This window comes from Streptomyces sp. NPDC090025 (assembly GCF_044748125.1).
GTDB lineage: Bacteria > Actinomycetota > Actinomycetes > Streptomycetales > Streptomycetaceae > Streptomyces.
In genome coordinates this window covers 1-55,780 of sequence record NZ_JBIVFL010000014.1, presented here as the reverse complement: position 1 = coordinate 55,780, position 55,780 = coordinate 1, and the positions used below count along the sequence as shown (strand labels likewise).

Sequence of the window (55,780 nt, the reverse complement as noted above, 5' to 3'; positions counted from 1 at the left end):
GACCATGGCTGGGCCATCGCCCACCACCAGGTCTCCCACCTGGCGTGACCACGCCCGCGGCGGCGCCGCGGGGCCCCCGGAGGAGCTCCGCGCCGCCGCCGGTCAGCGGGTCGACCGCGCGGTCCGGTCGCGCGGTCAGTTCGCCGCGTACGCCTGGACCGGGTAGTGGTCGCTCAGGTTGGTGTACGTGTACTGCTTGCCCCAGCTGGACACCGTCCACGGCGCCGTCTGCTCGCGCACCACGTTGTTCGTCCAGCCCGCCGGACGCGCGTGACCCTTGCGGAACAGCACGTAGTCGAGGTCCTCGCGCGGGTCCGTCGGGTAGCGGTCCAGCGCGATCGAGTTCAGCGCGGTGTCGAACGAGTACGGGTGACCGGTGCGGGCGTCCGCGCCGACCAGGTCCGCGTCGGCCAGCATCGTGCCGTACTCCGGCGTCCGCGAGTCCACGTTCATGTCACCGGTGACGATGACCTGCTCGTTCGCCGGGATGTTCTTCGCGTCCAGGAACGCGTCGATGTTCTTGAACTGGCGGCTGCGCATCTGCGCCGCCTCGCCCGTGCCGCAGCCCGAGTCGGTGGACTGCGCGTGGGTGCCGACGACGTGCACCTTGGTGCCGTTGACGTTCAGCACCGCGTAGACGAAGCCCTTGTTCGAGTACCAGTCCGAGCCGCACGCGTCCTTGTAGACGTACTGCTCCTTGCGCACGATCGGCCACTTGCTGAGCAGCGTCACCCCGCCGTCCTCCGGCGTGGTGCTGGAGTAGGCGCCGCCGGTGGCGTCCCAGCCCGACTTCGAGCGGCCGACGACCGGCGTCTGGTACGGGTACTCCGGCGCCGCCTTCGCCTTCAGCGCGTCCGAGGCGCCGTTGTCGAACGCCTCCTGGAGCACGACGACGTCGTTGCCCCGGAAGAAGGACGTGGTCGGGATGGTCGCGGCCCGGTGGTCCTGGCCCCAGTTCGGGTACAGGGTCTTCGAAAAAATGAAGGTGTTGTACGTGAGCACCTTGAGGCTCGGGGTGGCCGCGGTGACGCCGGAGGCGGCCGGGGCGGTCGGAGCGGTGGTGTCGGCGGATGCGGTGGGGGCGATCACGGCCAGGGCGGCGACGGCGGCCGTGGCGGAGAGGGCGACGCCGGGGGTCCGGCGGAGCGCTGCGAACGACACTGGAAACTCCCAAGAAAAGGTGGGGGGTTGGGGTCGGCGCGGCACATCAAATCAGCCGTAGTTACCATTGGGTAGCCGTTGGATGCCGCGAATCTTGTATCGGTCCGACAAAAGCGCCAACTCTGCGACAGGTGCCCGATTTGCGATTTTCGCGACCAGGTAAGATGCGCGCATGACCCTCGCGCAGAACTCGCTCATCTTCCCCACCGACCTGGGCCCGCTGAACCCGGTCTGGGCCGAGCTCATCCTCGGTGCTGTCCTTTTCGGCCTGACCTTCCTGATCATGGCGAAGGGGATCCTGCCGAAGATCAAGCGCACGCTCGACGAGCGTGACGACGCCATCGCCGGTGGCACCGAGCGCGCCGACGACCTGCGCGCCGAGGCCACCACCATCCGTGAGCAGTACGAGGCCGAGCTCGCCGAGGCCCGCCACGACGCCGCCCGGATCCGCTCCCAGGCCACCGAGGAGGGCTCGCAGGCCATCGCCGCGGCCCGCGCCGAGGGCATCCGCGAGCGCGAGGCCATCCTCGCCGCCGGTCACGAGAAGATCGCCGCCGAGCGCACCGCCGCCGAGCGCGAGCTCGCCGGTGACGTCGACGCCTGGGCGCACTCGCTCGCCGGCCGCATCGTCGGCGAGCCCGTCGGCGCCGACCGCGCCTGACGCAGCACGATCATCCGTTCGGGGCCGCGCCCCGGGACCCGCACCGGGCCCGGGGCGCGGCCCCGCGTCGTACCGGCGGCGCCGGCGCCACCAGCGGCATCGCACCACCGCACCACCGCACCACCCAGGGAGTCACCGTGCAGGACCAGCCCGATCAGCCCGGTCGGACCGATCCCTCCGACCAGTCCGACCGGACCGGCCCGCGGTCCCGCAACGAACCCGTCCCACCGCCGGTCGGCGGGGTGCTGTGGAGCGTCGCCGGTGACATCCGCGCGCTGCTGATGCTGCCCGCCGCGCTCACCCTCCAGGTCGCCCACCCCGCCATCGGCGCGGGCGTCGACGACCACTCGGTGTTCCGCACCGACCCCTGGGGCCGCGGCGAGCGCTCACTGCGCTCGCTCCAGACCTGGGTGTACGGCGGCGAGCGGGCCGCCGAGGAGGGGCGGCGGCTGCGCGCGCTGCACAAGGAGATCCAGGGCACCGACACCCGGGGCCGCCGCTACCACGCCCTCACCCCCGCGAACTACGGGTGGGTGCACGCCACCGGCTACCCGATCTACCGGTACGGCCTCGGCTACTTCGCCCGCCCCCTCAACGAGGCCCAGGAGCGGCAGCTGTACGCGGAATGGCTCCAGGTCGGCCGGGTGCTCGGGATCCATGACCGGGACATGCCCGCGACCATCGAGGAGTTCTGGCCGTACTGGCACCGGGTCCTCGACGAGGAGCTGGAGGCCACCGTCGTCGTCCGCGAACTGCTCGACACCGACCTGCCGGTCCCGGCCCCCGACCGCGGCCCGCTGCCGGTCAGGCTCGCCCTGCGCGCCCTGTGGCCGCTGCTGCGCCGGCCCTTCCTGCGGGCCCGCGCCTTCCTCACCGTCGGTCTGATGCCTCCCGAGGCCCGCGCCGCGATCGGTCTGGAGTGGAACGCCGCGCAGGAGCGAAAGCTGCGCCGGTTCGCCCGGCTGGTACGGGCCGTGGTGCCGGTCCTGCCGGAGCGGCTGCGCTACCTCCCGCTGGCCCGCGAAGCCCGCGCCCGGGCCCGCGCCCACGCGCGCGACCTCGCCCGCACCCGTACGGCAGGGGCCTAGCCGGTCTCGCGGTCAGGCGGTCTCACGCCGTCGTCGCCGGGGCCGCGAACGGCGGGCGCTCGCGGTACTCGTCGGCGAACGCGATGCTCGGCGTGATCCGGCGCAGCGTCGCCCGCACCCGGGTCAGCGGGTGGTCGGGGAAGCGCGCGTCCCAGCGCTCGTCGTCGGCCGCGTGGTGCGGCAGGCCGCCGGTCACCTCGGGGGCGTACGGGTGCGGCGTGAAGAAGTGCATCGGGCCGACCTCGTCGACGATCAGGGCCTCCCGGAGCCCGGTCCGCCGCCCCTCCGCGGCCTGCACCTTCACCACGGCGCTCGACCGGTCGCGCGGCACGGTCCAACTGCCGACGAACGCCTGGCCGTGACCCCGTTCGAGCGGCACCTTGATCAGCTGGCGCAGCCCCGGCATCCCGCCGACCTCGGCCACCTCCGCCTCGATCAGACCGCCGCCCGCGTGCGCCGCCGAGTGCGCGAGACCCTCGCGCAGCCGTTCCGGCTCGTCCAGGGCGGCGGGCAGATCGGGAACCAGGTCGAAGTAGTGGATCGACAGCAGCAGACCCTGCCCGTCGGTCCACGTCCCCGCCTCCTGGGGGGTGAGTCCGGTGCGGTCGAGCTGGGTGAACGGAGTCCATGTCATGGCGTCATCATCCCCCGGCGGCAGGGGTGTTGGATGCCGGAACGGACCGCACGACCAGTCCCTTTCCAGCCGCTTCCGGGCCCGTGCCAGGGGTCGGGCTCAGTCGCCCGGCGGCGCCGCCACGAGCGCGGCCAGATAGTCGTCGACCAGGCCGGTCTGCCGCCCCGGCGGGAACTCCGCCGGGCTGAGCAGCGCCTGCACCACCAGGCCGAGCACGAACGACTGGGCGCCCGCCGCGAGCCGGTCCGGATCCCCCGGCGGCAGCTCGCCGCGCTCCTGCGCGGTCGTGATCAGCGCGGCGATCCGGGTCCTGCCGCGCGCGTACCGGGCGGCGTGGTCCGCGCTCAGGACCGGGTCGGCGAGCGCGGTGTCCCAGGACGAGACCCAGACCCGGTTGCCCGCCGTCGCCTCCGCCGTCAGCGGCAGGATGTCCAGCAGCGCCGCCCGCACCGCGGCGATGCCCTGCCCGGCGGACCGGCGCGGCCGGGCCTGGGTGCGCTCGTCGAGCAGGTCGAGGGCGTGCCGGACCAGGTCGCGCTTGGCCGGAAAGTAGTGGGTGAGCAGCCCGGTGGTGGCGCCCAGTTCGGCCGCGACGGCGCGCAGCGTCAGACCGCCGAAGCCCTGGGCGGCGAGCACCCGCCAGACCGCCTCGGAGACCTCCCGGCGCCGGGCCTCGTGATCGCCCTTGGTACGTGGCATGCTGCTACCGTAATAGTCATAACGCTTGTTGTGTGAATGGGGTCCACATGTTCGCCCTCCCGCTCCGGGACAACGCCGAGCTCCGCCCGCTGGAGATCTGGCACGCCGAGGAGTTCGCCGCCCACATGGACCGGGCGCGCGACACCATCCGGCCGTGGGTCGGCCAGTCCTTCGTGGCCGAGGGCGTCGAGGGCGCGCGCGGCACCCTCGGCCGGTACGCCGACCGCCGGGCGAAGGACGCCGGCGGCCTGTGGGGCATCTGGCTGGACGGCACCCTCGTCGGCGGCGTCCTGTTCGCCGCCTTCGACGCCGCCGCGGGCTCCTGCGAGGTCGGCTGCTGGCTGGAGCCGGACGCCCGGGGCCGCGGTCTCATCACCGACGCCTGCACGGTGCTCGTCGACTGGGCCCTGATCGAGCGCGGCCTGCACCGCGCCGAGTGGCAGTGCCGCGCCGACAACGAGAACAGCGTCGCCGTCGCCCGGCGGCTCGGCATGACACTCGAGGGCGAGCTGCGCGAGACCTGGCCGTACGAGGGCGTCCGCCACAACCAGCAGATCTGGGCGGTCCTCGCCGACGAGTGGCGGGCCCGCCGCCGGACCGCCTGAGCTGAGGCGCGGGATCCAAGATGTTGGATCCAACATCCAACCTCCCGGATCCAACCTCCCGGATCCAACCTCCCGGATCCAACCTCCCGGATCCAACCTCCCGGATCCCGGATCTCGGATCGAACATCCGAGATCTCGGGTCTCGGGTCTTGGATCCAATATTCAGGGTCTCGGATCCAAGATCCAAGATCCAAGACCCTGAATCCAAGACCCTGGATCCGAAACCCGCCCCTCACCCACCCCCCCCCCGCCGAAGGCGCCGCCCCACGCCGAAGGCGCCGCCCCACCCCCCGACCGGGGTGGGACGGCGCCTTCGCGTCGACGCCGACCGAGGCCGGCGCCGGGCCCGTGCTCGGTGCCGGCCCTCGATCAGTGACGGTCGTGGTCGTGCACCGAGTTCGTCGCCGCGATCTTCTGCCAGGACTTCGGCGGTACGGGCTTCGCCGTCGCCCCCGCCTTCACCCCCGCACCCGCACCCGCACCGGTACGGGCGCCCGCACGCGCGGCGGGCGAAGCGGCCTTCGCCGACGCCGCCTTCGACGCCGCCGGGTCCGGCAGGGCCGCAGGCTTCACCGGCTGGTACAGCCAGGTGTCGAAGAGCTCCGCGAGCGGCTTCCCGGTCACCTTCTCCGCGTACTTCACGAAGTCGCCGACCTTGGCGTTGCCGTACGCGTACCGCTTCGGCCAACCCTTCAGGACGGCGAAGAACTTCTCGTCGCCGACCTCGTCGCGCAGCGCCTGGAGCGCGAGCGCGCCCCGGTCGTACACGGCGATGTCGAACTGGTTGTCCGCGCCCGGGTCGCCCGGCTTCACCGTCCAGAACGGGTCGTCGGCCGCCCGCGTCTGGAAGACGTAGTCGGCGAGTTCACGCGCGGTGCCCTCGCCCTCCTTCTCCGACCACAGCCACTGGCTGTACCGGGCGAAGCCCTCGTTGATCCAGATGTCCTTCCAGTCGGCGACCGAGACGCTGTCCCCGTACCACTGGTGCGCCAGCTCGTGCACCACGACGGACACGTTCGCGCCGTTCGCGAACTGCCGCGGGCTGTAGAACGGCCGGGTCTGCGTCTCCAGGGCGAACCCACTGGTCACATTGGGCACATAGCCGCCGAGCGCGCTGAACGGGTACGGCCCGTAGACCGACTCCAGCCACTCCGCGACCTCGGTGGTCCGCTCGATCGAGGCGCGCGCCGCGCCCGCGTTGGCGCCCAGGTCCTTGCTGTAGGCGTTCAGGACCGGCAGCCCGTTCGCCGTCGTGTCCGTGGTGATGTCGAACTTGCCGACCGCCAACGTGGCCAGATAGGTCGCCTGCGGCTTGTCCGAACGCCAGTTGAAGCGGGTCCAGCCCAGCTTCGACGACTGCGACTGCAGGGTGCCGTTGCTGATCGCCTGGGTGCCGTCCGGGACCAGCACCGACACGTCGAAGGTGGCCTTGTCCAGCGGGTGGTCGTTGGACGGGAACCACCAGACGGCCGAATCCGGCTCCTGCGCGGCGACCGCGCCGTCCGGTGTGCGGGCCCAGGCGGTCCAGCCGCCGATCTTCACCTCGGACGGCTTGCCCGCGTAGCGGACCACCACCGTCACGGCGGTGCCCTTCGGCAGCGGCGCCGCCGGGGTGACCTCCAGTTCGTGGTCGCCCGAGGCGGTGAACTTCGCGACCCGGCCGTTGACCCGCACCTCGCTGACCTTCAGGCCGAGGTCCAGGTTGAAGCGGGACAGGTTCTGCTTCGTGGTGGCGAGCAGCGTCGCCGTGCCCTCCAACAGGTCGGTCGAGGGCTGGTACTTCAGCCGGAGGTCGTAGTGCGACACGTCGTAGCCGCCGTTGCCGCTGGCCGGGTAGTAGGAGTCGCCGATGCCCGGGGCGCCCGCCGTGAAGTCGGCGGCGGATGCCGGGATCGCCAGCAGCAGCGCGGCCGCGAGGGCGCTCGGAACGATGATTCTGCGGTGCACAGGTGCTCCCCGAGTGGTGAGAAACGTAAGACGCACAGGTGGTCGTCGGTCCTTAGCGACACTATTGAGACCCCCGACGCCCCGTCACGTCCAGAGCACCTGCTGTCACATGATCGCCATTCGGCCGACATGAACCACTCGAGAACCACCGAAGGCATTCCGGCCGCACCCGGACCACGTGTCCGTGACGGCACCCTTTTGCGGGCCCGCGCGCCGGGGTACGTTCCGCCCCATGCCGATGAGGACCCGTACCTTCCGCACCCCCCGGCGCGCGCTCATGGTCACGGCGGGCGCCGCCGCCCTCGGCCTGCCGCTGCTCGCCGCACCCACCGAGGCGGTCGGCAGCGCGCTCCCGCCGCCCGCGCCCCGTACCGGCTTCGAGACGACCGACGGCGCCCGGTGGACCGGCGAGGCCGAGGAGACCGCCTTCCTCGCCGCCGTCGACCGGGCCAGCACCCGGCTCTCCATGCGCACCATCGGGACCACCGCCGAGGGCCGCCCGCTGCGGCTCGCCACCCTCGGCACCGGGCCCGTCACCGTACTGCTGATCTGCTCCCAGCACGGCGACGAGCCCTCGGGCCGCGAAGCCTGCCTCAGCACCCTGCGCGACCTGGCCTACGACCGGTCCCCGGCGGCCCGGCGGCTGCTCGCCCGCACCACCCTGCTCGTGGTCCCCACCGCCAACCCGGACGGCCGGGCCGCCGACACCCGCGGCAACAGCGACGGCATCGACATCAACCGCGACCACCTCGCGCTGCGCACCGCCGAGGCCCGCGCGCTCGCCGCCGTGATCCGCGACCGAAGGCCGGAACTCGTCTACGACCTCCACGAGTACGGAGCCACCCCGCCGTACTACGACAAGGACCTGCTCGCCCTCTGGCCGCGCAACCTCAACACCGACCGGGCCGTCCACGCCGAGTCGCACACCCTCTCCGAGTCCTATGTACGGGCCGACGCCGGACGCGCCGGGTACAGCAGCGGCATCTACGGCATCTGGACCGACCCGCTCACCGGCGAGCCGATCAAGCAGGTCGCGGGCGACGGCCAGGAACGCATCCTGCGCAACACCGCCGGGATCAAGCACTCCGCCGGACTGCTCGTCGAGACCCGCGAGGACGCCCTCGACCCGGCCGAGCAGAACGACCCGGCCCGCAACCACCGGCGCCGGGTCGCCACCCAGCACGCGGCGCTGAGCGGCGCGTTCCGGTACGTCGACGAGCGCGCCGGACAGCTCGCTGCGGCCACCGCCACCGCACGGCACACCGGGTTCGCCGACCGCGGCCCGGTCCTCCTCGGCGGCGCCGACAACGAACCGGCCGAACCCGCCGAGATCCTCCAGAACCCGCCCTGCGGTTACCGTCTGACGAAGGCTCAGACCGCCGAGGTAGGCGACGAGCTCGCCCTGCACGGCGTCCGGACCGTCCCCGGCCCCGGCGGCGGGGTGCTCGTGCCGCTGCGCCAGTCGCTGCGCGCCCTGGTGCCGCTGCTGCTCGACCCCGCCGCGCCGTACGGGCTCACCCGAGGAGAACCCGTGGAGAAGTGCTGAGGATCCGGGGCGAGTCGGGTGAGCGGCGCGCGTGGCGACCCGGTGCCGCCACGCGACCGGCCTAGGCTGGACGACCGGTCCCCGCCGCACCCGTGCCGGGACCGACCGATCCCGAACGGGCAGCTGAAGCCCGGGAGTTGGAGCACCACGTGAACACCGTGCCGTCGCCGCGCCGCGCCCTCGCGGCGCTCGCCGCCGCCACCCTGCTCGGCACCGGCCTGCTGCTCGGCCAGACGGCGGCCGCGCCGCGCGCCGATGCCGCCGTCCGGACGCCGATCACCTGCGACGTGCCGAGGATGCGGCACGACGCCGCCGCGCTGCGCGCCAAGGCCGACAAGCTCCAGCACCTCGGCGCCACCACCGAGGCCCGCGAGGCCCGTGCCCAGGCCGCCGCCCTCGACCGCCGCATCCAGGCGTGCGTCGACGCCGACGACCACGCGGGCAAGCCCTTCCCGGGCTGAACCCACCGACCGCGCGGGCGGGCGTCACCGCAGACCGGCGCCGCCGTCCCGGCCCCGGCGCACCGCCGACCCCGCCCGCGCACCCGCCCGAGGGCCCCCTCAGCCCCCCGCCCCGCCCGACCTCGCCCGCGCCCCGGCACCGTCAGCTCCGCACCCCCGTCACCAGCTCCGCCACCCGGTCCGCGCACCCCCACGCCACCGTGACGCCCGCACCGCCGTGCCCGTAGTTGTGGACCAGCATCCCGCCGCCCGACAGCGGCGCCGGGTCCCGCTCGTTGCGGACGCCGCCCGCCCGGGCCGGGCGCAGGCCCACCCGGTGGCCGAGCACCCGGGCCCCGGCGATCTCCGGGCGCACCTCGGAACAGCGCGCCACGATCCGCGCCGCCGTCGCCGGATCCGGGACCAGGTCCTCGACGCCCTCCTCGGCCGTGCCGCCCAGGATCAGCCGCCCCGGCTGCGGGAAGAAGTAGGTCGTCTCGCTGGACTCCTTGTCGGCGGCCGTGAACCAGCTGTCCACGCCCGGGTTCTCCACCAGCACCAACTGCCCGCGCACCGCCCGCAGCGCCCCGTCGCCCGCCAGCTCACGGGCGCCGAGCCCCGCGCAGTCCACCACCGTCCGGGCGTGCGCCGCCGCCTCGGCGAAGCCGCCGACCGCGCGCCGCTCCACCCGCACCCCGAGCTCCGCCGCCCGCGCCCGCAGCCACTCCAGGTGCACCGGCATGTCGACGAGCGGCAGCCGGGCGGCGAGCCCCGCCTCGTACGGCCCCGGCACCTCGTCCGGCGGCAGCTGCCGCAGCCCGGGGACCCGCCGCGCCCAGTCGCCGAGCCCCGCGAGCACGGTGTCCGCGTGCACGCCCGGCACCAGCCGCACCCCGGTCGCCGTGGGATCGGCCGCCAGCTCCTCGTACACCCGCAGGCTCGCGAGCGACCAGTCGCCGACCTCCGCCTCCGGCTCGATCCGGTACGGCCACCACAGCGCCCCCGCCACCGCCGAGGTCGTCCCCGCCGCCGGGTCGCGCGACCAGACCAGGACCCGCAGGCCGCGCTCCGCGAGCCGGATCGCGCTGGTCAGCCCGACCACCCCCGCGCCCACCACGATCACATCGCTTGTTCCGTCGCCGATCCCGTCGCCGATCCCGTCGCCGTCCATGCCACCCCTTCCGCCGCCCCGGGGGCCTCAGCCGCCCCGGATGCCGGGACCGTACCCAACGGCCGCGCCGCCTGCCCGTAGGATTCAGGCCTGATGACTGCCACTCTCGTCGCCAAGAACCTCGCCGCCGGCCACGGCGACCGCTCCCTGTTCGCCGGGCTCGACCTCGTCGTCGCGCCCGGGGACGTCATCGGCCTCGTCGGCGTCAACGGCGCCGGGAAGTCGACCCTGCTGCGGCTGCTCGCCGGTCTCGACACCCCGGAGGAGGGCGAGCTGCGGCTCTCCCCGCCGACCGCCACCGTCGGACACCTCCCGCAGGAACCGGACCGGCGGGAAGGGGAGACCGTACGGGAGTTCCTCGCCCGCCGCACCGGCGTCGCCGCCGCCCAGATCGCGATGGACGAGGCCACCCAGGGCCTGGTCGACGGCACCCCCGGCGCCGACGACGCGTACGCCGTCAGCCTGGAGCGCTGGCTCGACCTCGGCGGCGCCGACCTCGACGAACGCGCCGAGGAGACCGCCGCGGCCCTCGGCCTCACCGTCGGCCTCGACCAGCCGATGACCGGCCTCTCCGGCGGCCAGGCAGCCCGCGCCGGGCTCGCCTCGCTGCTGCTCTCCCGCTACGACGTCTTCCTCCTCGACGAGCCCACCAACGACCTGGACCTCGACGGCCTGGAGCGCCTGGAGTCCTTCGTGCAGGGGCTGCGCGCCGGGACCGTGGTCATCAGCCACGACCGCGAGTTCCTCACCCGCACCGTCACCAAGGTCCTCGAACTCGACCTTGCCCAGCAGCAGATCACCCTGTACGGCGGCGGCTACGCGGCCTATCTGGAGGAGCGGGACACCGCCCGGCGGCACGCGCGCGAGGAGTACGAGGAGTACGCCGACAAGAAGTCGGCCCTGGAGTCCCGCGCGCTGATGCAGCGCAACTGGATGGACAAGGGCGTCCGCAACGCCCGCCGCAAGTCGAGCGACAACGACAAGATCGCCCGCAAGCTGCGCGCCGACGCCAGTGAGAAGCAGGCCGCCAAGGCCCGCCAGACGCAGCGGATGATCGAGCGCCTCGACGTCGTCGACGAGCCCCGCAAGGAGTGGGAGCTGCGCATGGAGATCGCCGCAGCGCCGCGCTCCGGCGCCGTGGTGGCCACCCTGCGCGAGGCCGAGGTGCGCCGCGGTGACTTCGCCTTCGGTCCGGCCAGCCTCCAGATCGACTGGGCCGACCGGGTCGCCATTACCGGCGCCAACGGCTCGGGCAAGTCCACCCTGCTCGCGGCGCTGCTCGGGCGGCTCCCGCTGGACTCGGGCGACGCCTCGCTCGGCCCCGGCGTCGTCGTCGGCGAGGTCGACCAGGCCCGCAAGCTGTTCCACGGCACCGAGAGCCTGCTCGACGCCTTCTGCGCGGCCGTGCCCGACACCGAACCGGCCGAGGTCCGCACCCTGCTCGCCAAGTTCGGCCTCAAGGCCGACCATGTGCTGCGGCCCGCGACCACCCTGTCGCCCGGCGAGCGCACCCGCGCCGCGCTCGCCCTGCTCCAGGGCCGCGGGGTGAACCTGCTCGTCCTCGACGAGCCCACCAACCACCTCGACCTGCCCGCCATCGAACAGCTGGAGTCCGCCCTCGCCGGCTACGAGGGCACCCTGCTGCTCGTCACCCACGACCGGCGGATGCTCGACGCGGTCCAGGTCACCCGGCGGCTCGAGGTCGCCGACGGCAAGGTGACCGAGCTGTGAGCCCGGCCGCCGCCGCCTTGCGCGGCGGGGGCACGGGCCGTGAACTGTACGCGTACGGCTGTCCGCGGGACGGGGAGGTGGCCGTCGTGACCGACGCGTCCGCCGCGGTACCCGCCCCGGCGGGCGGCGCATTCCAGGAGGCACCATGACCGACGACCGCGTGACCCGGCTGGTCGAGATGCTCGACGATCTCGACGCCGACCTCGACGAGACGATCGCCCTCGCCGACGCCATCGCGGCGGACGGCGACCAGGCGCTGCTGCCGCGTCTCGAATCCGAGCTCGACCGGGCGGTCGCCGACCACAACTCGTACGCCCGTGAACTCCTCGGCGGCCTGATCGCCGCGCTCGGCGGCCCGGCGCAGCTCCCGCTGCTCGTCCGCGCCTCCGCGGTCGACCTCGGCGACGACGAGGACGGTCTGGCCGGCGAGATCGTCGCCCTGGTCCAGGCCGACCCGCAGACCGCCCAGCGGCTGCTCCAGCCGCTCACCGCGGCCGACGACCTGACCCTCGCCAACCGGGCCGACTGGGCGCTGCGCTTCGTGCCGTAGGCGGCGGCGCGGGAGCGGATGGACACATTTGAGTGGGGCCCGGCCGACCGGCCGGGCCCCACTCATGTCCACCGGTCCGCTCAGCGGCCGCGGCGCCTGCCGCCGCCACCGCCCTCGTTCAGCAGACCCGCCTTGCGCAGGGCGTCGGCCATCGCGCTGTTCGCGGGCGCCGGGGCACCGGCCTGCCGGTCGCGGTCCCGGCTCCGGTCGCCGCCGTTGCCACCCTTCCCGGCGCCGTTCCCGCCACCGGCACCGCCACCGCCGCCGTTCCCGCCGTTGCCACGGCGCTGCTGCGGCGGACGGCCGCCCCGGTCACCCCGGTCACCGCGCTCGCCCCGGTCACCGCGCTCGCGGCGCGGCGCGGTCTCGTCCGTCCCGGCCGCCGCCTCGTCGTCAAGACGCAGCGTGAGCGAGATCCGCTTGCGCGGGATGTCGACGTCCAGGACCTTCACCTTGACCACGTCACCCGGCTTCACCACGTCCCGCGGGTCCTTGACGAAGGTCTTCGACATCGCCGAGACGTGCACCAGGCCGTCCTGGTGGACGCCGACGTCGACGAACGCGCCGAACGCGGCCACATTGGTGACGACACCCTCCAGGACCATCCCCGCGAGCAGGTCGCCGATCTTCTCCACGCCGTCCTTGAAGGTGGCGGTCCGGAAGGCGGGACGCGGGTCGCGGCCCGGCTTCTCCAGTTCCTTCAGGATGTCGGTGACGGTCGGCAGACCGAAAGTCTCGTCCACGAAGTCGTCCGCGCGCAGCGAGCGCAGCGTGCCGGTGTCGCCGATCAGCGCACCGACCTCGCCGCCCGTGGTCTTCACCATCCGGCGCACCACCGGATACGCCTCCGGGTGCACCGCGGACGCGTCGAGCGGGTCCTCGCCGCCCCGGATCCGCAGGAAGCCCGCGCACTGCTCGTACGCCTTCGGGCCGAGCCGCGCCACGTCCTTCAGGGCCCGGCGGGAGCGGAACGGGCCGTTGTTGTCGCGGTGCGCCACGATGTTCTCGGCGAGGCCCGAGCTGATCCCGGACACCCGCGAAAGCAGTGGCGCGGACGCGGTGTTGACGTCGACGCCGACACCGTTCACACAGTCCTCGACCACCGCGTCGAGCGACCGGGACAGCTTCACCTCGGACAGGTCGTGCTGGTACTGGCCGACGCCGATCGACTTGGGGTCGATCTTCACCAGCTCGGCCAGCGGGTCCTGCAGCCGCCGCGCGATCGACACCGCGCCGCGCAACGACACGTCGAGCTCCGGGAGTTCCTGCGAGGCGAACGCGGACGCGGAGTACACGGACGCGCCCGCCTCCGACACCATCACCTTCGTCAGCTTCAACTCGGGGTGCTTGGCGATGAGTTCAGCGGCCAGCTTGTCGGTCTCGCGGGACGCGGTGCCGTTGCCGATGGCGACCAGCTCGACCGCGTGCTCCTTCGCGAGCCGGGCCAGCCGGGCGATCGACTCGTCCCACCGGTTGGCCGGGACGTGCGGGTGGACGGTGTCGGTGGCGACCACCTTGCCGGTCGCGTCGACCACGGCCACCTTCACCCCGGTACGGAAACCGGGGTCGAGTCCGAGCGTCGCCCGGGTCCCGGCCGGTGCGGCGAGCAGCAGGTCGCGCAGGTTCGCCGCGAACACCCGGACCGCCTCGTCCTCGGCCGCCGTGCGCAGCCGCAGCCGCAGATCGATGCCCAGGTGCACCAGGATCCGGGTGCGCCAGGCCCAGCGGACCGTGTCCTGGAGCCACTTGTCGCCGGGGCGCCCCCGGTCGGCCACGCCGAAGCGGTGCGCCACGATCGGCTCGTACGAGCTCGGCCCCTCGACCGGCTCCTCCGGCTCGAGCTCCAGGGCGAGCGCGTCCTCCTTCTCGCCGCGCAGCATGGCGAGGATCCGGTGCGAGGGCAGTGCCGTGAACGGCTCGGCGAAGTCGAAGTAGTCGGCGAACTTCGCGCCCGCCTCCTCCTTGCCGTCCTTCACCTTGGCCACCAGCCGGCCGCGCCCCCACATCCGCTCGCGCAGCTCGCCGATCAGATCGGCGTCCTCCGAGAACCGCTCGGTGAGGATGGCCCGGGCGCCCTCCAGGGCCGCCGCCGGGTCCGCCACCCCCTTGTCGGCGTCGACGAACGCCGCCGCGGCGGCCACCGGGTCCACCGACGGATCGCCGAGCAGCCCCTCCGCCAGCGGTTCGAGACCGGCCTCGCGGGCGATCTGCGCCTTGGTGCGCCGCTTCGGCTTGAACGGCAGATAGATGTCCTCAAGCCGTGCCTTGGTGTCGGCGCCGAGGATCCGCGCCTCCAGCTCGGGCGTCAGCTTGCCCTGCTCCCGTACCGAGTCGAGGACGGACGCGCGCCGGTCCTCCAGCTCGCGCAGATAGCGCAGCCGCTCCTCCAGGGTGCGCAGCTGCGCGTCGTCGAGCGTCTCGGTGACTTCCTTGCGGTAGCGCGCGATGAACGGCACGGTCGAGCCGCCGTCGAGCAGCTCGACGGCCGCCCTCACCTGTCGCTCGCGTACGCCGAGTTCCTCGGCGATCCTTGCTTCGATGGACGTCGTCACGATGTCCGACCCGCCTTCTCGTGCCTCAAGCTTGCGGATGCATTCTGCCGGGTCGCTCACCCGGACGCGGCAACCGACCCGCCCCAGGCCGGTCCGGGGCGGGTGCGGACCGGGCCGGGGCGGACGTACGGGGTGGGTCAGCCGCGGCCGCTGAGGCCGTCGGGGAACGCGCCCGCGCCCACCGCCCGGACCGTCAGGTCCTTGGCGAGCTCGGTCAGCCGCGCCACCCCGGCGGCGCCCAGGTGCTCGTACGGGGCGGCGTCCAGCCGGTCCGTCTCGGTCTCCAGGGACTCGCGCAGCTCCTCGCCCGCCGCCGTCAGCGCGCCGTCCGCGTCGACGATCCCGCGCTCGCGCAGCCGCTCGGTGCCCGCGTCCCAGTCGTCACGGCGCCAGCCGCGGATGCCGAGCACCCAGCGCGGGGCCATCCCCTTGCCGGACGCGGTGTGGCTGACCAGGGCCTCCAGCGGGTCGAGGCCCGCGCTCATCAGGGCCACCAGATGGCCGTCGCCGCGGTGCTCGCGCAGCAGCGTGGTGGCGTGGAACAGCCGCAGGTGCGGCGCGTCCGGCACCGGCAGGTCGGCGTTGGCCGCGTACAGCGGGCGGGCGGGCCTGGTGCACGCCTCGGTGGCCCGCAGCGCGAGCTCGGCGGCCTCGGCCAGCTCGGCGGAGTCCACCACGTCGTCGCCGAGCAGCCGCCGGTAGGTGGCGTCGGCGGCGCGCAGCCGGGCGTCGAGCACGGTGGCGGGGGTGACGGCGTCCCAGACGGCCGGGAGGTGCCGGGCCAGGAAGTCGTGGTTGTAGTTGTAGAAGGTGGCGGAGACGGTCCCGGCGCCGACGGCGCCCATCGGGGCGCTGCGCGCGGCGAGCCGTCGGGCGCTCGGGTCGTCGACGCCCAGGCCGTCGAAGGCGGTGTCGAGGTCCGGCGAGAACAGCACGGCGGCGTGCAGCAGATTGACGGGGTGGGCGCAGCGGCGGGCCGCGCGCGGAGGCAGGTTCGTCATGTCCGGCACCTTACCTACCGGTTGGTATGGCAGGAATCCCCGGGCCGCCCGCCGGGAGAGAGGGGCTCGGCGTCCATGGCAGAAAAGGTGGGCTGCCCGTCATTGCGGCCATCGCGGCACCAGCCAAGGATGGAGCCATGCAGGGACAAGCAAGCACCGGGCCCGCCCCGCGCCCGCTCCTCATGGTGCTCTTCGACGACGTCCAGAGCCTGGACGTCACCGGGCCCATGGAGGTCTTCGCGGGCGCCGCGCGGGCCGTCGGGGCGCCCGGCGCCTATCCGGTGCGCACCGCCTCGCTCGACGGCCGCCCGGTCCGCAGCCACGGCGGGCTGAAGCTGCTGCCCGACACCACGCTCGACGCCGCCGTCGCCGACGGCCCGCCGCACACCCTGCTCGTCCCCGGCGGTGAAGGCACCAGGACCCCCGACCCGGCCCTCGTCGACTGGCTGCGGACCCACGCGCCCGCCGCCGAACGCCTGGTCTCCGTCTGCACCGGCGCCCTGCTGCTCGCCGAGGCCGGACTCCTCGACGGCCACAGGGTGACCACCCACTGGCTCGCCTGCGACACCCTGGCCCGCCGCCACCCCGAGGTCACCGTCGACCCGGAGCCGATCTTCGTACGGGACGGCCGGGTCGCCACCTCCGCCGGGGTCACCGCCGGCATCGACCTCGCGCTCGCCCTCGTCGAGGACGATCTGGGCCGGGACGCCGCCCTCACCGTCGCCCGGCACCTGGTCGTCTTCCTGCGCCGCCCCGGCAACCAGGCCCAGTTCAGCGCCCAGCTCGCCGCCCAGACCGCCCGCCGTGAACCGCTCAGGGACCTCCAGGCGTGGATCGCCGAGCACCCCGACGGCGATCTGTCCGTCGAGGCGCTGGCCGCCCGCGCCCGGCTCTCGCCCCGGCACTTCGCCCGCGCCTTCCGGGCCGAGACCGGAGTCACCCCCGGCCGGTACGTCGACCGCATCCGCCTCGAACACGCCAGACGCCTCCTGGAGGAGACCTCGCACGGCGTCGAGGAGGTCGCCCGGGCCGCCGGGTACGGCACCTCCGAGGCCATGCGCCGGGCCTTCGGCAAGGCCCTCGGCACCCCACCCGCCGACTACCGGCGCCGTTTCCACGCACCCGTCAGCTGAAAGGGACCCTTCCCATGCAGATCGCCCTGCTGCTCTACCCGGGCTTCACCTCGCTCGACGCCGTCGGGCCGTACGAACTCCTCGGACGGCTGCCCGGCGCCGAGACCGTCCTGGTCGCCAAGGAGCCGGGACCGGTCCGCAACGACCAGGGCAGCCTCGCCCTGGTCGCCGACCGGAGCCTCGCCGAGGTGCCGCGCCCCGACATCGTGCTGGTCCCCGGCGGCCCGGGCGCCCGCGAGACCAAGGACGACCCGGCCCTCCAGGCGTGGCTGCGCGCCGCCGACGCCACCAGCACCTGGACCACCTCCGTCTGCACCGGCTCGCTGCTGCTCGGCGCCGCCGGACTGCTCACCGGCCGCCGTGCCACCACCCACTGGCTCGCCTACGAGGAACTGCGCGCCCTTGGCGCCGAACCCACCGGTGAGCGCGTGGTGTTCGACGGCAAGTACGTGACGGCCGCCGGGGTCTCCTCCGGCATCGACATGGCGCTCCACCTGCTCGGCCGGATCGCCGGCGACGCCACCGCGCAGACCATCCAGCTGCTCACCGAGTACGACCCGCAGCCGCCGTACGACGCGGGCTCGCCGGACAAGGCGCCGGCCGAGATCGTCGCCCACTGGCGCGGCCGCGACCTGGTCGCCGAGAGCTGAACCCCGTACCGGGGCGGGGGAGTTGTCCGACGGTTCAGCGGCCGTAGCCGAACCGCGGCGCCCGGCGCTCCAGGAAGGCGGCGACCCCCTCCGCGGTGTCGCCGCTGCCACGCGCCTGCTCCGCCCAGTGCCCCTCCCGGCCGGTCACGCCGTCCGTGAACTCCTTCGCGGCGCACTGGGTGAGCAGCGAGCGGCCGACCAGCGTACGGGTGAACTCGGCGACCCGCTTGTCGAGTTGGCCCTCCGGGTGCACCTCGTCCACCAGGCCGGTGCGCAGCGCCCGCTCGCTGTCGATCAACTCGGCGGAGAACAGCAGGTACTTGGCGGCCGAGGGGCCCACGAGCGCGGCGAGCCGCCGGGTGGAGGAGGCCGGGTAGACGATGCCGAGCTTCGCGGGGGTGACGCCGAACCGGGCGCCCTGTTCCGCGAACCGCAGGTCGCAGGCGGCGGCCAGCTGGCTGCCGCCGCCGACGCAGTAGCCGCGCACCGCGGCCAGGGTCGGCTTGGGGAAGGCGGCCAGCGCCTCCTCGGCCCGTACCGCGAGGGTCTGCTGCTCGTCGCCCGGCTCGCGCAGCGTCGAGATGTCGGCCCCGGCGCAGAAGGTGTCGCCCGCTCCGGTCACCACGAGCGCGCGCACCGCCGGGTCGGCGGCGAGCGGGGCGAGCAGCCCGGGCAGCGACCGCCACATGGCGGCGGTCATCGCGTTGCGCTTGGCGGGGTTGGCGATGACGAGGGTGGCGACCTCGTCGGCGACGCTCACGGTCAGCTGCGGCTCCATGCGCCGGATGCTATCCGGGGGCCCCGTACGTACGATCAAGAAGGGGGTGCGAGGAGGAGACGCCCATGGCCGCCAAGGACATGCCGGAGGAGCCCCAGGACCGGGCCGCACCGCCGCGGGACCCGGCCCCCGATGAGGTGCGGGCGGAGGTGCGGGCCGATCTGGCCCGCGAGGGCAGGCGGCTGAGCCGCAGCTTCGGCTGGCTCGCCGCGCTCGGCATCCTCCTGGTGCTCGGCGGCATCGTCGGTCTGATCTACACCGGGGTCGCCACCCTCACCTCGATGCTGCTGTTCGGCTGGCTGCTGCTCATCGGCGGTGTCGTCGGCCTGCTGCACGCCGTCCAGTCGCGCGGGACCAGCTACTTCTGGCTGGCCGCGGTGGTCGCGGCGCTGAACATCGCGGCCGGGGTGGTGGTCATCCGGCACCCGGAGGGCTCGGCGGAGGCGCTGACCATGTTCGCGGCCCTGCTGTTCCTGACCGGCGGGCTGTTCCGGCTGGTGGGCAGTGTGGTGGTGCGCGGCCCGCAGTTCGGCTGGACGCTGCTCCAGGGCGCGTTCGGCCTGCTGCTCGGCGTCTTGGTCCTGTTCGACTGGCCGGACAGCAGCCGTTATGTCCTCGGGGTGTTCTTCTCGCTCGCGCTGCTCTTCGACGGGCTCGGCCTGGTGGCGATGGGCATCGGGGGACGCCATATCGTCAGTATGGTCACACCAACGGCGGCGGCGACGAAGGCGTCAGCAGGGGATCAGGAGTAGTCGAACAACTGACTTTGGCATACTCACCCGATCGGAACCCGGTCGATAAGTGTCGACTTCTGGTCAGTATCCCGAAGTGGCCCGGCGGATTCCCAAGACTCGACCCGTGGCGACAATCGAGCACGAGGGCGGGAGCAGGACTATGGAGAGCCGCGGGAGCGTCCCCGCCCGGCCACCGTCCTACGAAGGGGTCTGGCGCTTCACCGCTCCCGCGGTCGACGTCTCCGTGCCGCAGGCCCGGCACGCGGTCCGCGACCTGTTGGTCCGGCAGCATGTCCCGGTGCACGACGACACCGTGCAGGGGCTGCTGCTCATCGTCTCCGAACTGGTGACCAACGCGGTCAAGCACGCCGCGCTGCTCTCCCCGGAGATAGCGGTCGAGGTGGCCATCGGGGCGGAGTGGGTGCGGGTGTCCGTCGAGGACAACCACCCGTACCGCCCCAAGGCCCTGGAGGCGGACTGGGGCCAGACCGGCGGCCGTGGCCTGCTGCTGGTCCGGGAGATCGCGCGCGAGTCCGGCGGCGCCTGCGACGTCGAGCACACCGCGACCGGCGGGAAGATCATCTGGGCGGCGCTGCCGCTCAACCCGTTCGTGCCGGGGCGGCCGCCGACCGGCCCCGTGTCGGGCGCGCTGCCCGGACAGCTCCCGGGACCGCTGCCCGCAGCGGCGCAGGTCCCACCGACCGGGCCGCTGCCCGGCGGTGGGACCGGAGGCATGCCCGGGCCGCTGCCCGGGCCCGGGGTCACCAGCCCCCGGACGGACCCGTCAGTTCCCTGATCGCGGGCCGCGCCGCGTCGAGCACCGTCATGAACCAGGCGGAGAACGGCGCGGCGGCGTGCCGCTCGGCCAGCTCGGCCGCCGTCACGAACGCGGTGTCGCCGACCTCCTCCGGGTCCGGCCGCGGCCCCGCCTGCACCAGGCCCACGAACAGGTGGTTGAACTCCTGCTCCACCAGGCCCGAGGCCGGGTCCGGGTGGTTGTAGCGGACCGTGCCGGCCGCCGCGAGCAGTGAGGGCGAGACGCCCAGCTCCTCGAAGGTGCGCCGGGCCGCCGCCGCGAACGGCGCCTCACCCGGGTAGGGGTGACCGCAGCAGGTGTTGGACCACACGCCGGGGGAGTGGTACTTGCCGAGCGCGCGCTGCTGGAGCAGCATCCGACCCGCCTCGTCGAAGAGGAACACCGAGAACGCGCGGTGCAGCTGCCCCGGCGCCTGGTGCGCGGCGAGCTTCTCCGCCGTACCGATCGTGACGCCGTCCTCGTCGACCAGTTCGAGCATGATCGGCGCCTCGGCCGGGTCCGGCCGTACGCCGTTCGACGAGCTGTGGGCCACGGTGTCTTGTGTGGTCGGCATACCCATCCTTCACTTCGGTCCTCGCCCTGACGGGCCACCTCAGTCTGCCGTACAAAAGCGGCTTGTCCGTACTTCGGAGGCCGGACATGGCCGCTCCCACCGCACCGGAGTACGCCCCGGTGCGCGGGAACGGCCGTTCCGTCAGACCCCGAACGCGGCCGGATACGCGATCATGCCGCTGGTCACGGCGCCGGAGCCGGTCAGGTCCAGCGCCATCATCGCCTCGTCGGGCACGTCGAAGCCTGGCCGGATTCCATACGCGGACGCGCGTTCGAAGCCGAACCGCGGGTAGTACTCCGGATGGCCGAGCACGAGCACCAGGCGCTCCCCGCGCAGCCGCGCCGCGTCGAGCACCGCCCGGGTGACCGCCTGACCCGCGCCGGTGCGCTGGTGCTCCGGCGCCACCGCGACCGGCGCGAGCGCCGCCGCCGGGACGCCGTCCACGTGGCACCGGGTGATCAGGGCGTACGCGGCGACCGTGCCGTCCGGCGCCTCGGCCACGTACGAGAGCTCCGGCAGCCAGGCCGCCGGGTCGGCGCGCAGCGCGTCGACCAGACCGGCCTCGTCGGGGCCCCCGAACGCGGCCAGGTTGATCTCCCGGACCCGGTCGGCGTCCGCGGCCGTCTCCGGCCGGGTGCGCCAGCGCGGGTCGGCCGGGCGCAGCACGAAGCCGGTGTAGCCGTAGTCCGTGCCGTGCGCCCGGCGCATCGCGATTTCGGCGCGCGCCCCGGAGACCGCGTCGGCCATGCCGGGCACCGTGGTGTCCGCCGCCCCGGCCCGCTCGCCGAGCGGCCCGTAGTAGGCGTCCCAGTCGCTCTCCGGCTGGGGGACGGTGGCGAGCACGTGATAGCCCGCGGCGACGGCGGCCGCCGCGTTCTCGGTGACGGTACGGAGCGGGTAGTGCTCCGACCAGAAGGCCAGGGCCTCCGGGTGCGGCCGGTCGGTGGTCCAGGCGCACTCGGTGACCACCAGGGTGCCGCCGGGCGCGAGCAGCCGCCGCCAGGCGGCGAGCGCCCGGTCGAAGCCGAGGACGAAGACCGAGCTCTCGGCCCAGACCAGGTCGAAGGAGCCGTCGGGCAGCTCGTCGAGCGCGCCCATGTCGGCGCGCAGCGTACGGATCCGGTCGGTGAGCCCGCGCTCGGCCGCGGCCTCGCGCAGTTCGGCGAGGAACGGCTCGTGCAGGTCGACCGCGGTGACCTCGGCGCCCGCCTCGGCGGCGAGCAGCAGCGCGGAGCGGCCCGGGCCGCAGCCCAGGTCGAGCACGCGCGGCCGGTCGGGGAGCGGGCCCGCGGCGGTCAGCAGCCGGCGGGTGGTGGCGTCGGAGCCGGGACCCTGCCGGGGCAGACCGCGGTGCAGCGCGAAGAACGCCTCATGGGCGGCCTCGGCGCTGCCTGCGTCGTTGGTGGTGGTGTTGCTGTTGGTGATGCCGTTGTCGGACAACGTGGGAAACCCTTTGTGTGAGGGCTCCGGCCGACGTCATGACGTACCGGTGGGAGAACCGGGGATCAGATCAGCCGGAGACCCGGGAGCTGAGGCTGGACCGGGTGCCGCCGCTGTGGGCGGCCTCCATCGCGACGGTCATCAACCCCAGCTCCTCTCCATGTCACACCCGGATGTCACATCCGGACCGAAGTCTTCCTCGTCGAGGCTAACAGCCTCAGAGGCAGAGCTTGGCCTCGTGCTCGGCGTGCCCGGCGGGCTCCAGCTGGAAGGTGCAGTGCTCGACGTCGAAGTGCGAGCCCAGGCAGCCCTGCAGATCGTGCAGCATCTTCTCGTGCCCGACCGCGTCCAGCACCTCCGGCCGGACCACCACGTGCGCCGAGAGCACCGGCATCCCCGAGGTGATCGTCCAGGCGTGCAGGTCGTGCACGTCCTCGACGCCGGGCAGGGCCACGATGTGCGCCCGCACCTCCGCCATGTCGACGCCCTTGGGGGCGGACTCCAGGAGCACGTCCAGGGTCTCGCGCAGCAGCTTGACCGTGCGGGGCACGATCATCAGGCCGATCACGATCGAGGCGATCGGGTCGGCGTACTGCCAGCCGGTCAGCAGGATGATGCTCGCCGACACCAGCACCGTCACCGAGCCGAGCGCGTCGGCCATGACCTCCAGATAGGCGCCCCGGACGTTCAGGCTCTCCTTCTGCCCGCGCACCAGCAGGGACAGCGAGATCAGGTTGGCGACCAGGCCGACCAGCGCGAACGCGATGGTGAGACCGCCGCGGGTCTCGGCCGGTTCGACGAACCGCTGGATCGCCTCGTACAGGACGTAGCCGCCGACGCCGAGGAGCAGCAGACAGTTGGCGAGCGCGGCCAGGATCTCGGCCCGGGCGAAGCCGAAGGTGCGGTTGCCGCTCGGCGGCCGGTTGGCGAAGTGGATGGCGAGCAGCGCCATCGCCAGGCCGAGGGCGTCGGTCGCCATGTGGGCGGCGTCCGCGATCAGGGCGAGCGAGTCGGAGACGACGCCGCCGATGATCTCGACGACCATCACGGAGAGCGTGATGCCGAGTGCGATCCGCAGCCGCTTCCTGTAGGCCAGGCCCGCGGTGCCGGTCGGCGGCGGGCCGCCGTGGCTGTGTCCGTGGTCGTGTCCAGCCCCCATGGCGTGGCCTCCCGGTCAGGTCGGTGGGTGGTGCTCGGTCGTGGTGCCCGCGAGGGCCCGGACGGTGTTCCCGGTGATGCCCTCGATTCGCCAGTGAACTACGGGTGGGGGGTATGTGCAACACGGTACTGAACACCGTTGTCATATGCTCTGACCTGCGGATATCCCTTTCGGTCCGGTACGGAGCGGCGGTGGCCGGAACCGTGCGCCGGACCCTGCCTCCTGACCTGGGTACGGAGCCGCGCGCGGGAGTGCGCGACGGCGCGGTTTGTCGCCCGGTGCGCCCATCGCCGATGATGATCCCGTCCGCACCACGGCGCATCCGCGCGGACACGGGGCGGCCCACGGGCGGCCGGGCCGCGAAACCTCGGTGAACTCGGCGCTCCGCCATCCGATAGCCTCAGCCGACGTGCCGCCGCCGGTGCCGGGCCGCTGAACCGTGTCCCGCGCCGCGTGCCGCCCCCACCGGCCCGTCCGCCAGCTCCAAGGAGTGAGTTCGCCCTGTCGACCGCCATCCTCACCGGCCCGCCGGTACCCGGATCGTCGCTCGACGCCGATCTGCGGGCCCTCGGCTTCGCTGTCGAGGTCGCCTCGGGGCCCCGGGAGACCGCGGCCCTGCTCGCCCGGGTGCCCGCCGGGCAGCGCGTCGCGCTCGTCGACCCGCGCTTCGTCGGCCACCGGCACAGCCTGCGGCTCGGCCTCACCGACCCCCGCTTCGCGGCCGCCGCGGTGCCCGGCGCGCTCACCGCGCGCCCCGAGGCCCGCCCGGCCCTGGCCCGCGCCCTCGACGCGACCGCCGCCGACACCGCCGCCACGGCCCCCGGCGCCGCCCACCCGGGCGCCGGGCACCCCCAGGTGCTCACCGCGCCGCTCACGGACACCCTCGCGGACGCGCTCGACGCCGACGGCGTCACCGTCCACCGGCCCGCCCTCGGCACCCTGGTCGCCGCCGTCCCCGACGAACCCGAGGCACGCCACCAGGCGCGTACCGCCGTCCAGGCCGTCGACGAGGAGGCCGTCCGGCTCAAGTCCGCCGTCAAGGCCCACGACGGGTTCTTCACCACCTTCTTCATCAGCACCCACTCGCGCTACCTCGCCCGCTGGTGCGCCCGCCGCGGCCTGACCCCCAACCAGGTCACCACCGCGTCGCTGCTCACCGCGCTGCTCGCGGCCGGCGCCGCCGCCACCGGCGAGCGCGCCGGATACGTCGCCGCCGGTGTGCTGCTGCTGCTCTCCTTCGTGCTCGACTGCGCCGACGGGCAGCTCGCCCGCTACTCGCTGCAGTACTCGACCCTCGGCGCCTGGCTCGACGCCACCTTCGACCGGGCCAAGGAGTACGCGTTCTACGCCGGGCTCGCGCTCGGCGCCGCCCGCGGCGGCGACGACGTGTGGGTCCTCGCGCTCACCGCCATGGTCCTGATGACCTGCCGCCATGTCGTCGACTTCTCGTTCAACGAGGCCAACGCCAAGACCGGCGGCGGCTCCGCGAGCGCCGGACTCGCCCTCTCCGACCGGCTCGACTCGGTCGGCTGGACCGTCTGGGCCCGGCGCATGATCATCCTGCCGATCGGCGAGCGCTGGGCGATGATCGCCGTGCTCACCGCCGTGACCAGCCCCCGGGTCGTCTTCTGGGCGCTGATCGTCGGCTGCTCCTTCGCCGCCTGCTACACCACCGCGGGCCGGCTGCTCCGGTCGGTCAGGAACCGCACGCCCCGCCCCGAGGCCGCCGCCCGCGCCCTCTTCGAGCTCACCGACACCGGCCCGCTCGCCGCCGCCTTCGGGGCCCTCGGCCGTCCGCGTGGCGCGGCCCGCCGCGCCGCCCCGCTGCTGCTCGCCGTGACCGCCGTCCTGCTGCTCGCCGCCGGACTGCTCAGCGGCCACGCCTGGGGCGCCGTCGCCGGAGCCGCCGCCTACGCCGTGCTCTCCGGCCTGGCCGTCGCCCGGCCGCTCACCGGCCCCGTCGACTGGCTGCTGCCCCCGCTGTTCCGGGCCGGTGAGTACGGCACGATCCTCGTGCTCGCCGCCCGCGCCGACGCCGCCCAGGCCGTGCCCGCCGCATTCGGCCTGGTGGCGGCGGTCGCCTACCATCACTACGACACGGTCTACCGCATCCGCGGCGGCACCGGCGCCCCGCCCGGGTGGCTGGTGCGCGCCATCGGCGGCCAGGAAGGCCGCACCCTCGTGGTGACCGTGCTCGCCGCCCTGCTGGCGCACCGCGGCGACGACTTCACCACCGCCCTCACCGCCCTCGCGGTCGCGGTCGGCCTCGTGGTGCTCGTGGAGTCCATCCGCTTCTGGGTCTCCTCCGGAGCACCCGCCGTACACGATGAAGGAGAGACAGCATGATTGGCCTCGTACTGGCAGCCGGTGCCGGACGCCGTCTGCGCCCCTACACCGACACCCTTCCGAAGGCCCTCGTGCCGGTGGACCCGGCGGGCGACGGCTCGCTGACCGTCCTCGACCTCACGCTGAAGAACTTCGCCGAGGTCGGCCTGACCGAGGTCGCCATCGTCGTCGGCTACCGCAAGGAGGCCGTGTACGCGCGCCAGGCCGAGCTGGAGGCGAAGTACGGCCTGAAGCTCACCCTGATCGACAACGACAAGGCCGAGGAGTGGAACAACGCCTACTCCCTGTGGTGCGCGCGTGAGGTCCTCAAGCGCGGGGTGATCCTCGCCAACGGCGACACCGTCCACCCGGTCTCCGTCGAGAAGACCCTGCTCGCCGCCCGTGGTGAGGGCCGCCGGATCATCCTCGCGCTCGACACCGTCAAGCGGCTCGCGGACGAGGAGATGAAGGTCGTCACCGCCGAGGGCAAGGGCGTCCAGAAGATCACCAAGCTGATGGACCCGGCCGACGCGACCGGCGAGTACATCGGCGTCACGCTGATCGAGGCGGAGGCCGCCGAGGAGCTGGCCGACGCCCTGAAGGCCACCTTCGAGCGCGACCCCGACCTCTACTACGAGGACGGCTACCAGGAACTGGTCAACCGCGGCTTCACTGTCGACGTGGCCCCCATCGGCGACGTCAAGTGGGTCGAGATCGACAACCACGACGACCTCGCGAAGGGCCGTGACATCGCGTGCCTGTACTGACCCGGCTCATCCCCTCGCCGGTCGTCGTCGACATCCGCCCCGGAGCCCTCGACGACCTCGCCAGTCTCCTGGCGGACCAGCGGATCTCCAGCAACGGCCGGATCGCCGTCGCCATCAGCGGCGGCTCAGGGCTGAAGCTGCGTGACCGGTTCGCCCCCGAGCTGCCGTCCGCCGACTGGTACCCGGTCATGGGCGGCACCATCGACGAGGCCGTCCGGCTCGCCGACGCCATGCGCGGCAAGCGGTACGACGCCGTCGTCGCGCTCGGCGGCGGCAAGATCATCGACGTGACCAAGTACGCGGCGGCCCGGGTGGGCCTGCCGCTGGTCGCGATCGCGACGAACCTGTCGCACGACGGTCTGTGCTCGCCGGTGTCCACCCTGGACAACGACAACGGCCGCGGCTCCTACGGCGTCCCGACACCGATCGCGCTGGTCATCGACCTCGACGTGATCCGCGACGCCCCGATCCGGTTCGTCCGCTCGGGCATCGGCGACGCCATCTCCAACCTGTCGGCCATCGCCGACTGGGAGCTGTCGCACCGCGAGACCGGCGAGAAGGTGGACGGCCTGGCGGCCGCCATGGCCCGCAGCGCGGGCGAGGCGGTGCTCCGGCACCCCGGCGGCGTCGGCGACGACGACTTCCTCGTCACCCTCTCCGAGGGCCTGGTGATGTCCGGCATCGCGATGTCGATCAGCGGCGACACCCGCCCCTCCTCCGGCGCCTGCCACGAGATCAGCCACGCCTTCGACCTGCTCCACCCCACCCGGGCGGCCAGTCACGGCGAGCAGTGCGGTCTCGGCGCGGCCTTCGCCATGCACCTGCGCGGCGCCCACGACGAGTCCGCGCAGATGGTCGAGACCCTGCGCCGGCACGGCCTGCCCGTGACGCCCGAGGAGATCGGCTTCACGATCGAGGAGTTCGTGCAGGCCGTGGACTTCGCCCCGCAGACCCGGCCGGGCCGGTTCACCATCCTCGAACACCTCGACCTTTCCACGGACCAGATCAGGGACGCGTACGCCGACTATGCAAAAGCCATCGGTAGCTGAACTCCGGCCGGTCGTGCACCCCCCGGGTGTCAAGGACCGCCGCAGCGGCGAGCACTGGGGCGGCCGCCTGTACATGCGGGAGATCTCGCTGCGGATCACCCGCCGCCTGGTCACCACCCGGGTCACGCCCAACCAGCTGACCTACCTGATGACCGTGTGCGGCGTGCTCGCCGCGCCCGCGCTGCTCGTGCCGGGCATCTGGGGCGCCGCTCTCGGGGTCCTCATGGTCCAGCTCTACCTGCTGCTCGACTGCGTCGACGGCGAGGTGGCCCGCTGGAAGAAGCAGTTCTCGCTCGGCGGCGTCTACCTCGACCGGGTCGGCGCCTACCTGTGCGACGCCGCCGTGCTCGTCGGCTTCGGACTGCGCGCCGCCGACCTGTGGGGCGGCGGCCGGATCGACTGGCTGTGGGCCTTCCTCGGCACCCTCGCCGCGCTCGGCGCCATCCTGATCAAGGCCGAGACCGACCTGGTCGGCGTCGCCCGCCATCAGGGCGGCCTGCCGCCGGTCAAGGAGTCGGCCGCCGAGCCGCGCTCCTCCGGCATGGCGCTCGCCCGCCGGGCGGCCGCCGCGCTCAAGTTCCACCGCCTGATCCTGGGCATCGAGGCGTCGCTGCTCATCCTGGTCCTCGCGATCGTCGACCAGACCCGCGGCGACCTGTTCTTCTCCCGGCTCGGCGTCGCCGTGCTCGCCGGGATCGCCCTGCTGCAGACCGTGCTCCACCTGGTCTCGATCCTGGCGTCCAGCAGGCTGAAGTGAGGTCCGGCACCATGCCCCGGCCGATACGCCTCGGCGCCGTCGTCATCACCATGGGTGACCGCCCCGAGGAACTGCGCGCCCTGCTCGACTCGGTCGCCCGACAGGACGGCGACCCGGTCGAGGTGGTCGTCGTCGGCCAGGGCGTGGTGCCCACCGGACTGCCCGCGGACGTCCGCGTCGTCCCGCTGCCGGAGAACGTCGGCATCCCCGCCGGCCGCAACATCGGCATCGCCGCCTTCGGCCCCGGCGGCACCGACGTCGACGCCCTGCTCTTCCTCGACGACGACGGCCGCCTCGCGGCCACCGACACCGCCGAGCTGATCCGGCAGGCGTTCACCGCCGACCCCCGGCTCGGCATCATCAGCTTCCGGATCGCCGACCCGGACACCGGCCGCACCCAGCGCCGGCACGTCCCCCGGCTCCGCTCCGCCGACCCGCTGCGCTCGTCGCGGGTCACCACCTTCCTCGGCGGCGCCAGCGCGGTGCGCACCAAGGTGTTCGCCGAGGTCGGCGGCCTGCCCGACGCGTTCTTCTACGCGCACGAGGAAACCGATCTCGCCTGGCGCGCTCTCGACGCCGACTGGATGATCGATTACCGTTCCGACATGGTGCTGCTGCACCCCACCACTCCACCGTCCCGGCACGCGACGTACCACTTCAACGTGGCCCGCAACCGAGTCTGGCTGGCTCGCCGAAATCTCCCCGCACCCCTGGTGCCGGTCTATCTCGGTGTCTGGCTGCTGCTCACGCTGGCACGGCGGCCCTCCGCGTCCGCGCTCAAGGCGTGGTGCGGCGGATTCCGGGCGGGCTGGCGGAGCGACAGCGGTCCGCGGCACCCCATGCGGTGGCGTACGGTATGGCGGCTGACCCGACTGGGTCGCCCGCCCGTGGTCTGACATCGTGGTACCCCACGTGCCGCGCATCCCGAACACGAAAGTTTCGACTGTGAGTGACACATCCCAGGACGGTGGTGTCGTGACGAGCGACCGTCCATCCGCCGACGACGGCCTGAGCTCGGCCGAGCTGGCGGCGAAGTACGGACTCTCCGTGAGCGGTGCCCGGCCCGGCCTCGCGGAGTACGTCCGCCAGCTGTGGGGACGCCGCCACTTCATCCTGGCCTTCTCCCAGGCGAAACTCACCGCCCAGTACAGCCAGGCGAAACTCGGCCAGCTCTGGCAGGTGGTCACCCCGCTGCTCAACGCCGGTGTGTACTTCCTGATCTTCGGCGTGATCATCGGCGCCGACCGCGGCATGTCACGGTCCGTGTACATCCCGTTCCTGGTGACCGGCGTCTTCGTGTTCACCTTCACCCAGAGCTCGGTGATGGCCGGCGTCCGCGCCATCTCCGGCAACCTCGGCCTGGTCCGTGCCCTGCACTTCCCGCGCGCCTCGCTGCCCATCTCCTTCGCGCTCCAGCAGCTCCAGCAACTGCTGTTCTCGATGGTCGTGCTCGTCGTCGTCGCGGTCGCGTTCGGCAGTTACCCCGGACTCAGCTGGCTGCTCGTACTCCCGGCGCTGCTGCTGCAGTTCGTCTTCAACGCGGGCATCGCGATGATCGTGGCCCGGCTCGGCTCCAAGACCCCGGACCTCGCGCAGCTGATGCCGTTCATCATGCGCACCTGGATGTACGCGTCCGGCGTCATGTTCTCCATCCCGGTGATGCTCCAGGACAAGCCTGCCTGGATCGCCGACCTGCTCCAGTACAACCCGGCCGCGCTCCATATGGACCTCATCCGGTTCGCGCTGATCGACGGCTACGGGGCCGCCAACCTCCCGCCGCACGTCTGGTTCGTCACGCTGGCCTGGTCCCTGGTGGTCGGCATCGGCGGCTTCGTCTACTTCTGGAAGGCTGAGGAGAGGTACGGACGTGGCTGACAGCGACCAGGGCCGGGTGCCCACCGTCATCGCGGACGACGTCCACATCGTCTACCGGGTCAACGGCGGCTCCGGCGGCAAGGGCAGCGCCACCGCCGCGCTCAGCCGGATGCTCGGCCGCCGCAAGGGCCAGTCCGAGCGCGGGGTGCGCAAGGTGCACGCCGTGCGCGGGGTGTCCTTCACCGCCTACCGGGGCGAGGCCATCGGTCTGATCGGCTCCAACGGCTCCGGCAAGTCGACGCTGCTGCGCGCCATCGCGGGCCTGCTGCCCACCGAGAGCGGCAAGGTCTACACCGACGGCCAGCCCTCGCTGCTCGGCGTCAACGCGGCCCTGATGAGCGACCTCACCGGTGAGCGCAACGTCATCCTCGGTGGTCTCGCCATGGGCATGAGCCGCGAGGAGGTCAAGGCCCGCTACCAGGGCATCGTCGACTTCTCCGGCATCAACGAGAAGGGCGACTTCATCTCGCTGCCGATGCGGACGTACTCGTCCGGCATGGGCGCGCGGCTCCGGTTCGCCATCGCCGCCGCCAAGCAGCACGACGTCCTCATGATCGACGAGGCGCTCGCCACCGGTGACCGCAAGTTCCAGATCCGCTCCGAGGCCCGCATCCGCGAGCTCCGCAAGGAGGCCGGCACGGTCTTCCTGGTGAGCCACAGCAACAAGTCGATCCGCGACACCTGCGACCGGGTCCTGTGGCTGGAGAAGGGCGAACTGCTCATGGACGGCCCGACCGACGAGGTCATCGCCGCCTACGAGCGCGAGTCCGGCAAGTAGCCGCCGGTCCGCGGGTACGCCGCACCCCGCCCCCGCCGGTCCGACCGGCGGGGGCGGAGTCGTCCCCGGACCCGACGGCCGCCGCCCCGGTGCCGGGCACCTCCGCGGCCGGTGGCGCCGACGTGCTCCGGCGCGTGCCCGCGGCGATCCGTGTCCGTTCGCGTCCGGTTTTCGCGCGTCGCGCCCCCGCCCGGAATGTTCATGCGGTCAACATCGGGCAGGATGAGCGCATGGCAGCGATCTCGGGAGGCAAGACCTATCACCACGGCGACCTGCGCAACGCCCTCATCTGCGCGGCCGTGGACCTCGCCCGCGAAGGAGGTCCCGAGCGCGTCGTGCTCCGCGAGGCCGCCCGCCGCGTCGGCGTCTCGCCCACCGCCGCCTACCGGCACTTCGACGGCCGCGGCGAACTCCTCGCCGCCGTCCGCGACCACGCCAGACGGGCGCTCGCCGACTCCATGGAACGCGCCGCCCTGCGGGCCCCCGGCGCCGACACCCCGGCCCTCGCCGCCGAGGCCAGGCTCGCCGCGCTCTGCCGGGGCTACGTGGCCTTCGCCGTCGAGCAGCCCGGGCTCTACCGCTCCGCCTTCGGCACGCCCCGTACCGCCCCCGGGGACCCCGGCACCGAGCCCGAGGCCGCCGTGGCGGACGTACGGGCCTTCACCCTGCTCACCGACGCGCTGACCGCCCTCGCCGCCACCGCCCGGCCGCCCCGCGCCTCCCGCCCCGCCGCCGACGCCGCCGCGTGGTCCGCCGTCCACGGACTGTCACTGCTGCTCCTGGAGGGCCCGTTGCGCCGCCTCCCGGCCCAGCGCCGCGACGACGTCGTCGACTCCACCCTCGCCATGGTCGTCTCCGGCACCCGCGCCCACTGAACCGGACGGCCCCGAGGAACCGTCAGGAACGAGTCAACTCCCGTCCCTTACGGGAAGGTTGACGGACGCCCGGACGTTGCCCCGGAACGGCCCGCCCCCGGGCGCGGCCCGCCGCCGGGCGCCCCGTAAGCTGGACCGGTCTGATTCGCGGCAAGTGGGGCGATACCCCTCTGCGTCCCCCAGGGGCAGGGCTCGGCGGCGTGTCCGAAATAGGATGGATTCGATCCGCGGTGTAGAACGGGAGATGTGACGGCCATGACGCAGAATCTCCAGCTCCACGAGGGTGTCGCCGTCCCCGCGTCGGGCAGCGGCCGGTGACGGGCACCCGGCAGGTGCGCGCCGACGCCGCCTCGCACGGCACGCTCGACAAGGCCGCCGACGAGAACTTCCCGGTGGCCCCGTTCTTCCTGCCCCGGGCCTGGCGGGACGACCTGATGGCCGTGTACGGCTTCGCCCGGCTCGTCGACGACATCGGCGACGGCGACCTGGCCCCCGGCGGCGCCGACGCCCGCCACCTCGGCGTCGCCCCCGGACACGCCGACGACCGGGTCGCCATGCTCGACGCCTTCGAGACCGACCTCATGCGCGTCTTCGACCCGGCCGACGGACCGCCCCGGCACCCGCTGCTGCGCGCCCTCGGCCCCACCGTCGACCGCTGCCGCCTCACCCCCGAGCCGTTCCTCGGCCTGGTCGCCGCCAACCGGCAGGACCAGCTGGTCCGCCGCTACGAGAGCTACGACGACCTGCTCGCCTACTGCGAGCTGTCCGCCAACCCGGTCGGCCGCCTCGTCCTCGGCATCACCGGCACCGCGACCCCCGAGCGGATCGAGCGCTCCGACGAGATCTGCACCGCGCTGCAGATCGTCGAGCACCTCCAGGACGTCGCCGAGGACCTCGGCCGCGACCGGATCTACCTGCCCGCCGAGGACCTGAAGCGCTTCCACGTCACCGAGGACGACCTCGCCGCACCCACCGCGGGAGCCTCGGTGCGCGCCCTGATCGCCTTCGAGGCCGACCGGGCCCGCGCCCTGCTCGACGCGGGTGCCCCGCTCGTCGGCAGCGTCCGCGGCCGCCTCCGACTGCTGCTCGCCGGCTTCACCGCCGGCGGGTACGCGGCACTCGACGCCGTCACCGACGCCGGCTTCGACGTGCTGCCCGGGCCGCCCAAGGCCAGCAAACCGAGTCTGATGCGCCGGGCGGGCGCCGTGCTGCTCGCCGCGCGGAGAGAGGGGTGAGCCGCACCGTGGAGGGACAGCCGCAGCCGTCCGCACCGGTCCAGGCCGCGTACAGCTACTGCGAGGCCGTGACCGGCGGACAGGCGCGCAACTTCGCGTACGGGATCCGGCTCCTGCCGACCGAGAAGCGCCAGGCCATGTCGGCCCTGTACGCCTTCTCGCGCCGGGTCGACGACATCGGCGACGGCCCGCTGCCGCCCGCCGAGAAGAAGGAGCGCCTGGAGGCCACCCGTACCCTCCTCGGCCGGATCGTCGCCGGGGAGGTCGAGGAGGACGACACCGACCCGGTGGCCGTCGCGCTGAGCGACGCCGCCCGCCGCTTCCCGCTGCCGCTCGGCGGGCTCGACGAGCTCATCGACGGCGTCCAGATGGACCTGCGCGGCGAGACCTACGAGACCTGGGACGACCTCAAGATCTACTGCCGGTGCGTCGCGGGCGCCATCGGCCGCCTCTCGCTGGGCGTCTTCGGCACCCAGCCCGGCGCCGTCGGCGCCGACCGGGCCGCCGAGTACGCCGACACCCTCGGCCTCGCGCTCCAGCTCACCAACATCCTGCGCGACGTCCGCGAGGACGCCCAGAACGGCCGGGTCTACCTGCCCGCCGACGACCTCGCCAAGTTCGGCTGCGGCGACGGCTTCGGCGCCGACACCCCGCCGCCCGGCGCCGACTTCGCCGGTCTGATCCACTTCGAGGTGCGCCGGGCCCGCGCCCTGTTCGCCGAGGGCTACCGGCTGCTGCCGATGCTCGACCGCCGCAGCGGCGCCTGCGTGGCCGCCATGGCCGGGATCTACCGTCGCCTGCTCGACCGCATCGAGCGCGACCCCGAGGCCGTGCTGCGCGGCCGGGTCTCGCTGCCCGGACGCGAGAAGGCGTACGTCGCCGTCCGCGGCCTGTCGGGACTCGACGCCCGGCACATCTCCCGGCGCACCCTGCGGAGGCCCGCGTGACCGCCCCGCGCGGTCGTCAGGGCCGCCGGACAACCTCCGCCCGCCCCGGCGCGTCTTCCGACCCGGCCGGGACGCGCGCCCCGGCCCCGGCGCACCGAGGGGAGACGGCGTGACCACCGACGACATCCGGATCCCCGGCGGCGGCGCCAGCGGCCGCACCGGCGGCTCCGGCGACCCCAGGCCGCACGCCGTCGTCGTCGGCGGCGGCCTCGCCGGGGTCACCACCGCCCTGCAGCTCGCCGACGCCGGCCTCCGGGTCACCCTCCTGGAGGGCCGCCCCCGGCTCGGCGGCCTCGCCTTCTCGTTCCGGCGCGGCGACCTCACCGTCGACAACGGCCAGCACGTCTACCTGCGCTGCTGCACCGCCTACCGCTGGTTCCTCGACCGGCTCGGGGCCGCCCACCTGGCCCCCGTGCAGCCGCGCCTCGACGTGCCGGTGCTCGACGTCGGCCACCCGCGCGGACCGCGCCTCGGCCGGCTGCGCCGCTCCGCCCTGCCCGTACCGCTGCACCTGGCCCGCAGCCTCGCCACCTATCCGCACCTGTCGCTCGCCGAACGCGCCTCGGTGGGCCGGGCCGCGCTCGCCCTGAAGAAGCTCGACCCGGCCGACCTCGCCCTCGACGGCATCGACTTCGGCACCTGGCTCGGCCGCCACGGCCAGTCCGCCCGCACCGTCGAGGCGCTGTGGGACCTGGTCGGCGTCGCCACCCTCAACGCGGTGGCCCCGGACGCCTCGATGGGCCTGGCCGCCATGGTCTTCAAGACCGGACTGCTCTCCGACAACGGCGCCGCCGACATCGGCTGGGCGCACGTCCCGCTCGGCGAACTCCACGACACCCGGGCCCGCGCCGCCCTCGACGCGCTCGGCGTGCGCACCGAACTGCGCGCCAAGGCCGAGCGGATCAGCCGCGCCGACGACGGCCGGTGGACCGTCCGGCTGCCCGACGAGACCCTGGAGGCCGACGCCGTCGTCCTCGCCGTCCCGCAGCGTGAGGCCCGCGAACTGCTCCCCGAGGGCGCCCTCGACGACCCCGACCGGCTCCTCGACATCGGCACCGCGCCCATCCTCAACCTGCACGTCGTCTACGACCGCAAGGTGCTGCGGCAGCCGTTCTTCACCGCGCTCGGCTCCCCGGTCCAGTGGGTCTTCGACCGCACCGAGTCCTCCGGCCTCACCGGCGGCGGCCAGTACCTCGCCGTCTCCCAGTCCGCCGCCCAGGACGACATCGACGAACCCGTCGCCGCGCTGCGCGAGCGCTACCTGCCCGAACTGGAGCGGCTGCTGCCCGCCGCCCGGGGCGCCGGGGTCCGGGACTTCTTCGTCACCCGTGAACGCACCGCCACGTTCGCCCCCACCCCTGGCGTCGGCCGGCTCAGGCCCGGCGCCCGCACCCACGCACCCGGCCTGTACCTGGCCGGCGCGTGGACCGCCACCGGCTGGCCCGCGACCATGGAGGGTGCCGTCCGCAGCGGATTCAGCGCCGCGGGCGCCGCGCTCTCCGCCCTCGGCCGCCAATACGACCATCCGCTGCAGGAGGCGGTATGAGTGTGAGTACCGGAACCAGAGGAGAGACCGTGCCGACTGTGCAGCCGGGCAACCCGGCCGTCGACACCGAGGACGTGGCCGCGCTCCTGGAGCGGGGCCGGGCGCTGTCCACGCCCGTGATGCGGGCCGCCGTGGACCGGCTCGCCGCGCCCATGGACACCGTGGCCGCCTACCACTTCGGCTGGATCGACGCCCACGGCAACCCGACCGACGCCGACAGCGGCAAGGCCGTCCGCCCCGCACTGGCCCTGATCGGCGCCGAGGCCGCGGGCACGGGACCCGAGGTCGGCATCCCCGGCGCCGTCGCCGTGGAGCTGGTGCACAACTTCTCGCTGCTCCACGACGACCTGATGGACGGCGACGAGCAGCGCCGCCACCGCGACACGGTGTGGAAGGTGCACGGACCCGCCCAGGCCATCCTGGTCGGCGACGCGCTCTTCGCCCTCGCCAACGAACTGCTGCTCGAACTCGGCACCGTCGAGGCCGGACGGGCCACCCGCCGCCTCACCACGGCCACCCGCAAGCTGATCGACGGCCAGGCCCAGGACATCTCCTACGAGCACCGCGAGCGGGTCACCGTCGAGGAGTGCCTGGAGATGGAGGGCAACAAGACCGGCGCCCTGCTCGCCTGCGCCGTCTCCATCGGCGCCGTCCTCGGCGGCGCCGACGACCGGACCGCCGACAAGCTGGAGGAGTACGGCTACCACCTCGGCCTCGCCTTCCAGGCCGTCGACGATCTGCTCGGCATCTGGGGCGACCCGGAGTCCACCGGCAAGCAGACCTGGTCCGACCTGCGCCAGCGCAAGAAGTCGCTGCCGGTCGTCGCCGCCCTCGCGGCCGGCGGCCCGGCCTCCGAGCGGCTCGGCGAGCTGCTCGCGGCCGACGCCAAGAGCAACGACTTCGACTCGTTCTCGGAGGAGGAGTTCGCCACCAGGGCCGCCCTCATCGAGGAGGCCGGCGGCCGGGAGTGGACCTCCCAGGAGGCCCGCCGCCAGCACGCCGTCGCCATCCGGGCGCTCCACGAGGTGGACCTCCCGGCCCATGTCAGGAGCCAGCTCACGGCTCTGGCCGATTTCGTCGTCGTACGGAAGAGATGATCACCATCACCCTGATATGAGTGCGCAGTCGCCGGCCGGTGCCCAGCACGGCACCGGCCGACGGCAGACCCGTTGAAGCAGAAGTACGCGAACCACGCGCTACATCGCCTGCACGAAGGGGAAGCCATGACAGCGACGACCGACGGAAGCGCCGGGGCCGTGGGACCCCGAGCAGCCGCGGCCAGCGACACCACCGCGCACCACCCCGGGACCACCGGAGCACCACCACCGCCCGACCCCGCGCTCGACGCGGCCGCCGCCCGCGCCGCCGAGCGCGCCGTCACCCACCTGCTCGGCCGCCAGGACCCCGAGGGCTGGTGGAAGGGCGACCTGGCGACCAACGTCACCATGGACGCCGAGGACCTGCTGCTGCGCCGCTTCCTCGGCATCCTCGACCCCGACACCACCCGCGCCGCCGCCCGCTTCGTCCGCGGCGAGCAGCACGAGGACGGCACTTGGGCCACCTTCTACGGCGGCCCCGCCGACCTCAACGCCACCATCGAGGCGTACGTCGCGCTGCGGCTCGCCGGGGACGACCCCGACGCCCCGCACATGGCCCGTGCCTCGGCCTGGGTCCGGGAACAGGGCGGCATCGCCGCCGCCCGCGTGTTCACCCGGATCTGGCTCGCCCTGTTCGGCTGGTGGGACTGGGACGACCTGCCCGAACTGCCGCCCGAGCTGATCTTCCTGCCGTCCTGGGTGCCGCTGAACATCTACGACTTCGGCTGCTGGGCCCGGCAGACCATCGTGCCGCTCACCGTCGTCTCGGCGCACCGGCCGGTGCGGCCCGCGCCGTTCCCGCTGGACGAGCTGCACACCGACCCGGCCCGGCCCCGTCCGGTCAAGCCGCTGGCTCCGGTGGCCAGTTGGGACGGCTTCTTCCAGCGCGTCGACAAGGGACTGCACCTCTACCGCAAGGTCGCCCCGCGCCGGCTGCGGAAGGTCGCGATGAACGTGGCCGCCCGCTGGATCGTCGAGCGGCAGGAGAACGACGGCTGCTGGGGCGGGATCCAGCCGCCCGCCGTGTACTCGGTGATCGCCCTCCATCTGCTCGGCTACGACCTCGAACACCCGGTGATGAAGGCCGGGATCGCCTCCCTCGACCGGTTCGCGGTCTGGCGCGACGCGGCCCCCGGCGGCCTCGGGGACGCCGGGGGCGACGGCGGGCCGGTCCGGATGATCGAGGCGTGCCAGTCCCCGGTCTGGGACACCTGCCTCGCCACCATCGCGCTCGCCGACGCCGGACTGCCCCCGGACCACCCGGCGTTGGTCAAGGCCGCCGACTGGATGCTCGACGAGGAGATCACCCGGACCGGCGACTGGGCCGTGCGGCGGCCCGGACTCCCGCCCGGCGGCTGGGCGTTCGAGTTCCACAACGACAACTATCCGGACATCGACGACACCGCCGAGGTCGTCCTCGCGCTGCGCCGGGTCCGCCACCCCGACCCGGCGCGGCTCGACGCGGCCGTCGCCCGGGGTGTGCGCTGGACCGTCGGGATGCAGTCCCGCAACGGTGCCTGGGGCGCCTTCGACGCCGACAACACCAGCCCGTTCCCCAACCGGCTGCCGTTCTGCGACTTCGGCGAGGTCATCGACCCGCCGTCGGCCGACGTCACCGCGCACGTCGTCGAGATGCTCGCGTACGAGGGCCGGGCGGACCATCCGCGCGCCCGGCGCGGCATCGACTGGCTGCTCGCCGAACAGCACCCGGACGGCGGCTGGTTCGGCCGCTGGGGCGTCAACTACGTCTACGGCACCGGGTCCGTGGTGCCCGCCCTGGTCGCCGCCGGGCTCGCGCCCGGGCACACGGCGATCCGGCGGGCGGTGCGCTGGCTGGAGTCGGTGCAGAACGAGGACGGCGGCTGGGGCGAGGACCTCCGCTCGTACGACGAGCCCGAGTGGATCGGCCGCGGCGCCTCCACCGCCTCGCAGACCGCCTGGGCGCTGCTCGCGCTGCTCGCGGCGGGCGAGCGGGACTCCGCGGCGGCCCGGCGCGGGATCGCCCATCTGGCGGCCACCCAGAACGAGGACGGCTCCTGGGACGAGCCGCACTTCACCGGCACCGGCTTCCCGTGGGACTTCTCCATCAACTACCACCTCTACCGGCAGGTCTTCCCGCTCACCGCGCTCGGCCGCTATCTGCACGGCGATCCCGTGCTGCCCGGCCGGAAGGCCGCCTGATGGACCGGGCACCGGGCGGCGGGCCGCCGCCGGAACCCGGCGCGGGGACCGGACCCGTACCGGCCGCCGGTCCCGGCGGGCCGCCGCTGGTCGTCGCCTGCGCGCTCGGCATCGAGAAACTGGCGCTGCGCAGCGGCGGCGGCCGGTCAGGGGCGGCCGGACCCGTCACCGTGGTCCGCACCGGCATGGGTCCCGCGCAGGCCCGCCGGACCGTCGCCAGGACCCTGGCGGCCGGGCCCTGGCGGGACGCCGCCGTGATCGCCTCGGGCTTCTGCGCCGGGCTCGCCCCCGGGATGCACCCGGGCGACCTGATCGTCGCCGAGGAGACCCGGGACGCCGAAGGGGTCACCGCCTGCGTCGGCACCGGCCCGCTGGTCGACGCGCTCACCCGGGCGCTGCCCGGCCGGACCGTCCACACCGGCCCGCTGACCGGCTCCGACCACATCGTGCGCGGCCCCGAGCGGGCCGCGCTGCGGGCCGGGGGCGCGATCGCCGTCGACATGGAGTCCGCCGCCACGCTGCGGACCGCCCTGGCCGCCGGAGCCCGCCCGGTTGCGGCCGTACGGGTGGTCGTGGACGCTCCAGAACATGAACTGGTCCGGATCGGCACGGTGCGCGGGGGAATATCGGCCTTCCGTGTTCTCCGTGCGGTCCTTCCCGCATTCTTCGAATGGCACCGTTCTTTGCTGCTCCCCAGGAGGTGAGCGAGTTATGGCCATGCCGCTCCGTCAGTCCATCCGGGTCGGGACCTATCTCTTCGAACAGAAGCTCCGCAAGCGGGCCAAGTTCCCGCTGATCGTCGAGCTCGAACCGCTGTTCGCCTGCAACCTCGCGTGCGAGGGCTGTGGCAAGATCCAGCACCCGGCCGGTGTCCTCAAGCAGCGGATGCCGGTCGCCCAGGCCGTCGGCGCCGTCCTGGAGTCCGGCGCTCCCATGGTGTCCATCGCCGGCGGCGAGCCGCTGATGCACCCTCAGATCGACGAGATCGTGCGTCAGCTCGTGGCCAAGCGGAAGTACATCTTCCTGTGCACCAACGCGATGCTGCTCCGCAAGAAGCTCGACAAGTTCACCCCCTCCCCGTATTTCGCGTTCGCCGTGCACATCGACGGACTGCGCGAACGCCACGACGAATCGGTGGCCAAGGAGGGCGTGTTCGACGAGGCGGTGGCGGCGATCAAGGAGGCCAAGCGGCGCGGCTTCCGGGTCACCACCAATTCCACCTTCTTCAACACCGACACCCCGCAGACGATCATCGAGGTGCTCAACTACCTCAATGACGATCTCCAGGTCGACGAAATGATGATCTCGCCCGCCTACGCGTACGAGAAAGCCCCTGACCAGGAACACTTCCTGGGCGTCGAGCAGACCAGGGAACTCTTCAAGAAGGCGTTCGCGGGTGGAAACCGGCGACGCTGGCGGCTCAACCACTCGCCGCTCTTCCTGGACTTCCTGGAAGGAAAGGCCGACTTCCCCTGCACCGCGTGGGCGATCCCCAACTACTCACTCTTCGGGTGGCAGCGCCCCTGCTATCTGATGAGCGACGGCTACGTACCCACGTACCGCGAACTCATCGAGGAGACGGACTGGGACAAGTACGGCCGCGGCAAGGACCCGCGCTGCGCCAACTGCATGGCGCACTGCGGCTACGAGCCCACCGCCGTCCTCGCCACCATGGGCTCCCTCAAGGAGTCGCTGCGCGCGGTGCGCGAGACCGTCTCCGGAAACGGGTGACCGGACCATGACGGGTGGGACCGACGGGACGGCCGGGGCCGGAGCCCCCGGCGGCTTCGATCTGCGGGCGCTGCTCGCCGCACGCGGCGCCGAGCGCTACGAGCTGCACGCCCGGCATCTGAACCACCAGCTGCCGCGGATGCTGCACACCATCGGCTTCGACAAGGTGTATGTACGGGCCGAGGGCGCGCACTTCTGGGACGCCGAGGGCAACGACCACCTCGACATGCTCGCCGGATTCGGCGTCATGGGCCTCGGACGGCACCACCCCGTCGTCCGCCAGGCCCTGCACGACGTCCTGGACGCCCAGCTCGCCGACCTCACCCGCTTCGACTGCCCGCCGCTGCCCGGCCTGCTCGCCGAGCGGCTGCTCACCCACAGCCCGCACCTCGACCGGGTGTTCTTCGGCAACAGCGGCACCGAGGCGGTGGAGACCGCGCTCAAGTTCGCCCGGTACGCCACCGGGCGGCCGCGGATCCTCTACTGCGCGCACGCCTTCCACGGGCTCACCACCGGCTCGCTCTCGGTCAACGGCGAGAACGGCTTCCGGGACGGCTTCGCGCCGCTCCTGCCGGACACCGCGATCGAGCTCGGCGACCTCGACGCGCTGGAGCGCGAGCTGCGCAAGGGCGACGTGGCAGCCTTCGTGGTGGAGCCGATCCAGGGCAAGGGCGTGACGGAGGCCCCGCCGGGCTTCCTGCGCGCCGCCCAGGAGCTGCTGCACCGGCACGGCGCGCTGCTGATCGCCGACGAGGTGCAGACCGGGCTCGGCAGGACCGGCGACTTCTACGCGTACCAGCACGAGGAAGGGGTCGAGCCGGACCTGCTCTGCGTCGCCAAGGCGCTCTCCGGCGGCTATGTGCCGGTGGGCGCCACCCTCGGCAAGGACTGGATCTTCAAGAAGGTCTACTCCTCGATGGACCGGGTGCTCGTCCACTCGGCCAGCTTCGGCGCCAACGCGCAGGCGATGGCCGCGGGCCTCGCGGTGCTCTCGGTGATGGAGTCCGAGGGCACGGTCGCGCACGCCCGCCGGATGGGCGAGCTGCTCATCGGGCGGCTGCGCGAGCTGGTCCCGCGCTACGAGCTCCTGAAGGAGATCAGGGGCCGCGGCCTGATGATCGGCATCGAGTTCGGCCGGCCCAGCTCGCTGGGCCTGCGCAGCCGCTGGACCATGCTGCAGGCGGCCCGCAAGGGACTGTTCGCGCAGATGGTCGTGGTGCCGCTGCTCCAGCGGCACCGGATCCTCACCCAGGTGTCCGGCGACCACCTGGAAGTGATCAAGCTGATCCCGCCGCTGGTGATCGACGAGCGGGACGTCGACCGCTTCCTGGCCGCCTTCACGGCGGTGATGGACGACGCCCACGGGGGCGGCGGGCTGATGTGGGACTTCGGGAAGACCCTGGTGAAGCAGGCGGTCGCGCAGCGCTGAGCCGGGCGCCCCCCGATCGGTACGGGGGCGCCGGACTTTTGCCTCTGAGGCAAGAAAATTGCCTCAGAGGAAAGTTCCTGGCGGAATGTACCCATGGACCGAGTCCCCGACGTCCCACCGGACGTCCTGCCCGGAGGACTGCCCGACGGGCTGCCCGATGTCGCCCCGCAGCTGCGCGCGCTGCGTCGGCGGCGCGGGCTCACCCTGGAGGCCGCCGCCCAGCGGGCCGGGCTCTCCCCGGCCCACCTCTCCCGCCTGGAGACCGGCAACCGGCAGCCTTCGCTGCCGATGCTGCTCGCCCTGGCCCGTATCTACGGTACGACGGTCTCCGAGCTGCTCGGCGAGGTGGCGCCGGAGCGCGACCCGGTGATCCGGGGCGCGCGGGCCGAGCCGGTCGAGGCCGACGGCTGGGTCTACCGGCCGGCCGGAGCCGCGGGCCGGGCCATGCAGGCGCTGCGGGTGCACGTGCCGTACGCCACCAGCGCCGACATCGTCCGGGTCCACCCGGGCGAGGAGTGGCTCCACGTCCTCGAAGGCCGGGTGCGGCTCGCGCTCGGCGACGCCGTGCACGTGCTCGAACCGGGCGACGGCGCGCACTTCGACTCGTTCACCCCGCACCGGATCGGCGCCGCCACCCGCGGCGGCGCCGAGCTGCTGTTCGTGCACACCCTGCTGCAGAGCCCCGTCGCCGAGCTGTGCCTCGGCGGCAGGGGCTCGACACACCCCGGAAAGGACTGACATGTCCGAGAAATCCGCACCGGTCACCGGCGAGGAGCGCGGCGAGGGCAAGTTCCCCAAGGGGCTGGTGCTCCGGCTCTTCGCCTATCTGGTCGCCGGCCACCTCTTCGCCGCCTTCCTCTACCTGCTGTTCGCCATGGGCGCGCAGAACCAGTAGTCCCGCCGGGGCGCGGCCTCGCTCACGCCTCCGTGAGCAGGTGCTCGCGCAGTCGCTCCAGGGTCTTCGGCGCGAGCTGGAGGCCCTCGGTGAGATAGGCGCCGACCGAGCCCCAGGTCTCCTCGATCATGTCGAAGGCGCCGCGCAGATACTCCACCCGCGCGTCGAACAGCGGCGCGAGCAGCTCCATCACCTCGGGCGACATGGCGTCCGGCGCGGTGGAGCTGCGCTGCACCTTGTAGCGCCGGTGCGGGGCGTTGGACTTCACGTAGTCCGCCTCGATCGCCGACCGGTCCACGCCGACCGCGAGCAGCGCGATGGCGATCGCGAGCCCGGCCCGGTCCTTCCCGGCCGCGCAGTGCATCAGGGCGGGGACGCTGTCCTCGGCCATCGCGTGCAGGATGCGGCTGTGCTCGGCCGTCCGCCGGACGACCATCTTCCGGTACGACTCCGTCATCCGGGCCGCGGCCTTGCCGTCGCCCAGGATCTCGCGCAGCTGCTGGATGTCACCGTCGCGAACCAGCCGCCAGAACTCCTTGCCGTCCGCCGGGTCGTTCAGCGGTATGTTCACGTTCCGCACACCCGGAAGATCCACGTCCGGACCCTCCACCCGGACGTCCGCCTCGTTGCGGAAATCGAAGACGGTGTGCAGGTCGAGGGTGGTGAGGAAGGCCGCGTCCGCGGCAGTGGCGTGGGCCAGGTGGCCGCTGCGGAAGAGCCGGCCCGGGCGGACGGCCCGGCCGTCGGAGGCCGGCAGTCCGCCGAGGTCGCGGAAGTTGCGTACGCCGGTGAGTTCGGGCTCGGTCGTGGCTTGTGTCACGGTTGCTCCTGGTCGCTCGATCGGTTCCTGGGGCAATCATCACGGCTGGTGAGCCCCGTCCGCACCCCCATCGGACTGGAATGGGTGATCTGTCCGGATTGGGTGATTGTGTATAAGCCGCCCTGTTTCCAGGGGAGATGAGCGCGGCGGCGTGAGGAGCGTCATAACCGTGACGGACCGTGGTTGATCATCTTTTCCAAATTCCCCCCGGCAAAGGGAAATCGAGGGACCGTCATCGACGGAGGGTGACGGGAATTCCGGCCGGAATTCAGCTGCCACCGAAAACCAGGCAACCCGTGGCTTGTTCCCGCCGTCCCGGCTCGTCTAGCGTCGCGCTCAATCCGGTCGGACCGCCGAATCCTGCCGCCGACCGGAATCCGCACCCACCCGTACCAGGCAGGAGCGGGGGACCCAGGTACCACGCCGATCCCTCGAAGCTGAGACCGAGAAGAACGGCTCGGGGTGAAGCCGCGCGACCGCGCGGCCGGACATCTCCAGTCCGAACCCGACAGCTCACCTCGCAGGCGACGGAGAGGAATTCGCCATGCCCGCGAAGGGTAAGCACCGCCGTCCCAAGGTCAACCCGATCACCCGCGGGTTCGTCGCCGCCGGTACCGGAGGCGCCGTCGTCGCCCTCCCGCTCATCGGCGCCACCGGCGCGCACGCCGCCGAGCAGGCCGCCCCGGCCGCCGCTCCCCGCCAGGCCGTCGCCGCCGCCGTGCCCGCCGCCGCCCCGAAGGCCGCGGCCAAGACCCCGGCCGCCGAGCAGTACACCGTCGTCCGCGGCGACTACCTGTCCAAGATCGCCGTCGAGCACCAGCTCACCGGCGGCTGGCACAAGCTCTACCAGGACAACCGCCAGATCGTCGGCGAGAACCCCTCGCTGATCCTGCCCGGCATGAAGCTCACCCTCGGCGGCAAGAACACCGCCAAGGCCCCGGCCAAGGCCGCCGCGCCGAAGGCCGCCTCCGCCGAGCGCTCCACCGCGTCCGCCAAGAGCGGCTCCGCGAAGAACGGCGACGAGGCCCCGAGCCGCGCCTCGCGCGGCGCCGACCGCTCCTCGGCGTCCTCCGCCGCGGACTCCGCTTCCTCTTCCTCCTCGTCGGCGTCGTCGAACTCGTCCGCCGCCGGCACGGCCTCCTCCTCCGGCTGGGTCGCCCCGGTCGACGGCGGCATCTCCACCCCGTACCGCGCCTCCGGCTCGATGTGGTCCTCCGGCTACCACACCGGCGTCGACTTCATCGCCTCCTCCGGCACCACCGTCCGCGCGGTCGGACCCGGCACCGTCTACTCGGCCGGCTGGGGCGGCTCGTACGGCAACCAGGTCGTCATCCAGCACGCCGACGGCACCTTCTCGCAGTACGGCCACCTCTCCTCGCTGTCCGTCTCCGCCGGCCAGACCGTCAGCGGCGGCCAGCAGATCGGCCTGTCCGGAGCGACCGGCAACGTCACCGGACCGCACCTGCACTTCGAGATGCGGACCGGCCCGGAGTACGGCTCCGACATCGACCCGCTGGCCGCGCTGCGCCAGCACGGCGTGGGCATCTGATCCCGGATCAGCCCGCCACGCGGACACCCCGGAGGCCCGGCACCCTGTGCCGGGCCTCCGGCACGTCCGGCGTGTCCCCGATGTATTCCGGCTTGGCGAAGTCTTTATCGGTGGCATATGTCACCCGCCGTCAACCCCTCCTTACGGTCGCGTAGGTCACATCCCGCGAGGAAAGATGTGCTCCCGTGGCAGACGATTCGAGATCAACAGACAGCAGCGCGATCGGGTCGTACGCGGCGATCGGTGACAGCTTCACCGAGGGCGTCGGGGACCCCGGGCCCGATGGGACGTACGTCGGCTGGGCGGACCGGTTCGCGGTCCTGCTCGCCGACGAACTGCCGGAGGCCGAGCACGACGACTTCCGGTACGCGAACCTCGCCGTGCGGGGGCGACTGCTCGACCAGATCGTCGCCGAGCAGGTCCCGAGGGCGAAGGAACTCGCCCCCGACCTGGTGACCTTCTGCGCCGGGGGCAACGACATCATCCGCCCCGGCACCGACCCCGACGACGTCGCCGAGCGCTTCGAGCGCGCGGTGGCCGACCTCAGCTCCGCCGTCGGCACCGTCATGGTGACCACCGGCTTCGACACCCGTGACGTGATCCTGCTCAAGCACCTGCGCGGCAAGATCGCCACCTTCAACGGGCACGTCCGCGCCATCGCCGACCGCTACGGCTGCCCGGTGCTCGACCTGTGGTCGCTGCGGTCCGTGCAGGACCGCCGGGCCTGGGACGACGACCGGCTCCACCTGTCGCCCGAGGGGCACACCCGGGTCGCGCTGCGCGCCGCCCAGGTCCTCGGGATGCGCGTACCGGCCGACCCCGAGCAGCCCTGGCCGCCGCAGCCGTTCCGCGGCACCCTCGAGGTCCGCAAGGACGACATCCACTGGGCCCGCGAATACCTGGTCCCGTGGATCGGGCGCCGGCTGCGCGGCGAGAGCTCCGGCGACCACGTCGAGGCCAAGCGCCCGGACCTGCTCCCGCTCTGACCGGACCGGCTCAGAGCAGGGGCAGGGTGCGGGCCGTCCCGGGCCGGGGGAACAGGCCCGGGACCGCCGCCGGAGCGGGCACCGGGACCCGCGCCGGGACGCGTTCGAGGACACCGCCCGCGAACACGTCGTACAACGGCAGCGTCTCCAGGTGCACATAGCCGATGTGGCAGTCGCACACCGCGAGCGGGCACGGCCGCGGCCGCAGCGCCGCACGGTACGAGCCGTCGTACAGATTGCCCAGCTCGGCCGGGACGAAATGGCAGCGCCGCACCGTCCCTTCGCCGTCGACGGAGATCACCGACTCGCCCGTCCGGCACGGCAGCCCGGCCGAGGCGTGCGGCTGCCTGCTGAACGGGAACAGCGGGTCGAGCTCCGTCCAGGCAGCGGCCTCCGCGTCGGTGTAGGTGTGCCCCTCCGCCGCGTTCACCCACAGGTACACGTGCTCCGGCAGCTCCGCACGCAGCCGCACGGCGTGCTCGCGGTGCTCCGGCAGACCGACCACGCCGACGCTGAACCGCACCCCGCGCCCGGCCAGCTCCCGGCACTTGCCGAGGAACCGCTCGTACGGCGTCTGCCCCGGATGGAAGGTGCACCACAGGGCCGCCTTGGTCAGGTCGGCCCCGTCCAGCCACTCCGTACGGCAGCTGAGATTGGTCTGGATCGCCACCCGCTCGACCTGCGGCAGGTGCGAAAGCTCGACGACCGTCCGCCGGTACCAGGACCGCACCAGGCCCTCGCCCCACGGCGTGAACAGCACCCGCAGCCGGTCGTCCGAGCGCTCGGCCACCCAGCCCGCGAACCGTTCGAGGGCCGCCCGGTCGGCGCGCAGCCGCTCCGGGCTGTCCCGCCGCTTGGCGAACGGGCAGTACGGGCAGTCGTAGTCGCAGGAGGCCAGCGGCCCCCGGTAGAGCACGGTCAGATCCATCCCAGGGCCCCGCTACTTCGTCTCGTACGCGGCCATCGCCGCCCGCACCGGCGCCGAGAACAGCTCGGGCCCGAGCCCGTCCGAATACGCCAGGCCCTCCGGGGACAGCCGCAGCAGCCCCGCCGGGGCGCCGGTGTCCAGCCAGCCGCGCGCCTCGAAGCGGGCCAGCTCCTCGGCGAAGTCCGTGAACGGCGAGCCGCCGCCGAACCGCTCCGCGTAGTCGGCCAGCGCCATCCCCTCCGCCTGCAGCAGCGACTGCAGCAGATGCCGGCGGCGCGCCTCGGCGGCGTCGACCGCGCGCCCCACCTCGGCCCGGGAGAAGTCGGCCGTCTCCGTGTAGGCGTCGACGATCGAGCGGATCTCCCGCATGTCGACGGCGTAGTCGAAGGAGTAGTGCAGCCGCGAGGTGTACGAGCGGGCGCCGCAGCCCAGGCCGATCATGCCGTCGGTCTGGCAGGCGTAGTCGTCGGCGCCGAGCGCCGGCGCGTCGGTGCGCCGGAACATCCGCATCGACACCTGGGTGTAGCCCCCGGCGAGCAGCCGGTCCCGGCCCGCGCGGTACAGCCGCAGCCGCCGCGCGTCCCAGTCCGCGTCGGACTCGGCGGCGGCGTGCGCCCCGTCGCCCTTGCGGCCGAGACCGGTGAGCGGCCGCACGTACAGCGGATACAGATACAGCTCCTCGGGCGCCCAGGCGAGCGCCGCGTCCAGCGAACGGCGCCAGGACTCCTCGGTCTGCCCGTCGATGCCGTAGATCAGGTCGATGTTCAGGACCGGCACGCCGACGTCCCGGATCCGGCCGAGCGCCGCCTCCACGTCCGCCCGGCGCTGCGGGCGCACCGCGGCCCGGGCCTCCGCCTCGACGAAGCTCTGCACGCCGATGCTCAGCCGGGTCGCGCCGCGCTCGGCGAGCACCGCGAGCCGGTCGGCGGTCGCCGTGGCGGGCGAGGTCTCCACGGACAGCGGCACCGCCCGCAGATCGGCGCCCATCCGCAGCTCGGCGATGTCGCACAGCCGGGTCAGCTCGTCGGCGGTCAGGAAGGTCGGCGTGCCGCCGCCGAAGGCCGCCGTCGCGAACCGCACCGGCGCCGCGTCGCCGAGCGCCTCGCGCACCGCCGCCGCCTGCCGGTCGAGCGCGTCGAGATAGCGGGTGGTCAGCCCGTCCGGCGCGCCGATCCGGGTGAACAGGTTGCAGAACCCGCAGCGCACCTCGCAGAACGGGATGTGCGCGTACAGCGACAGCGCGTCCTTCGGCTGGTCCGCCCACAGCCCGGCCAGCGCGGGCCGCTCGGGCAGCGGCCGGTAGGACGTCTTGTGCGGGTAGGCGTAGACATAGCTCTGGTACGGGCGGGGGTACGGGTGCGGGGTCGTCGTCACGGTGCTCACGCGGCGGCCTCCGCGTCCGGGCCGGACAGGGTGGCCCGGCCGTCCGGGCCGGGCAGCGTGAACTGCGCGTACGGCACGGTCCACACGCTCTCGTGGCCGAGCCGGTGGCCGGTGAAGCCGTCGTCCCCGTACGCCGTGCCGTGGTCCGAGCAGACGATCGTGAAGCAGGGCCTGCGGCTGCTCATCGCGGCGAACAGCCGCCCGATGTGCCGGTCCACGTACTCCAGGGCGGCGGCGTGGCTGGCCCGGGTGTCGCCCGCCTCGGCGGTGGCGCCGTCCTGGTGGAACCAGTTCGGCTGGTGCAGCGCGGACACGTTGACGAACAGGAACAGCCTGCGGTCCCGGGGCAGCGCGGCCACCACCTCCTCGGCCCGCGCCACCTGCGACTCGAACGAGGTCGGCGAGGCGACCCCGAACGACGGCTCCCAGTGGCTCTCCTGGAAGAGCCCGGGCAGCACGGTCCCGAGCGGCGGCTGCCCGTTGAAGAAGCCGACCCCGCCGACGCACACCGTGCGGTACCCCTCGTGCGCGAGCGCCGACACCAGGTCGGGCGTGTCGTGGAAGACGTACGTGCCGTCGGCGGTGGTCTCGCTGCCCGCGAACCGGGCCGCGAAGAGCCGGGGATGCGGGCCCTGCGTGGCGGGCGTGGGCAGGAATCCGGCGAACATCGCCTGGTGCGAGGCATAGGTGAAGCTGCCGGGCGCGTGCCGCCGCTCCCAGGTCCCGCCGGGCAGCCACCGGGCCAGGTTCGGTATCCGGCCCGCGGCGGCCAGCTCGACCGCCACGTCGTGGCGCAGCGTGTCGAGGGTGACCAGGAGCAGGTCGTGGCTGCCGACGATCTCGTTCATGTCGGGGTCGGCGCGGTGCGCGGCCGGTGGTGTGGCGGGGGAGGGGCCTTGGGGGTTCACGACGTGCTCGTTCCTGTGGTTCTTCTGTTTCCTGTGCCGTGGGGGCGGTGGGGGCGGTGGGGGCAAGTCGAAGGTATGGGGGTGGCGGCGGGGGTCCGGAGCAGCGCGGCGACCTGCGCCGCGTAGGTGTCCAGGCCCTCCGCGCCGCTGCCGGGCAGCCCGGACAGGCCCGGCAGCAGATCGCCGAAGGCGTTCACCTCGCCGACCGCGAACCGGCGCCAGCCGGTGCCGGGCAGCAGATCGACGCCCACGCAATGGGTGCCGGGGAACGCGGCGGAGGCCCGCTCGCAGACCGCGAGGGCGTCGGCGAACCGGCCGCCCGCCGCGGCCGTCGCCGCCCGCGCGGCGGCCAGATCGCCCCGGGCGCCGCCCAGCTGGAGATTGGTCAGCGGGGAGCGGCTGGTGCGGACCACCGCGTGGGTGGCCCGGCCGTCGACGACGACCACCCGCAGATCGGCCGCCCGCCCGTCCTGCGCGGCCTTCGGCAGCCACCGCTCGATGTGCAGCCCGTCCGGCGCGAGCGCGTCCACGATCGCCGCGACCTCGGCCTCGGTCCGATAGCGGCGCACCCGCAGCGAGTTGAACAGCCGCCCGTCCGGCGCCCGCTCCACCGAGGTGGTGGCCTGCACCCGGCCGCCCGGCGCCGTCTCCACCGCGAGCACCCCGGACGCCGACGAGCCGTGCGCGGGCTTCACGAACGCCCGCCGCAGCCCGGCCCCGGCCATCAGCGCCCGGACGTCCGCCCAGCCCCGTACCGCGGGCGCGTCCGCACCCGACGTGGGGGAGTCCGGCACCGGCACCCCGGCCGCCCGCAGCCGGCCGTGGGTCAGCCGCTTGTCGAACAGCACCGCCGTCTCCGCCGGATCGTCCACGAGCACCGCCCCCGCCCCGGCCGCCCGCGCGGCCAGCCGGGGCAGGGCCTCGGTCAACGCCTCGTACCACCGCCGCGAGCCCTCCACCCGGGTCGGGTCGGCCGCGCCCCGGAGCAGCCGGTCCACCACCGGATCCTCCCCGGGGGTGTCGACCCGCACCGTCTCGCCCGCCCGGAACCCCGCCCCGCCGCCGAGCACGTCCAGCCACGGCACCAGGCGCGCCTCGGGCAGCCCGGCGGCCCGCACCGCCTCCTGGAAGAGGCGGACCCGGCGGCTCGCGGGGATCCCGACGACGGCGAACCGGAGGCTCGCGGCGGAGGTCACTCGCCGACCGCCGTGTAGCGGTCGACCCCGCCCTCGTGGACGTCCGGCTCCTGCCGGTCGCTCACGTCGACCACGACCCCGGACGGCGTGAGCGCGTCCACGATCCGCTCGCTCATCTCCCGCGACAGGTAGTGGTACTCCAGGTCCAGCCGCTTCAGATGGGTCAGCGGCTGCCCGGCGAGCAGCGCCTCGCCGCCCACGTCCGTGAGCACCCCGAGCGACAGGTCGAGCTCGGTCAGCCGGGGCACCACGGGCGCCCCGGCGACCGCCGCCGCCACCGCGTCCTGGGTCACCGAGTTGCGCAGCGCCAGGGTGCGCAGCGCGGGCAGCCGCTCGCCCGACAGGATCGGCGCCAGGTCCTCGGGCGTGCTGTCGCCGCCGTACCAGTCGGTGCCCAGCCACAGCTCCAGGTGTTCGAGGGCGGGCAGCTCGCAGCCGCCGATGTCGCGCACCAGGGCGCCCGGCAGCCCGCCGGACTGCACCACGAGACGGCGCAGCGCCTCGTGCCGCACGGGCGGGAACTCCAGACCGGTCGCGCCGCGCACGGCCAGGGTCACCAGGCGCGGATAGGCGGCGAGCAGCTTGGTGACGTCGGACTGCACGATCCAGGAGATCTCGCAGTCCTCCGACAGCATGTCGCCGAGGAACACCGCCTCCAGGGCAGGCAGTTCCTCCCGGGCCGCGATCAGCGCGTCCACCACGGCCGCCGACGACGCCTCGTACGCGTCCTCCCAGCCGCCCACCACCACGGCCCGCACCCCGCTGGTGTCCACCGACTTCAGGAACCGCTCGAACAGCGTCAGCCAGGGCTCGTCGCCGTCGTCGCTGTACGTCGAGGCCGACAGCCGCCAGGCCGCGGCCGCGGGCTCGGGCAGCTCCGCCGGGACACCGGGCGCGGGGAACTCGAAGACGGGCAGCTCGTGGAACTCCCGCAGGTAATTCCCGATGGTCATGGACGCTCCAGACACCAGAGAGGGTCGCCGAACGGCGTTGATCGGCTGATGCGAGAAGTTGTACCAACCCGGACTGACAACGCCCGTGCCGGGCCCGGCCGGTGACCCTCGCGGGGCGGGCCGCCCGATGGGCGTGTCCGGAGCGGAACGCACCGGAATCCAATGGTTCGTCGGAATATCATCTGCCGTGCCCGCTCGATTCCTCCGGCCCGCTCGATTCCTCCGGCCCGCTCGATTCCTCCGGCCCGTCCGGTTCCCCCGGCTCGGCCGCCACCTCGGTGGCGTCGTACTCGCCACGGCCACCGCCCTGCTCCCCGCCGCCACGGCCACCGCCGTCGCCCCCGGCACCCCCGCGAGCGCCGCGGTCACACCCGCCGCCGAGGCCGCCACGCCCCTCCCGCTCCCGCCCGCCGTCACCATCCGCGGCCTCGACCTGCACGAGGGCCAGCTCCTCAAGGTCGACGGCCTCTACCACCTGTACGGCACCATGTACGGCTGCGGTTTCCGGTGGAACATCCGGGACACGCCGTGGTGCGGCCTCGGCGTCTCCGTCGCCCCCGCCCTGCGCGGGCCGTGGACCGCGCCCCGGCCGCTGTTCGACCCCGCCTCCACCGACCCCTGGACCGGCCGCACCTGGCAGGACACCTGCGGAGCCACCGGCCAGGGCTGCTTCAACCCGCGCATGATCCGCCGCTCCGGCTGGGGCCGCGACGACGACGCCTTCATCCTCTGGTTCAACAGCCCGCGCCACTACAACCTCGGCCACGCGCACGCGTACAACACGATGAGCTGCGCGTCCGCCGTCGGACCCTGCGGACCCGGCCCGGGCGCCGGCGGCACGTACCGCAAGCCCACGCTCTCCGTCTGCCACGGCAACGGCGACTTCGGCTTCATCGAATCCGGCACCCCCGGCGCCACGCCCGCGCTGGTCTGCACCCTCCCCGGCACCGCGCAGCTCAACATCGAGGAACTCGACGGCTCGGGCACCGGCGGCACCGGCACCGGCGTCCGCAAGGTCGCGGGGCTGAGCCGCGTCGAAGGCCCCGGCGGCTGGTGGGACCCGGCACGACAGCTGTACGTGCTCACCTACGGCGACCCCGCCTGCGGCTACTGCACCGGCACCCCGATCGGCTACGCCACCGCGCCCTCGCTCTACTCCGGTTGGACCACCCCCGGCAACCTCGGCTGGAACGCCCCCGCGCACGGCCGGCGGCTCTTCGACGCCAACAGCTGCGGCGGCCAGCCCAGGACCGTGAGCGTGCTCGACGGACGGCCCTGGCAGATCATCGACCTGTGGCTCGGCACCCGCAACGAGACAGCGGCCGCCACCCACCTCGTACCGCTCGCCTACACCCCCACCCCGGGCGTCGCGGGCGACGGCCAGGTCTGGCGGCCACCGCTCTCCCTGAACTGCTGAGCCCGCCCGGCCCCTGGTACGGAGAGGTGAAGCGGACGCCCGCACAGGAGTGGCGCGGCGGCGCGGCGGGCGACGGCTGGTGGGATGTGCCCGCCGGAGCACCGGCAGCCACCGCCGAAGGGACCGCCCATGACGCCACGTCACCCCGCCGCACCCGCCGCCCGCCGCGCCCGGCTCCGCACCCTCGCCGTCGGCGCCGCGCTCGGCGGACTGCTGCTCGGCGCCGCCGCGCCCGCCGTCGCCGCGGGCCCCGCGGCACCCCGCCCGGCCACCGCCGCCCGCGAGAGCGCACCCGCCACCGTCACCGTCATCGGCTCCGGCAGCGCGTCCGCCGCACCCGACATCGCCGTCCTGTCGATCGGCGTCGAGGCCACCCGCAAGACGGCGCAGGAGGCGATGGCCGCCCAGAAGACCTCCGCCCAGGCCCTGCTCGACGCGCTGCGCGCGCAGGGCATCGCCGACCGCGACATCCGCACCGAGAGCCTGTCGCTCTCCCCGGTATACAGCCAGAGCCCCGAGGGCGAGAGCAAGGTGACGGGCTACCAGGCCGGACAGAGCTTCTCGGTACGGGTCCGCGACATCGACAAGGCCGGACAGGTGGTCGGCGCGGTCACCGAGGCGACCGGCGACGCGGGCCGCGTCAACGGCGTCGTCTTCGACGTCTCCGACCCCACCGCGCTGCGCGCCAAGGCCCGCGAGGCCGCCCACCGCAACGCCCACGACAAGGCCGCCCAGCACGCCCGGCTCAGCGGCCACAAGCTCGGCCGCCTGGTCTCCCTGACCGAGGGCGAATCCGTCCGCCCCACCCCCGGCACCATGCCGAGCGCCCCCGCCGACGGCGGCGAGGGCGTCCCCCTCGCCCCCGGCGAGATCGAGGAGCACGTCACGGTGACGGCGGTGTACGAGCTCGTCTGAGCCCGGCGGGCACCCCGCGGGCCCCGGCCGCCGGCCGGACAGGGGAAGCCGCACCGCTAAGCGGCCGGCCTGGGGCCGTCCAGGTCCGGGAGGCCCAGCTCCCGGGCCAGCGCCTCGTCGGCCCAGGCCAGCAGGGTGGTGCGGGGCAGCGCGCCCGCGTACGAGGTGGCCTGGACGGCCAGACCGTCCAGGAAGGCGGTGAGCCGCCAGGCCGACGCCGTCGGATCGGGGCACGGGAACTCCCCGGCCGCCACCCCCTCGGCCAGCACCGCCGCCAGTTCCGTCTTCCACGCCCGGTCCAGCGAACCCGCGACCTCTCGCAGCGCCGGATCCCGCAGCGCCACCGCCCAGCTCTCGATCCACAGCCGCCAGCCCTTGGCCTGCCCGGTCGGCGCGTACCAGCGCACCGCCGCCCGCAGCCGCCGCACCGCCGTCGTACGGCGCCCGAGCAGGGTGCGCAGCCGGGCCAGATCCCGCTCCGCCGCGTCCGTGAAAGCCGCCGCGACCAGCTGTTCCTTGGTGGCGAAGTGGTAGAGGACCAGCGCGTTGCTGACCCCCAGCTCCTGGGCCACATCGGCGATCCGCACCGCGGCCACGCCCCGGGCCTCGATCTGCGCGACGGCCGCCCGCAACAGCGCCTCCCGCCGCTCGGCCACGCTCAACCGCTCTCTCGCCACGCCCCGACCCTATCCGAGCGCACACCCCTGGGGCCTGTCCGGTGGATCATGGCCGGGGCCGCGCGCCGACACCGCGCCGTACCGGCCGCCCATAATGAAAGGACCCCTCGACCTCAGGAGGTCCTGTGACCGGCACTGGCTCCGACCACACGCTGCGGGCCCGCGTGCGCGCGCTGCGCCCCGCGGCCTTCGGCGCCGACCCGACGGGGGAGCGCATGGAGCGCATCCGCCGCTCCCCGAATTTCGCCGACGGGGTCTTCCAGAACCCCGAACCGGCCAGGAACCGGCCGTCCGGCTCGACGGTCGAGTTCGCGAAGGTCTACTTCGAGAAGGAGGCACGGGCGCGCCGAGCCCCCACCGGCACGATCCCCGTCCACCCCACCACCATCGCCGACCTGGCCAAACCCGCCACCAGCGGGCTGCGGATCACCTGGATGGGGCACTCCAGCGTGCTCGCGGAGACCGACGGCCACCGGGTGCTGTTCGACCCGGTGTGGGGCGACCGCTGCTCGCCCTTCCCCTTCGCCGGACCGAAGCGGCTGCACCCGGTGCCCGCGCCGCTGGCCGCGCTCGGCCCGGTCGATGTCGTGGTGATCTCGCACGACCACTACGACCACCTCGACCTGCCCACCGTCAAGGCGCTGGCCGGCACCGGCACCCTCTTCGCGGTGCCGCTCGGCGTCGGCGCGCACCTGGAGCACTGGGGCGTGCCCGCCGACCGGATCCGCGAGCTGGACTGGAACGAGTCCACCGAGGTCGGGGAGCTCAAGCTGACCGCGACCCCGGCCCGCCACTTCTGCGGCCGCGGCCTGCGCAACACCCAGCACACCCTGTGGGCGTCCTGGGTCGTCGAGGGCCCCGAGCACCGGATCTACCACAGCGGTGACACCGGCTACTCGTCCTGCTTCAAGGAGATCGGCGCGGCCCACGGACCGTTCGACGCCACGATGATCCAGATCGGCGCGTACGCCGAGTGGTGGCCGGACATCCACATGACCCCCGAGGAGGGGCTGCGGGCCCACCTGGACCTCCAGGGCGGCGCCCCGCACGGCGTCCTGATGCCGATCCACTGGGGCACCTTCAACCTCGCCCCGCACCCGTGGGCCGAGCCCGGCGCCTGGACCAAGGACGCCGCCGACGAGGCGGGCCAGCGGGTCGCGCTGCCGCGCCCAGGCCAGCCCTTCGAGCCCACGGGCCCGCTGCCCGCCGAGGAGTGGTGGAGCGGCATCAGCCACCCGCTGACCCGCCACTGGAGCCTTCCCCGCCCCGCGAGCACCACCCCGGACCCGGCGGCCGAGGGCCGCAGCGGCGAGCTGGACCTCACCGGCGGCCGCTGACCGCACCGGACCGCCCCACCCGCGTCGGGGCGGTCCGACCTGAAAAACCGATGCGACCTGACGTACCGGCGCGACCCTTGGCCCTAGGCAGTGTCTTCAAATGATCACCAGTGGTGGATCATGGTGTCGTGATTCGTCGCCATGAACTGTCCGATGCCGAGTGGGAGTTCGTTC

The 55,780-nt window shown here is 73.5% G+C and carries 52 protein-coding genes, 1 pseudogene and 1 riboswitch (1 of these 54 cut by a window edge); of the genes and pseudogenes, 35 read left to right on the top strand and 18 right to left on the bottom strand.

The genetic code is table 11. The annotated features are described in order from the left end of the window. Window positions 1–48 carry the end of a hypothetical protein gene (locus ACIPXM_RS27435; RefSeq protein WP_401660538.1) on the top strand. Its footprint begins 93 nt before the window's first position, so 48 of the gene's 141 nt are visible here — the last part of the coding sequence; the start codon falls outside the window, past its left edge; the stop codon is at window positions 46–48. Window positions 49–135: 87 nt separating this feature from the next. Here the strand turns inward: ACIPXM_RS27435 and sph are convergent, their stop codons facing one another. Next, window positions 136–1,161, bottom strand: a complete 1,026-nt coding sequence (sph, locus tag ACIPXM_RS27430) for a sphingomyelin phosphodiesterase (RefSeq protein ID WP_401660536.1) — start codon at window positions 1,159–1,161, stop codon at window positions 136–138. Between the two features lie 172 nt (window positions 1,162–1,333). On the opposite strand from sph, the gene ACIPXM_RS27425 reads away from it, so the two are divergent. Continuing rightward, on the top strand, window positions 1,334–1,822 hold the full coding sequence (locus ACIPXM_RS27425) for a hypothetical protein (protein WP_401660533.1): 489 nt from the start codon (window positions 1,334–1,336) through the stop codon (window positions 1,820–1,822). Window positions 1,823–2,064: 242 nt separating this feature from the next. Next, complete coding sequence (locus ACIPXM_RS27420; RefSeq protein ID WP_401660943.1) at window positions 2,065–2,910, top strand: oxygenase MpaB family protein; 846 nt, start codon at window positions 2,065–2,067, stop codon at window positions 2,908–2,910. A gap of 22 nt (window positions 2,911–2,932) precedes the next feature. Here the strand turns inward: ACIPXM_RS27420 and ACIPXM_RS27415 are convergent, their stop codons facing one another. Together ACIPXM_RS27415 and ACIPXM_RS27410 are read right to left on the bottom strand one after the other, a co-directional pair. Next, window positions 2,933–3,544, bottom strand: a complete 612-nt coding sequence (locus ACIPXM_RS27415; protein WP_401660531.1) for a hypothetical protein — start codon at window positions 3,542–3,544, stop codon at window positions 2,933–2,935. 99 nt (window positions 3,545–3,643) lie between these two features. Next, the gene (locus tag ACIPXM_RS27410; RefSeq protein WP_401660528.1) at window positions 3,644–4,243 is read right to left on the bottom strand and encodes a TetR/AcrR family transcriptional regulator; all 600 of its coding nucleotides are present in this window, start codon (window positions 4,241–4,243) and stop codon (window positions 3,644–3,646) included. A 47-nt stretch (window positions 4,244–4,290) separates the two neighbouring features. On the opposite strand from ACIPXM_RS27410, the gene ACIPXM_RS27405 reads away from it, so the two are divergent. Beyond that, window positions 4,291–4,848 carry a GNAT family N-acetyltransferase gene (locus ACIPXM_RS27405; protein ID WP_401660525.1) on the top strand — a complete coding sequence of 186 codons (558 nt, stop codon included), beginning with the start codon at window positions 4,291–4,293 and terminating at the stop codon, window positions 4,846–4,848. 369 nt (window positions 4,849–5,217) lie between these two features. Here the strand turns inward: ACIPXM_RS27405 and ACIPXM_RS27400 are convergent, their stop codons facing one another. Then, window positions 5,218–6,795 carry a M1 family metallopeptidase gene (locus ACIPXM_RS27400; RefSeq protein ID WP_401660522.1) on the bottom strand — a complete coding sequence of 526 codons (1,578 nt, stop codon included), beginning with the start codon at window positions 6,793–6,795 and terminating at the stop codon, window positions 5,218–5,220. Between the two features lie 238 nt (window positions 6,796–7,033). Between ACIPXM_RS27400 and ACIPXM_RS27395 the strand changes: the two genes are divergently transcribed. After that, window positions 7,034–8,341, top strand: a complete 1,308-nt coding sequence (locus ACIPXM_RS27395) for a M14 family metallocarboxypeptidase (RefSeq protein WP_401660941.1) — start codon at window positions 7,034–7,036, stop codon at window positions 8,339–8,341. 149 nt (window positions 8,342–8,490) lie between these two features. Further along, window positions 8,491–8,802 (top strand): hypothetical protein, encoded by a 312-nt coding sequence (locus ACIPXM_RS27390; protein WP_401660519.1) that lies wholly within the window; start codon window positions 8,491–8,493, stop codon window positions 8,800–8,802. Window positions 8,803–8,944: 142 nt separating this feature from the next. Here the strand turns inward: ACIPXM_RS27390 and ACIPXM_RS27385 are convergent, their stop codons facing one another. Then, entirely contained in the window at window positions 8,945–9,952 is a 1,008-nt protein-coding gene (locus ACIPXM_RS27385; protein WP_401660516.1) for an FAD-dependent oxidoreductase, read from the bottom strand. A 93-nt stretch (window positions 9,953–10,045) separates the two neighbouring features. On the opposite strand from ACIPXM_RS27385, the gene ACIPXM_RS27380 reads away from it, so the two are divergent. After that, entirely contained in the window at window positions 10,046–11,683 is a 1,638-nt protein-coding gene (locus tag ACIPXM_RS27380) for an ABC-F family ATP-binding cassette domain-containing protein (protein ID WP_401660514.1), read from the top strand. 145 nt (window positions 11,684–11,828) lie between these two features. Next, complete coding sequence (locus ACIPXM_RS27375) at window positions 11,829–12,233, top strand: hypothetical protein (protein WP_401660511.1); 405 nt, start codon at window positions 11,829–11,831, stop codon at window positions 12,231–12,233. Between the two features lie 80 nt (window positions 12,234–12,313). Here ACIPXM_RS27375 and ACIPXM_RS27370 read toward each other — a convergent pair whose 3' ends face one another. After that, a complete protein-coding gene (locus ACIPXM_RS27370; protein ID WP_401660509.1) occupies window positions 12,314–14,785 on the bottom strand; it encodes a Tex family protein in 2,472 nt (823 codons plus the stop codon). Window positions 14,786–14,922: 137 nt separating this feature from the next. Then, complete coding sequence (locus ACIPXM_RS27365; RefSeq protein WP_401660506.1) at window positions 14,923–15,786, bottom strand: hypothetical protein; 864 nt, start codon at window positions 15,784–15,786, stop codon at window positions 14,923–14,925. A 137-nt stretch (window positions 15,787–15,923) separates the two neighbouring features. Between ACIPXM_RS27365 and ACIPXM_RS27360 the strand changes: the two genes are divergently transcribed. Together ACIPXM_RS27360 and ACIPXM_RS27355 are read left to right on the top strand one after the other, a co-directional pair. Further along, complete coding sequence (locus ACIPXM_RS27360; RefSeq protein ID WP_401660503.1) at window positions 15,924–16,919, top strand: GlxA family transcriptional regulator; 996 nt, start codon at window positions 15,924–15,926, stop codon at window positions 16,917–16,919. A gap of 14 nt (window positions 16,920–16,933) precedes the next feature. Further along, window positions 16,934–17,569 (top strand): DJ-1/PfpI family protein, encoded by a 636-nt coding sequence (locus ACIPXM_RS27355; protein WP_401660500.1) that lies wholly within the window; start codon window positions 16,934–16,936, stop codon window positions 17,567–17,569. Between the two features lie 34 nt (window positions 17,570–17,603). Here ACIPXM_RS27355 and ACIPXM_RS27350 read toward each other — a convergent pair whose 3' ends face one another. Continuing rightward, on the bottom strand, window positions 17,604–18,347 hold the full coding sequence (locus ACIPXM_RS27350; RefSeq protein ID WP_401660498.1) for an enoyl-CoA hydratase/isomerase family protein: 744 nt from the start codon (window positions 18,345–18,347) through the stop codon (window positions 17,604–17,606). Between the two features lie 65 nt (window positions 18,348–18,412). Between ACIPXM_RS27350 and ACIPXM_RS27345 the strand changes: the two genes are divergently transcribed. Together ACIPXM_RS27345 and ACIPXM_RS27340 are read left to right on the top strand one after the other, a co-directional pair. Continuing rightward, a complete protein-coding gene (locus tag ACIPXM_RS27345) occupies window positions 18,413–19,099 on the top strand; it encodes an HdeD family acid-resistance protein (protein WP_401660495.1) in 687 nt (228 codons plus the stop codon). Window positions 19,100–19,241: 142 nt separating this feature from the next. Then, a pseudogene (locus tag ACIPXM_RS27340) lies at window positions 19,242–19,688 on the top strand (ATP-binding protein); the annotation flags it as partial. Between the two features lie 154 nt (window positions 19,689–19,842). Here the strand turns inward: ACIPXM_RS27340 and idi are convergent. From idi to ACIPXM_RS27325, 3 genes are all read right to left on the bottom strand, one after another. Further along, window positions 19,843–20,451, bottom strand: a complete 609-nt coding sequence (gene idi / locus ACIPXM_RS27335; protein ID WP_401660492.1) for an isopentenyl-diphosphate Delta-isomerase — start codon at window positions 20,449–20,451, stop codon at window positions 19,843–19,845. A gap of 141 nt (window positions 20,452–20,592) precedes the next feature. Next, a complete protein-coding gene (locus ACIPXM_RS27330) occupies window positions 20,593–21,876 on the bottom strand; it encodes a GNAT family N-acetyltransferase (RefSeq protein ID WP_401660939.1) in 1,284 nt (427 codons plus the stop codon). Between the two features lie 232 nt (window positions 21,877–22,108). Beyond that, window positions 22,109–23,050 carry a cation diffusion facilitator family transporter gene (locus ACIPXM_RS27325; protein ID WP_401660489.1) on the bottom strand — a complete coding sequence of 314 codons (942 nt, stop codon included), beginning with the start codon at window positions 23,048–23,050 and terminating at the stop codon, window positions 22,109–22,111. A 501-nt stretch (window positions 23,051–23,551) separates the two neighbouring features. On the opposite strand from ACIPXM_RS27325, the gene ACIPXM_RS27320 reads away from it, so the two are divergent. The 18 genes from ACIPXM_RS27320 (at window position 23,552) to ACIPXM_RS27235 (ending at window position 42,537) form a co-directional block, all read left to right on the top strand. Beyond that, a complete protein-coding gene (locus ACIPXM_RS27320) occupies window positions 23,552–25,396 on the top strand; it encodes a DUF5941 domain-containing protein (protein WP_401660937.1) in 1,845 nt (614 codons plus the stop codon). Continuing rightward, window positions 25,393–26,142, top strand: a complete 750-nt coding sequence (locus ACIPXM_RS27315) for a sugar phosphate nucleotidyltransferase (protein WP_401660487.1) — start codon at window positions 25,393–25,395, stop codon at window positions 26,140–26,142. The genes ACIPXM_RS27320 and ACIPXM_RS27315 overlap by 4 nt, the downstream gene beginning before the upstream one ends. Then, the gene (locus ACIPXM_RS27310; RefSeq protein WP_401660484.1) at window positions 26,130–27,191 is read left to right on the top strand and encodes an iron-containing alcohol dehydrogenase family protein; all 1,062 of its coding nucleotides are present in this window, start codon (window positions 26,130–26,132) and stop codon (window positions 27,189–27,191) included. Before ACIPXM_RS27315 ends, ACIPXM_RS27310 begins: the two co-directional genes overlap by 13 nt. After that, window positions 27,169–27,948 carry a CDP-alcohol phosphatidyltransferase family protein gene (locus tag ACIPXM_RS27305; RefSeq protein ID WP_401660482.1) on the top strand — a complete coding sequence of 260 codons (780 nt, stop codon included), beginning with the start codon at window positions 27,169–27,171 and terminating at the stop codon, window positions 27,946–27,948. The genes ACIPXM_RS27310 and ACIPXM_RS27305 overlap by 23 nt, the downstream gene beginning before the upstream one ends. A gap of 11 nt (window positions 27,949–27,959) precedes the next feature. After that, window positions 27,960–28,844, top strand: a complete 885-nt coding sequence (locus ACIPXM_RS27300; protein WP_401660479.1) for a glycosyltransferase family 2 protein — start codon at window positions 27,960–27,962, stop codon at window positions 28,842–28,844. 49 nt (window positions 28,845–28,893) lie between these two features. Continuing rightward, entirely contained in the window at window positions 28,894–29,823 is a 930-nt protein-coding gene (locus ACIPXM_RS27295) for an ABC transporter permease (protein ID WP_401660476.1), read from the top strand. Continuing rightward, window positions 29,816–30,601: an ABC transporter ATP-binding protein gene (locus ACIPXM_RS27290; RefSeq protein ID WP_401660473.1), complete on the top strand. Its 786-nt coding sequence runs from the start codon at window positions 29,816–29,818 to the stop codon at window positions 30,599–30,601. The genes ACIPXM_RS27295 and ACIPXM_RS27290 overlap by 8 nt, the downstream gene beginning before the upstream one ends. Window positions 30,602–30,831: 230 nt before the next feature. After that, the gene (locus tag ACIPXM_RS27285; RefSeq protein ID WP_401660470.1) at window positions 30,832–31,476 is read left to right on the top strand and encodes a TetR/AcrR family transcriptional regulator; all 645 of its coding nucleotides are present in this window, start codon (window positions 30,832–30,834) and stop codon (window positions 31,474–31,476) included. 314 nt (window positions 31,477–31,790) lie between these two features. Then, window positions 31,791–32,711, top strand: a complete 921-nt coding sequence (gene hpnC, locus ACIPXM_RS27280) for a squalene synthase HpnC (RefSeq protein WP_401660467.1) — start codon at window positions 31,791–31,793, stop codon at window positions 32,709–32,711. Beyond that, complete coding sequence (gene hpnD / locus ACIPXM_RS27275; RefSeq protein WP_401660464.1) at window positions 32,708–33,658, top strand: presqualene diphosphate synthase HpnD; 951 nt, start codon at window positions 32,708–32,710, stop codon at window positions 33,656–33,658. The genes hpnC and hpnD overlap by 4 nt, the downstream gene beginning before the upstream one ends. 130 nt (window positions 33,659–33,788) lie before the next feature. Further along, window positions 33,789–35,204, top strand: a complete 1,416-nt coding sequence (gene hpnE, locus ACIPXM_RS27270; protein WP_401660935.1) for a hydroxysqualene dehydroxylase HpnE — start codon at window positions 33,789–33,791, stop codon at window positions 35,202–35,204. A 38-nt stretch (window positions 35,205–35,242) separates the two neighbouring features. Further along, window positions 35,243–36,301, top strand: a complete 1,059-nt coding sequence (locus ACIPXM_RS27265) for a polyprenyl synthetase family protein (RefSeq protein ID WP_401660933.1) — start codon at window positions 35,243–35,245, stop codon at window positions 36,299–36,301. Window positions 36,302–36,427: 126 nt separating this feature from the next. Continuing rightward, window positions 36,428–38,482, top strand: coding sequence for a squalene--hopene cyclase (shc, locus tag ACIPXM_RS27260; RefSeq protein WP_401660461.1), 2,055 nt, complete (start codon window positions 36,428–36,430; stop codon window positions 38,480–38,482). After that, window positions 38,482–39,186, top strand: a complete 705-nt coding sequence (locus tag ACIPXM_RS27255) for a 1-hydroxy-2-methyl-2-butenyl 4-diphosphate reductase (RefSeq protein ID WP_401660458.1) — start codon at window positions 38,482–38,484, stop codon at window positions 39,184–39,186. The genes shc and ACIPXM_RS27255 overlap by 1 nt, the downstream gene beginning before the upstream one ends. A gap of 7 nt (window positions 39,187–39,193) precedes the next feature. Then, window positions 39,194–40,213, top strand: coding sequence for an adenosyl-hopene transferase HpnH (gene hpnH, locus ACIPXM_RS27250; RefSeq protein ID WP_401660455.1), 1,020 nt, complete (start codon window positions 39,194–39,196; stop codon window positions 40,211–40,213). A gap of 7 nt (window positions 40,214–40,220) precedes the next feature. Next, on the top strand, window positions 40,221–41,642 hold the full coding sequence (locus tag ACIPXM_RS27245; protein ID WP_401660452.1) for an aspartate aminotransferase family protein: 1,422 nt from the start codon (window positions 40,221–40,223) through the stop codon (window positions 41,640–41,642). A 93-nt stretch (window positions 41,643–41,735) separates the two neighbouring features. Continuing rightward, window positions 41,736–42,380 carry a helix-turn-helix domain-containing protein gene (locus ACIPXM_RS27240; protein ID WP_401660449.1) on the top strand — a complete coding sequence of 215 codons (645 nt, stop codon included), beginning with the start codon at window positions 41,736–41,738 and terminating at the stop codon, window positions 42,378–42,380. Window position 42,381: 1 nt separating this feature from the next. Then, a complete protein-coding gene (locus tag ACIPXM_RS27235) occupies window positions 42,382–42,537 on the top strand; it encodes a DUF6126 family protein (RefSeq protein WP_401660446.1) in 156 nt (51 codons plus the stop codon). 22 nt (window positions 42,538–42,559) lie between these two features. Here ACIPXM_RS27235 and ACIPXM_RS27230 read toward each other — a convergent pair whose 3' ends face one another. Continuing rightward, window positions 42,560–43,357, bottom strand: coding sequence for a tyrosine-protein phosphatase (locus ACIPXM_RS27230; protein WP_401660443.1), 798 nt, complete (start codon window positions 43,355–43,357; stop codon window positions 42,560–42,562). 374 nt (window positions 43,358–43,731) lie between these two features. After that, a riboswitch (cyclic di-AMP (ydaO/yuaA leader) is annotated at window positions 43,732–43,897 on the top strand. Window positions 43,898–43,901: 4 nt separating this feature from the next. Between ACIPXM_RS27230 and ACIPXM_RS27225 the strand changes: the two genes are divergently transcribed. Both ACIPXM_RS27225 and ACIPXM_RS27220 read left to right on the top strand, forming a co-directional pair. Then, window positions 43,902–44,906: a peptidoglycan DD-metalloendopeptidase family protein gene (locus tag ACIPXM_RS27225; protein ID WP_401660440.1), complete on the top strand. Its 1,005-nt coding sequence runs from the start codon at window positions 43,902–43,904 to the stop codon at window positions 44,904–44,906. A gap of 185 nt (window positions 44,907–45,091) precedes the next feature. Beyond that, entirely contained in the window at window positions 45,092–45,892 is an 801-nt protein-coding gene (locus ACIPXM_RS27220; RefSeq protein ID WP_401660437.1) for an SGNH/GDSL hydrolase family protein, read from the top strand. Between the two features lie 10 nt (window positions 45,893–45,902). On the opposite strand, the gene ACIPXM_RS27215 is transcribed toward ACIPXM_RS27220, so the two are convergent. From ACIPXM_RS27215 to ACIPXM_RS27195, 5 genes are read right to left on the bottom strand one after another with little or no spacing between them, the layout of a single operon-like run. Continuing rightward, a complete protein-coding gene (locus ACIPXM_RS27215) occupies window positions 45,903–46,820 on the bottom strand; it encodes an STM4011 family radical SAM protein (protein ID WP_401660434.1) in 918 nt (305 codons plus the stop codon). Window positions 46,821–46,832: 12 nt separating this feature from the next. After that, window positions 46,833–48,203, bottom strand: a complete 1,371-nt coding sequence (locus tag ACIPXM_RS27210) for an STM4012 family radical SAM protein (RefSeq protein ID WP_401660431.1) — start codon at window positions 48,201–48,203, stop codon at window positions 46,833–46,835. Further along, window positions 48,200–49,051 carry an STM4013/SEN3800 family hydrolase gene (locus ACIPXM_RS27205; RefSeq protein ID WP_401660931.1) on the bottom strand — a complete coding sequence of 284 codons (852 nt, stop codon included), beginning with the start codon at window positions 49,049–49,051 and terminating at the stop codon, window positions 48,200–48,202. Before ACIPXM_RS27205 ends, ACIPXM_RS27210 begins: the two co-directional genes overlap by 4 nt. 56 nt (window positions 49,052–49,107) lie before the next feature. After that, complete coding sequence (locus ACIPXM_RS27200; protein WP_401660428.1) at window positions 49,108–50,307, bottom strand: STM4014 family protein; 1,200 nt, start codon at window positions 50,305–50,307, stop codon at window positions 49,108–49,110. Beyond that, the gene (locus ACIPXM_RS27195) at window positions 50,304–51,260 is read right to left on the bottom strand and encodes an STM4015 family protein (protein ID WP_401660425.1); all 957 of its coding nucleotides are present in this window, start codon (window positions 51,258–51,260) and stop codon (window positions 50,304–50,306) included. Before ACIPXM_RS27195 ends, ACIPXM_RS27200 begins: the two co-directional genes overlap by 4 nt. Before the next feature lie 187 nt (window positions 51,261–51,447). On the opposite strand from ACIPXM_RS27195, the gene ACIPXM_RS27190 reads away from it, so the two are divergent. Beyond that, window positions 51,448–52,677 carry a hypothetical protein gene (locus ACIPXM_RS27190; protein ID WP_401660422.1) on the top strand — a complete coding sequence of 410 codons (1,230 nt, stop codon included), beginning with the start codon at window positions 51,448–51,450 and terminating at the stop codon, window positions 52,675–52,677. Between the two features lie 129 nt (window positions 52,678–52,806). Then, window positions 52,807–53,592 (top strand): SIMPL domain-containing protein, encoded by a 786-nt coding sequence (locus ACIPXM_RS27185; RefSeq protein ID WP_401660419.1) that lies wholly within the window; start codon window positions 52,807–52,809, stop codon window positions 53,590–53,592. 56 nt (window positions 53,593–53,648) lie between these two features. Here the strand turns inward: ACIPXM_RS27185 and ACIPXM_RS27180 are convergent, their stop codons facing one another. Next, window positions 53,649–54,269 carry a TetR/AcrR family transcriptional regulator gene (locus ACIPXM_RS27180; protein WP_401660416.1) on the bottom strand — a complete coding sequence of 207 codons (621 nt, stop codon included), beginning with the start codon at window positions 54,267–54,269 and terminating at the stop codon, window positions 53,649–53,651. Window positions 54,270–54,394: 125 nt separating this feature from the next. Between ACIPXM_RS27180 and ACIPXM_RS27175 the strand changes: the two genes are divergently transcribed. Next, entirely contained in the window at window positions 54,395–55,606 is a 1,212-nt protein-coding gene (locus ACIPXM_RS27175) for an MBL fold metallo-hydrolase (protein ID WP_401660414.1), read from the top strand. Window positions 55,607–55,780: the final 174 nt, after the last annotated feature.

Excerpts from the sequence above, each read along its gene's own strand:
- shc (WP_401660461.1), top strand. The coding sequence starts at position 36,428 with ATGACAGCGACGACCGACGGAAGCGCCGGGGCCGTGGGACCCCGAGCA.
- ACIPXM_RS27415 (WP_401660531.1), bottom strand. The coding sequence starts at position 3,544 with ATGACATGGACTCCGTTCACCCAGCTCGACCGCACCGGACTCACCCCC.
- ACIPXM_RS27285 (WP_401660470.1), top strand. The coding sequence starts at position 30,832 with ATGGCAGCGATCTCGGGAGGCAAGACCTATCACCACGGCGACCTGCGC.
- ACIPXM_RS27300 (WP_401660479.1), top strand. The coding sequence starts at position 27,960 with ATGCCCCGGCCGATACGCCTCGGCGCCGTCGTCATCACCATGGGTGAC.
- ACIPXM_RS27255 (WP_401660458.1), top strand. The coding sequence starts at position 38,482 with ATGGACCGGGCACCGGGCGGCGGGCCGCCGCCGGAACCCGGCGCGGGG.
- ACIPXM_RS27315 (WP_401660487.1), top strand. The coding sequence starts at position 25,393 with ATGATTGGCCTCGTACTGGCAGCCGGTGCCGGACGCCGTCTGCGCCCC.
- ACIPXM_RS27205 (WP_401660931.1), bottom strand. The coding sequence starts at position 49,051 with ATGAACGAGATCGTCGGCAGCCACGACCTGCTCCTGGTCACCCTCGAC.
- ACIPXM_RS27405 (WP_401660525.1), top strand. The coding sequence starts at position 4,291 with ATGTTCGCCCTCCCGCTCCGGGACAACGCCGAGCTCCGCCCGCTGGAG.
- ACIPXM_RS27385 (WP_401660516.1), bottom strand. The coding sequence starts at position 9,952 with ATGGACGGCGACGGGATCGGCGACGGGATCGGCGACGGAACAAGCGAT.
- ACIPXM_RS27235 (WP_401660446.1), top strand. The coding sequence starts at position 42,382 with ATGTCCGAGAAATCCGCACCGGTCACCGGCGAGGAGCGCGGCGAGGGC.
- idi (WP_401660492.1), bottom strand. The coding sequence starts at position 20,451 with ATGCCGACCACACAAGACACCGTGGCCCACAGCTCGTCGAACGGCGTA.
- ACIPXM_RS27410 (WP_401660528.1), bottom strand. The coding sequence starts at position 4,243 with ATGCCACGTACCAAGGGCGATCACGAGGCCCGGCGCCGGGAGGTCTCC.
- ACIPXM_RS27360 (WP_401660503.1), top strand. The coding sequence starts at position 15,924 with ATGCAGGGACAAGCAAGCACCGGGCCCGCCCCGCGCCCGCTCCTCATG.
- ACIPXM_RS27305 (WP_401660482.1), top strand. The coding sequence starts at position 27,169 with ATGCAAAAGCCATCGGTAGCTGAACTCCGGCCGGTCGTGCACCCCCCG.
- ACIPXM_RS27350 (WP_401660498.1), bottom strand. The coding sequence starts at position 18,347 with ATGGAGCCGCAGCTGACCGTGAGCGTCGCCGACGAGGTCGCCACCCTC.
- ACIPXM_RS27345 (WP_401660495.1), top strand. The coding sequence starts at position 18,413 with ATGGCCGCCAAGGACATGCCGGAGGAGCCCCAGGACCGGGCCGCACCG.
- ACIPXM_RS27375 (WP_401660511.1), top strand. The coding sequence starts at position 11,829 with ATGACCGACGACCGCGTGACCCGGCTGGTCGAGATGCTCGACGATCTC.
- ACIPXM_RS27240 (WP_401660449.1), top strand. The coding sequence starts at position 41,736 with ATGGACCGAGTCCCCGACGTCCCACCGGACGTCCTGCCCGGAGGACTG.
- hpnH (WP_401660455.1), top strand. The coding sequence starts at position 39,194 with ATGGCCATGCCGCTCCGTCAGTCCATCCGGGTCGGGACCTATCTCTTC.
- ACIPXM_RS27245 (WP_401660452.1), top strand. The coding sequence starts at position 40,221 with ATGACGGGTGGGACCGACGGGACGGCCGGGGCCGGAGCCCCCGGCGGC.
- ACIPXM_RS27425 (WP_401660533.1), top strand. The coding sequence starts at position 1,334 with ATGACCCTCGCGCAGAACTCGCTCATCTTCCCCACCGACCTGGGCCCG.
- ACIPXM_RS27185 (WP_401660419.1), top strand. The coding sequence starts at position 52,807 with ATGACGCCACGTCACCCCGCCGCACCCGCCGCCCGCCGCGCCCGGCTC.
- ACIPXM_RS27365 (WP_401660506.1), bottom strand. The coding sequence starts at position 15,786 with ATGACGAACCTGCCTCCGCGCGCGGCCCGCCGCTGCGCCCACCCCGTC.
- ACIPXM_RS27225 (WP_401660440.1), top strand. The coding sequence starts at position 43,902 with ATGCCCGCGAAGGGTAAGCACCGCCGTCCCAAGGTCAACCCGATCACC.
- ACIPXM_RS27215 (WP_401660434.1), bottom strand. The coding sequence starts at position 46,820 with ATGGATCTGACCGTGCTCTACCGGGGGCCGCTGGCCTCCTGCGACTAC.
- ACIPXM_RS27325 (WP_401660489.1), bottom strand. The coding sequence starts at position 23,050 with ATGGGGGCTGGACACGACCACGGACACAGCCACGGCGGCCCGCCGCCG.
- ACIPXM_RS27195 (WP_401660425.1), bottom strand. The coding sequence starts at position 51,260 with ATGACCATCGGGAATTACCTGCGGGAGTTCCACGAGCTGCCCGTCTTC.
- ACIPXM_RS27380 (WP_401660514.1), top strand. The coding sequence starts at position 10,046 with ATGACTGCCACTCTCGTCGCCAAGAACCTCGCCGCCGGCCACGGCGAC.
- ACIPXM_RS27395 (WP_401660941.1), top strand. The coding sequence starts at position 7,034 with ATGAGGACCCGTACCTTCCGCACCCCCCGGCGCGCGCTCATGGTCACG.
- ACIPXM_RS27355 (WP_401660500.1), top strand. The coding sequence starts at position 16,934 with ATGCAGATCGCCCTGCTGCTCTACCCGGGCTTCACCTCGCTCGACGCC.